General features: G+C 58.3%; 50 protein-coding genes and 2 tRNA genes (2 of these 52 only partly in view). 29 read left to right on the top strand and 23 right to left on the bottom strand.

Translation table 11 applies throughout. From position 1 onward, the window contains the following. Nucleotides 1–7: the beginning of a hypothetical protein gene (locus MWU38_RS14055; protein WP_247272418.1), read on the bottom strand. It extends 236 nt beyond the left edge of the window; 7 of the gene's 243 nt are visible here — the first part of the coding sequence; the start codon lies at nt 5–7; the stop codon falls past the left edge of the window. A 231-nt stretch (nt 8–238) separates the two neighbouring features. Here MWU38_RS14055 and tkt point away from each other — a divergent pair, with 231 nt between their 5' ends. The 6 genes from tkt (at nt 239) to thiE (ending at nt 6,673) form a co-directional block, all read left to right on the top strand. Continuing rightward, complete coding sequence (gene tkt, locus MWU38_RS14060; RefSeq protein ID WP_281494680.1) at nt 239–2,263, top strand: transketolase; 2,025 nt, start codon at nt 239–241, stop codon at nt 2,261–2,263. Between the two features lie 15 nt (nt 2,264–2,278). After that, on the top strand, nt 2,279–3,286 hold the full coding sequence (gene gap, locus MWU38_RS14065) for a type I glyceraldehyde-3-phosphate dehydrogenase (protein ID WP_247272420.1): 1,008 nt from the start codon (nt 2,279–2,281) through the stop codon (nt 3,284–3,286). Between the two features lie 33 nt (nt 3,287–3,319). Further along, nucleotides 3,320–4,519: a phosphoglycerate kinase gene (locus tag MWU38_RS14070; RefSeq protein WP_247272421.1), complete on the top strand. Its 1,200-nt coding sequence runs from the start codon at nt 3,320–3,322 to the stop codon at nt 4,517–4,519. Continuing rightward, nucleotides 4,516–4,974 (top strand): PaaI family thioesterase, encoded by a 459-nt coding sequence (locus MWU38_RS14075; RefSeq protein WP_247272422.1) that lies wholly within the window; start codon nt 4,516–4,518, stop codon nt 4,972–4,974. The genes MWU38_RS14070 and MWU38_RS14075 overlap by 4 nt, the downstream gene beginning before the upstream one ends. A gap of 88 nt (nt 4,975–5,062) precedes the next feature. Continuing rightward, nucleotides 5,063–5,953, top strand: coding sequence for a fructose bisphosphate aldolase (locus MWU38_RS14080; RefSeq protein ID WP_247272423.1), 891 nt, complete (start codon nt 5,063–5,065; stop codon nt 5,951–5,953). Nucleotides 5,954–6,025: 72 nt separating this feature from the next. Continuing rightward, on the top strand, nt 6,026–6,673 hold the full coding sequence (thiE, locus tag MWU38_RS14085) for a thiamine phosphate synthase (protein ID WP_247272424.1): 648 nt from the start codon (nt 6,026–6,028) through the stop codon (nt 6,671–6,673). Here the strand turns inward: thiE and MWU38_RS14090 are convergent, their stop codons facing one another. Continuing rightward, nucleotides 6,674–7,084 carry an elongation factor P gene (locus MWU38_RS14090; protein WP_247272425.1) on the bottom strand — a complete coding sequence of 137 codons (411 nt, stop codon included), beginning with the start codon at nt 7,082–7,084 and terminating at the stop codon, nt 6,674–6,676. Nucleotides 7,085–7,309: 225 nt separating this feature from the next. Between MWU38_RS14090 and efp the strand changes: the two genes are divergently transcribed. The 4 genes from efp to MWU38_RS14110 all read left to right on the top strand — a co-directional run bounded on the left by efp (nt 7,310) and on the right by MWU38_RS14110 (nt 10,794). Beyond that, nucleotides 7,310–7,870, top strand: coding sequence for an elongation factor P (gene efp, locus MWU38_RS14095; RefSeq protein ID WP_247272426.1), 561 nt, complete (start codon nt 7,310–7,312; stop codon nt 7,868–7,870). A 6-nt stretch (nt 7,871–7,876) separates the two neighbouring features. Further along, entirely contained in the window at nt 7,877–8,695 is an 819-nt protein-coding gene (locus MWU38_RS14100) for an inositol monophosphatase family protein (protein ID WP_247272427.1), read from the top strand. 45 nt (nt 8,696–8,740) lie between these two features. After that, a tRNA-Leu gene (locus MWU38_RS14105) sits at nt 8,741–8,825 on the top strand. Between the two features lie 169 nt (nt 8,826–8,994). Beyond that, nucleotides 8,995–10,794 carry an SLC13 family permease gene (locus tag MWU38_RS14110; protein ID WP_247272428.1) on the top strand — a complete coding sequence of 600 codons (1,800 nt, stop codon included), beginning with the start codon at nt 8,995–8,997 and terminating at the stop codon, nt 10,792–10,794. A 333-nt stretch (nt 10,795–11,127) separates the two neighbouring features. Here the strand turns inward: MWU38_RS14110 and MWU38_RS14115 are convergent, their stop codons facing one another. Both MWU38_RS14115 and MWU38_RS14120 read right to left on the bottom strand, forming a co-directional pair. After that, nucleotides 11,128–11,307 (bottom strand): hypothetical protein, encoded by a 180-nt coding sequence (locus MWU38_RS14115; RefSeq protein WP_247272429.1) that lies wholly within the window; start codon nt 11,305–11,307, stop codon nt 11,128–11,130. Nucleotides 11,308–11,460: 153 nt separating this feature from the next. Continuing rightward, on the bottom strand, nt 11,461–13,059 hold the full coding sequence (locus tag MWU38_RS14120; protein WP_247272430.1) for an isocitrate lyase: 1,599 nt from the start codon (nt 13,057–13,059) through the stop codon (nt 11,461–11,463). Nucleotides 13,060–13,208: 149 nt separating this feature from the next. Here MWU38_RS14120 and MWU38_RS14125 point away from each other — a divergent pair, with 149 nt between their 5' ends. The 6 genes from MWU38_RS14125 (at nt 13,209) to MWU38_RS14150 (ending at nt 20,956) form a co-directional block, all read left to right on the top strand. After that, complete coding sequence (locus tag MWU38_RS14125; protein ID WP_247272431.1) at nt 13,209–14,537, top strand: short-chain fatty acyl-CoA regulator family protein; 1,329 nt, start codon at nt 13,209–13,211, stop codon at nt 14,535–14,537. Between the two features lie 77 nt (nt 14,538–14,614). Beyond that, nucleotides 14,615–14,914 (top strand): hypothetical protein, encoded by a 300-nt coding sequence (locus MWU38_RS14130; protein WP_247272432.1) that lies wholly within the window; start codon nt 14,615–14,617, stop codon nt 14,912–14,914. A gap of 133 nt (nt 14,915–15,047) precedes the next feature. Then, complete coding sequence (locus MWU38_RS14135; RefSeq protein WP_247272433.1) at nt 15,048–16,433, top strand: TIGR03013 family XrtA/PEP-CTERM system glycosyltransferase; 1,386 nt, start codon at nt 15,048–15,050, stop codon at nt 16,431–16,433. Nucleotides 16,434–16,435: 2 nt separating this feature from the next. After that, nucleotides 16,436–18,559, top strand: a complete 2,124-nt coding sequence (gene prsK / locus MWU38_RS14140; RefSeq protein WP_348646911.1) for an XrtA/PEP-CTERM system histidine kinase PrsK — start codon at nt 16,436–16,438, stop codon at nt 18,557–18,559. A 26-nt stretch (nt 18,560–18,585) separates the two neighbouring features. After that, nucleotides 18,586–19,950 (top strand): PEP-CTERM-box response regulator transcription factor, encoded by a 1,365-nt coding sequence (gene prsR / locus MWU38_RS14145; RefSeq protein ID WP_247272434.1) that lies wholly within the window; start codon nt 18,586–18,588, stop codon nt 19,948–19,950. Between the two features lie 40 nt (nt 19,951–19,990). After that, nucleotides 19,991–20,956 (top strand): bile acid:sodium symporter family protein, encoded by a 966-nt coding sequence (locus MWU38_RS14150; RefSeq protein WP_247272435.1) that lies wholly within the window; start codon nt 19,991–19,993, stop codon nt 20,954–20,956. Here the strand turns inward: MWU38_RS14150 and panB are convergent. Further along, nucleotides 20,946–21,818: a 3-methyl-2-oxobutanoate hydroxymethyltransferase gene (gene panB, locus MWU38_RS14155; protein WP_247272436.1), complete on the bottom strand. Its 873-nt coding sequence runs from the start codon at nt 21,816–21,818 to the stop codon at nt 20,946–20,948. The two genes, MWU38_RS14150 and panB, sit on opposite strands and share 11 nt — an antisense overlap. A 419-nt stretch (nt 21,819–22,237) precedes the next feature. Here panB and MWU38_RS14160 point away from each other — a divergent pair, with 419 nt between their 5' ends. From MWU38_RS14160 to MWU38_RS14175, 4 genes are all read left to right on the top strand, one after another. Continuing rightward, nucleotides 22,238–23,638, top strand: a complete 1,401-nt coding sequence (locus tag MWU38_RS14160; RefSeq protein WP_247272437.1) for a sodium-dependent transporter — start codon at nt 22,238–22,240, stop codon at nt 23,636–23,638. A 101-nt stretch (nt 23,639–23,739) separates the two neighbouring features. Beyond that, complete coding sequence (locus MWU38_RS14165; protein ID WP_247272438.1) at nt 23,740–24,669, top strand: recA-like protein; 930 nt, start codon at nt 23,740–23,742, stop codon at nt 24,667–24,669. Next, nucleotides 24,563–26,203: a DNA polymerase Y family protein gene (locus MWU38_RS14170; RefSeq protein ID WP_247272439.1), complete on the top strand. Its 1,641-nt coding sequence runs from the start codon at nt 24,563–24,565 to the stop codon at nt 26,201–26,203. The genes MWU38_RS14165 and MWU38_RS14170 overlap by 107 nt, the downstream gene beginning before the upstream one ends. 54 nt (nt 26,204–26,257) lie before the next feature. Next, entirely contained in the window at nt 26,258–26,647 is a 390-nt protein-coding gene (locus MWU38_RS14175) for a PilZ domain-containing protein (RefSeq protein ID WP_247272440.1), read from the top strand. A gap of 114 nt (nt 26,648–26,761) precedes the next feature. Here MWU38_RS14175 and MWU38_RS14180 read toward each other — a convergent pair whose 3' ends face one another. Next, nucleotides 26,762–27,388 (bottom strand): phosphoribosyl-AMP cyclohydrolase, encoded by a 627-nt coding sequence (locus MWU38_RS14180; RefSeq protein ID WP_247272441.1) that lies wholly within the window; start codon nt 27,386–27,388, stop codon nt 26,762–26,764. A gap of 194 nt (nt 27,389–27,582) precedes the next feature. On the opposite strand from MWU38_RS14180, the gene MWU38_RS14185 reads away from it, so the two are divergent. Genes MWU38_RS14185 through MWU38_RS14200 form a run of 4 tightly spaced genes read left to right on the top strand, consistent with a single transcriptional unit; the run spans nt 27,583 to nt 34,563 of the window. Then, nucleotides 27,583–28,833 carry a putative DNA modification/repair radical SAM protein gene (locus MWU38_RS14185; protein WP_247272442.1) on the top strand — a complete coding sequence of 417 codons (1,251 nt, stop codon included), beginning with the start codon at nt 27,583–27,585 and terminating at the stop codon, nt 28,831–28,833. After that, nucleotides 28,833–30,293 carry a UdgX family uracil-DNA binding protein gene (locus MWU38_RS14190; protein WP_247272443.1) on the top strand — a complete coding sequence of 487 codons (1,461 nt, stop codon included), beginning with the start codon at nt 28,833–28,835 and terminating at the stop codon, nt 30,291–30,293. Before MWU38_RS14185 ends, MWU38_RS14190 begins: the two co-directional genes overlap by 1 nt. 1 nt (nt 30,294) lies before the next feature. Further along, the gene (locus tag MWU38_RS14195) at nt 30,295–33,837 is read left to right on the top strand and encodes an error-prone DNA polymerase (protein WP_247272444.1); all 3,543 of its coding nucleotides are present in this window, start codon (nt 30,295–30,297) and stop codon (nt 33,835–33,837) included. 9 nt (nt 33,838–33,846) lie between these two features. After that, nucleotides 33,847–34,563: an extensin family protein gene (locus MWU38_RS14200; protein WP_247272445.1), complete on the top strand. Its 717-nt coding sequence runs from the start codon at nt 33,847–33,849 to the stop codon at nt 34,561–34,563. Between the two features lie 9 nt (nt 34,564–34,572). Here MWU38_RS14200 and phoB read toward each other — a convergent pair whose 3' ends face one another. From phoB to recJ, 10 genes are all read right to left on the bottom strand, one after another. Beyond that, nucleotides 34,573–35,262, bottom strand: coding sequence for a phosphate regulon transcriptional regulator PhoB (gene phoB / locus MWU38_RS14205; RefSeq protein ID WP_247272446.1), 690 nt, complete (start codon nt 35,260–35,262; stop codon nt 34,573–34,575). 132 nt (nt 35,263–35,394) lie between these two features. Then, nucleotides 35,395–36,063 (bottom strand): phosphate signaling complex protein PhoU, encoded by a 669-nt coding sequence (gene phoU / locus MWU38_RS14210; protein WP_247272447.1) that lies wholly within the window; start codon nt 36,061–36,063, stop codon nt 35,395–35,397. Beyond that, nucleotides 36,063–36,809, bottom strand: coding sequence for a phosphate ABC transporter ATP-binding protein PstB (gene pstB / locus MWU38_RS14215; RefSeq protein WP_247272612.1), 747 nt, complete (start codon nt 36,807–36,809; stop codon nt 36,063–36,065). Before pstB ends, phoU begins: the two co-directional genes overlap by 1 nt. A 38-nt stretch (nt 36,810–36,847) precedes the next feature. After that, nucleotides 36,848–38,125: a phosphate ABC transporter permease PstA gene (pstA, locus tag MWU38_RS14220; RefSeq protein WP_247272448.1), complete on the bottom strand. Its 1,278-nt coding sequence runs from the start codon at nt 38,123–38,125 to the stop codon at nt 36,848–36,850. Then, a complete protein-coding gene (gene pstC / locus MWU38_RS14225; RefSeq protein WP_247272613.1) occupies nt 38,118–39,494 on the bottom strand; it encodes a phosphate ABC transporter permease subunit PstC in 1,377 nt (458 codons plus the stop codon). The genes pstA and pstC overlap by 8 nt, the downstream gene beginning before the upstream one ends. 27 nt (nt 39,495–39,521) lie before the next feature. Next, entirely contained in the window at nt 39,522–40,568 is a 1,047-nt protein-coding gene (locus tag MWU38_RS14230; protein ID WP_247272449.1) for a substrate-binding domain-containing protein, read from the bottom strand. Nucleotides 40,569–40,683: 115 nt separating this feature from the next. Continuing rightward, entirely contained in the window at nt 40,684–42,078 is a 1,395-nt protein-coding gene (locus MWU38_RS14235; RefSeq protein WP_247272450.1) for a porin, read from the bottom strand. Nucleotides 42,079–42,242: 164 nt separating this feature from the next. Then, complete coding sequence (locus MWU38_RS14240) at nt 42,243–43,466, bottom strand: ATP-binding protein (protein WP_247272451.1); 1,224 nt, start codon at nt 43,464–43,466, stop codon at nt 42,243–42,245. 125 nt (nt 43,467–43,591) lie between these two features. Next, a tRNA-Glu gene (locus MWU38_RS14245) sits at nt 43,592–43,666 on the bottom strand. A 106-nt stretch (nt 43,667–43,772) separates the two neighbouring features. Further along, entirely contained in the window at nt 43,773–45,554 is a 1,782-nt protein-coding gene (gene recJ, locus MWU38_RS14250) for a single-stranded-DNA-specific exonuclease RecJ (RefSeq protein ID WP_247272452.1), read from the bottom strand. Nucleotides 45,555–45,637: 83 nt separating this feature from the next. On the opposite strand from recJ, the gene MWU38_RS14255 reads away from it, so the two are divergent. From MWU38_RS14255 to MWU38_RS14265, 3 genes are all read left to right on the top strand, one after another. Beyond that, entirely contained in the window at nt 45,638–46,120 is a 483-nt protein-coding gene (locus tag MWU38_RS14255; protein WP_247272453.1) for a flavodoxin family protein, read from the top strand. A gap of 147 nt (nt 46,121–46,267) precedes the next feature. Next, nucleotides 46,268–47,095 carry a hypothetical protein gene (locus tag MWU38_RS14260; protein WP_247272454.1) on the top strand — a complete coding sequence of 276 codons (828 nt, stop codon included), beginning with the start codon at nt 46,268–46,270 and terminating at the stop codon, nt 47,093–47,095. A gap of 84 nt (nt 47,096–47,179) precedes the next feature. Next, entirely contained in the window at nt 47,180–47,701 is a 522-nt protein-coding gene (locus MWU38_RS14265) for an AHH domain-containing protein (RefSeq protein WP_348646921.1), read from the top strand. 51 nt (nt 47,702–47,752) lie between these two features. Here the strand turns inward: MWU38_RS14265 and MWU38_RS14270 are convergent, their stop codons facing one another. After that, nucleotides 47,753–48,730, bottom strand: coding sequence for a nitronate monooxygenase family protein (locus MWU38_RS14270; protein WP_247272455.1), 978 nt, complete (start codon nt 48,728–48,730; stop codon nt 47,753–47,755). A 78-nt stretch (nt 48,731–48,808) separates the two neighbouring features. Next, entirely contained in the window at nt 48,809–49,855 is a 1,047-nt protein-coding gene (locus tag MWU38_RS14275; protein ID WP_247272456.1) for an amidohydrolase family protein, read from the bottom strand. A gap of 267 nt (nt 49,856–50,122) precedes the next feature. Between MWU38_RS14275 and MWU38_RS14280 the strand changes: the two genes are divergently transcribed. After that, nucleotides 50,123–51,904 carry a VWA domain-containing protein gene (locus tag MWU38_RS14280; protein ID WP_247272457.1) on the top strand — a complete coding sequence of 594 codons (1,782 nt, stop codon included), beginning with the start codon at nt 50,123–50,125 and terminating at the stop codon, nt 51,902–51,904. On the opposite strand, the gene leuA is transcribed toward MWU38_RS14280, so the two are convergent. Beyond that, entirely contained in the window at nt 51,901–53,580 is a 1,680-nt protein-coding gene (gene leuA, locus MWU38_RS14285) for a 2-isopropylmalate synthase (protein ID WP_247272458.1), read from the bottom strand. The genes MWU38_RS14280 and leuA overlap by 4 nt on opposite strands. 320 nt (nt 53,581–53,900) lie before the next feature. Between leuA and MWU38_RS14290 the strand changes: the two genes are divergently transcribed. After that, entirely contained in the window at nt 53,901–54,452 is a 552-nt protein-coding gene (locus MWU38_RS14290) for a YHS domain-containing (seleno)protein (RefSeq protein WP_247272459.1), read from the top strand. Between the two features lie 67 nt (nt 54,453–54,519). On the opposite strand, the gene MWU38_RS14295 is transcribed toward MWU38_RS14290, so the two are convergent. The 4 genes from MWU38_RS14295 to ilvC all read right to left on the bottom strand — a co-directional run. Continuing rightward, on the bottom strand, nt 54,520–55,017 hold the full coding sequence (locus MWU38_RS14295) for an I78 family peptidase inhibitor (protein ID WP_247272460.1): 498 nt from the start codon (nt 55,015–55,017) through the stop codon (nt 54,520–54,522). A gap of 83 nt (nt 55,018–55,100) precedes the next feature. Then, a complete protein-coding gene (locus MWU38_RS14300; protein ID WP_247272461.1) occupies nt 55,101–56,258 on the bottom strand; it encodes an alpha-hydroxy acid oxidase in 1,158 nt (385 codons plus the stop codon). Nucleotides 56,259–56,479: 221 nt separating this feature from the next. Continuing rightward, nucleotides 56,480–57,076 carry a DUF4329 domain-containing protein gene (locus MWU38_RS14305; protein WP_247272462.1) on the bottom strand — a complete coding sequence of 199 codons (597 nt, stop codon included), beginning with the start codon at nt 57,074–57,076 and terminating at the stop codon, nt 56,480–56,482. 18 nt (nt 57,077–57,094) lie between these two features. Further along, on the bottom strand, nt 57,095–57,671 hold the 3' portion of the coding sequence (gene ilvC, locus MWU38_RS14310; protein ID WP_247272463.1) for a ketol-acid reductoisomerase. Its footprint extends 443 nt past the window's final position; 577 of the gene's 1,020 nt are visible here — the last part of the coding sequence; its start codon lies off the right edge, out of view — the gene reads right to left on this strand; its stop codon occupies nt 57,095–57,097.

Consider the following 57,671-nt stretch of genomic DNA (forward strand, 5'->3'; position numbering starts at 1 on the left):
CGCTCATGGCCCATGAAATAACAAGAATGGGCCGCTTCGCAAAGCTTTGCTTGCCGCTGTTGATAAGTGTTCTCGGCTTATCAAACGCTTCTTTGGGCTTGAGGAGGCGGTGCGCGCTCCCTGTTGACCTTATCGGGCGGCTCGGCAATGGCGTTGCGCGTCGGGAAGAGGGGGCGAATCGCTCGCTCATTGCCCGCTTCGATTTGCGTGAGAAAAACAGATAAGCGCGCCTCACGGGATGCGCCAGCAGGAGCACTCGAGGATAATGACGATCGACCCAGCAAGGCTTCAACCGATGGCCAACGCCATCAGGGCGCTTTCGATGGACGCAGTTCAAGCGGCGAATTCGGGCCACCCGGGGATGCCGATGGGAATGGCGGATGCGGCAACCGTTCTGTTTGACCGGCATCTGAAATTCGATGCAAGCCGTCCCGACTGGGCAGATCGCGATCGCTTCGTGCTTTCCGCCGGTCACGGCTCGATGCTGATTTATTCGCTTCTGAATCTCACCGGATACGCGCACCCGACGATGGAGGAAATCAGGAATTTCCGCCAGTTGGGCAGTCCATGCGCCGGCCACCCGGAAAACTTCCTGCTGGATGGCGTGGAATGCACCACCGGCCCTCTGGGTCAGGGGCTTGCGATGGCGGTCGGCATGGCGATGGCCGAACGGCATCTGAACGCCAAATTTGGTGATGACCTCGTCAATCACCGCACCTGGGTTGTCGCAGGTGACGGATGCCTGATGGAAGGCATCAATCACGAGGCGATTGGTCTTGCCGGGCACCTGAAGCTGGGCCACCTCAACGTGCTGTGGGATGATAACGCGATCACAATTGATGGCGGCACCGACAAATCAACCAGCGAAGACGTCTGCGCGCGCTACGAGGCGACAGGATGGCATGTCGTGCGGTGCAACGGCCACGATTTTGAAAGCATCGACGCAGCGCTTTCAGAGGCGAAAGCCGATCCGCGCCCGTCGCTGATCGCGTGCAAGACGATCATCGGCAAAGGGGCTCCTAACAAAGAAGGCACAAGCGCCACCCACGGCGCGCCGCTTGGTCCCGACGAGATCGCAGCTGCGCGTGAGGAATTGGGATGGGATGCAGAACCATTCGTGGTTCCTTCCCAGATTGAAGCGGATTGGCGCGGCGTCGGCGCGAAGGGTGCTGATGCCAGCGCTGAATGGGACGCGCGGCTTGCCGCATCGAGCCATAAAGACGCATTCGAGGCGCAATTGGCAGGGCCTGCCGCTGGCGCGGATGCGGCGATCGAGGATTACATTCGCGAGCTTGCCGCAGAACCCAAGAAGGTCGCCACGCGCAAGGCATCGGAAATGGCGCTCGGCCCGCTTACCGAAAAGCTCCCTCAGCTGATCGGTGGTTCTGCCGACCTTACCGGTTCGAACAACACAAAGACGGCTGCGACCGAGCCTTTCACCCATGAAGATTACTCCGGCCGCTATGTCTATTACGGCATCCGCGAGTTCGGTATGGCTGCGGCGATGAACGGCATGGCGCTTCATGGCGGCGTGACCCCGTATGGCGGGACGTTCCTGATCTTCTCCGACTATTGCCGCAATGCGATCCGCCTGTCCGCGCTTCAGCAGACGCAGGCGATCTATGTGATGACGCATGACAGCATCGGTCTTGGCGAAGATGGTCCGACTCACCAGCCGATTGAACAGGTGATGAGCCTGCGCCTTGTGCCAAACTTGTACACCTTCCGTCCGTGCGACACGATCGAGACGGCGGAGTGCTGGGCGCTTGCAATCAAGGCGACCGAAACGCCGTCTGTGCTCGCTCTTACCCGCCAGGGTCTGCCGCAACTGCGCGGCGAGGGCGACGAGGCGTGGACCGGTGCGGACAATCGCTGTGCCAAAGGGGGCTACCGACTCCAGTCCGCCAGTGCGGCACGCAAAGTCGTGCTGGTCGCATCGGGCAGCGAGGTTTCACTCGCAGTCGATTGCGCCGCGAAGCTTGAAGGGCAGGGCATCGGCACGGACGTTGTCTCCATGCCGTGCACCGAACTTTTCGATGCTCAGGACGCCTCCTACAAAGCCGATCTTCTTCCATCCGATGCTCTCATCGTTTCAATCGAAGCGGGCGTTACGCAAGGGTGGGAGCGTTATACGGGCCTTGGGGGCCTCAACATCGGCATCGACCGTTTTGGCGCATCGGCGCCAGCGGGCGAACTCTTCGAAAAATTCGGCCTCACACCAGAGGCAATCGTTCCGCAAATTCTTAATAAACTCAGCAGCTAAGCAGGAAACCTTCACATGACTACCAAGGTTGCAATCAACGGTTTTGGCCGCATCGGCCGTCTTGTCGCTCGCGCTATTCTTGAGCGTTCCGACGATGATATGGAGCTTGTCTCCATCAACGACCTCGCAGACACGAAGTCCAATGCGCTGTTGTTCCAGTATGATTCCACCCACGGCCGTTTCCCCGGCACGGTTGAGGTCGAAGACGGCGCGATGATCGTCAACGGTCAGCGCATTGCCGTCACCTCGGAGCGCGATCCTGCGAACCTGCCGCACGGCGAGCAGGGCATCGACATCGTGCTTGAATGCACCGGCTTCTTCCAAAGCGACGAAGCGTGCCGCCCGCACCTTGCCGCTGGCGCGAAGCGCGTTCTGATCTCGGCTCCTGCAAAGGGCGTGTCGGCGACCGTCGTTTACGGCGTGAACCACGAGGTTCTGACCGCAGAAGATGTGATCGTCTCCAACGCAAGTTGCACGACCAACTGCCTCTCGCCGATCGCAAAGGTGCTCAACGACACCGTTGGGATCGAGCGCGGCTTCATGACCACGGTCCACTCCTACACCAACGATCAGCGTATGCTCGACCAGATGCACTCGGACATGCGCCGTGCACGTGGCGGGGCTCAGAACATGATCCCGACAACCACGGGCGCTGCGCGTGCTGTTGGCTTGGTGCTGCCAGAGCTTGCGGGTAAGCTTGACGGCTCCTCGATCCGCGTGCCGACGCCGAACGTCAGCCTTGTGGACCTCGTTTTCACGCCAGGCCGCGACACCACAGCTGAGGAACTCAACGCAGCGCTCAAAGCCGCAGCCGAAGGTCCGATGAAGGGCGTGCTCGATTACACCACCGATCCGCTGGTGAGCTCAGACTTCAACCATCACCCGGCAAGCTCGACCGTCGACAGCCTCGAGACGAGCGTGATGGAAGGCAAGCTTGCCCGCGTTGTCAGCTGGTATGACAATGAATGGGGCTTCTCCAATCGCATGATCGACACTGCCAAAGTGATGGCGTCGTTCCTCTAATTTCTTTCCTCTAACTCAGCAGGTTGGATCGCAATGGCCGCTTTCAAAACGCTCGATGATCTCGGTGATGTGACTGGAAAGGTCGCGCTGGTCCGGGTCGATTTGAATCTCCCGATGAAGGATGGCTCGGCCACCGATCTAACCCGTGCTGAAGCGGTCAAGCCGACCATTCTGGAACTTGCCGAACGCGGCGCCAAAGTGCTGCTTCTTGCACACTTTGGTCGTCCGGGCGGCAAGCGTTCCTCCGTCCTCTCGACCAGCATGGTCGTTGGCGATGTCGAGAATGTCCTTGGCAAGGAGATCATGTTCATTCCCGAGGTTTCAGGCCCGGTGGTGGAACAGACGATCGGCATTTTGCGCAATGGCGATGTGGGTCTTCTGGAGAACACCCGCTTTTGGCCGGGTGAAGAGGCTAATGACCCAGACTTCGCCAAGGCCATCGCGACACACGGCGATTTTTATGTAAACGACGCCTTTTCCGCCGCCCACCGCGCGCACGCGACAACCGAGGGTATTACCCATCACCTGCCAGCCTATGCCGGGCGGGCGATGGAGAAAGAATTGAAAGCGCTCGATACGGCGCTTGGCAATCCACAACCTCCCGTTGCTGCGGTTGTGGGCGGGGCGAAGGTTTCGACCAAGCTCGCTGTGCTGGAAAACCTCGTCGGCCGCGTTCAGCATCTTATTATTGGCGGCGGCATGGCCAACACCTTTCTCGCTGCGCGCGGGGTCGATGTTGGCAAGTCGCTGTGTGAGCACGATCTCACCGACACCGCATCCAAGATCATGGACGAAGCGGATCATTCCGGCTGCACCGTTCACCTGCCCTATGACGTTGTTGTAGCGAAAGAATTCGCAGCGAACCCGGCAAGCTTGCGCACCTGCAATGTCCACGAAGTTTCCGAGGATGAAATGATCCTCGACATTGGCCCGCAGGCGGCCGAAGCACTGGCCGACGTTCTCAAGACCTGCCGCACTCTTGTGTGGAACGGTCCACTTGGCGCCTTCGAAACCGAGCCATTTGACGCTGCCACCATGGCGCTTGCGAACCATGTGGCCGCGCTCACCCTCGAAGACGAATTGATCAGCGTTGCCGGGGGCGGAGACACCGTTGCCGCGCTTGCTCAGGCTGGCGTGACTGACGATGTGACCTACATCTCGACCGCAGGCGGCGCATTTCTTGAATGGATGGAAGGCAAGGTCCTTCCCGGGGTGGCCGCGCTAGAAAAATGAGCGAGACAAAAACCGAATATGGTTACGGCGGCGCGATAGAGTGCCAGGAGGGCGAATTTGCGGGGTGGTATCATTCGAACCACGATCCGTTTGAAACCCGCGCTGGCCCTTTTTACATGCGCCGCGAAGAGGACGGAAGCTACTTGAGCGCGTTTCGTGCCGAAGAGCGGCATATGAACGGCGCAGGGTCCATGCACGGCGGTTGTTTGATGACCTTTGCCGATTTTGCGCTTTTCGCCATCGCAACCGATGAAATGGCGGGCCAAATGGGCGTTACCATGAACCTTTCGTCCGACTTTCTGGGCGGTGCACAGCCCGGCGCGCTGATGGAAGCGCGCGGAGAAGTGACGCGGGGAGGGGGTAAAACCATCTTCATCCGTGGACTGATTACAGGGGACGGCGCGCCGGTCCTCAGCTTCACCGGAATAATTCGTAAACTCTCAAACCGGGGCTGACACATGCTGTTGCCCACCAGCGGCAGCGTGGCTAAAGCGCTCGCAAAATTCGACGCATACGAATGCATATAGGCAGGGATCACACATCATGAACAAGCAGGAAATGACCGACAAGATTGCAACGGGCCAAGGCTTTATCGCGGCCCTCGACCAATCGGGTGGATCAACTCCAAAGGCTCTTCGAGGTTACGGTGTCGAAGACAATGAGTGGTCGGGCGATGAAGAAATGTTCGCGCAGATCCACGCCATGCGTTCACGCGTGATCACTTCGCCTTGCTTTTCGAAGGGCAAGGTTATTGGCGCGATCCTGTTCGAGCGCACGATGGATGGCGAAGTGGATGGCAAGTCCACTGCAGATGCGTTGAAAGAACGCGGTATCGTTCCCTTCATCAAGGTCGACCAAGGTCTTGCGGACGAGGAAAACGGCGCGCAGATGATGAAGCCGCTCGACAAACTTCCCGCACTCCTCGAAAAATCGGTGGCCCACGGCATGTTCGGCACCAAGATGCGCTCTGTTATCAAGTCGGCAAACCCCAAGGGGATCGCCGATGTGGTCGCTCAACAATTCGAAGTCGGTAACCAGATTGCTGACGCTGGCCTGATGCCAATGCTCGAGCCAGAATACGACATCACCGCCGATGACCGCGCCGAAGGTGAGGACATACTTCTGGCGGAATTGCAAAAGGGGCTCGACGCGCTTCCCGAAGGGCGCAAGGTCATGCTCAAATTGTCGATTCCGGCGCGTCCGGGCCACTACACCACCTTGATCGAGCACCCCAATGTGCTTCGCGTCGTGGCGCTTTCGGGCGGATACTCAACCGATGACGCCTGCGCGCATCTCGCCAAGAACCCCGGCATGATCGCAAGCTTCTCGCGCGGGCTTCTCCAGGACCTGCGCAAGGGGCAATCTGATGGTGACTTCGATGGCGCTCTTGGCAAGGCTATCGACCAGATCCAGGCGGCAAGCGTCGCCGAATAAGCCACGGCGGCACGATCTTCCACAGCATAGGGGGCTTTGCGTCTCGCAGCCCCCTCGCTATTGGCATTGCCCATGAGCGATATTTCAACCCAGCTTTACCTGATTTCGCCCCTTGATGTGGATGATGAATTTCCCGCACGCCTGACCCGCGCGCTTAAAGCGGGTAAAGGGCTTGTGACGGCGTTCCAGTTCCGTGTGAAGGATCTGGACCAGCACGAGGCTGCGCGTCTGGCGCAGCCGTTGCAGGAAATCTGCGCCGAGCATGAGGTTGCCTTCATCGTTAATGACAGCGTCCCTCTTGCCAAGCGACTGAAGGCGGATGGTGTCCACTTGGGGCAGGACGACGGCGAGCCCAAGGAGGCACGAGAAGAACTCGGCCGTGAGGCACAGATCGGGGTGACTTGTCATGCCTCCTTGCACCTGGCGATGGAAGCTGGTGAAGCGGGCGCGGATTATGTCGCTTTTGGGGCCTTTTTCGACAGCACCACCAAGGACAAAGGCGATGCAGAGCGTCCCACGACCGAAATGATCGAGCGGTGGGTGAAGCTTTTTGAAATTCCACTGGTGACGATCGGCGGCATCACACCGGACAATTGCGCGCCTTTGGTTGAGGCTGGCGCTGACTTTCTCGCGGTATCAGGCGCCGTTTGGAATGGCGACGAAGCCGAGGTCGTTGGCGAATTTGCCAAGGCGATAGAGGCAGCGCGCCCAGCCTCGTAGTTATTTTCGCCGGTCAGCAAGACGCGTGCAAAGCAGCTCGCCTTTCGATCCGTCGCGGTTGAGCTTGCGCAATTGGTTATCGCCAACCCTTTCAAAGCGTTCGCCATTTTTGGGCCCTGCTGTGAAGGTCAGGTTTCTGCCGCGCAGGATGTAGGTCCCGTCGCCTGCCACGCTGCTGTAGCGCGAAGCGGTGCTGATACGGAAACCTTGATCAGATTGGCTTTTGAACGCGCGCCCACCCGCATCGCCAGGTAGGGAGCAGTCGTAATATCCGTGCGGCATCGTGCGCAGCATCCCACCACCCGGTGGCGGCGACACGGCCTGAACGCCGCCCGATTTGGGCAGCACCGGTCCAGCGGTTGCAACAACGGCGCCGGTGGTGGCCAGAATGATGATGAAAAATGTGCGCATATGAGAGCTGTATATTGATCCGCAGCTTTACTACGCATTTACCATCGCAACGGCCAGTGCGTTAACCGTAAAATCCTGTGCCTTGCTGTGTCGCATTGGCGTGAAACTTCGCTGCGCTTGCTCATGGAGGTGAGAGCCGCTATTGGCGCGGGCTCAGTTTCTGACAGCGCGAACCCGCATCAGGCGGGTGCAGGCGCTCCTACCACGTATTGAAAGCAAACCCTCATGAAGATCAGCGGCGTCGACATTCGTCCAGGTAATATTATCGAATATGAGAAGGGCATCTGGAAAGTTGCCAAGATCCAGCATACGCAGCCGGGCAAGGGTGGCGCCTACATGCAGGTCGAAATGAAAAACCTGCAGGATGGCCGCAAGACCAACGTCCGCTTCCGCAGCGCCGACACGGTCGAGAAGGTGCGTCTCGATACTCAGGATTATCAGTTCCTCTATGAAGATGGCGACATGCTCGTGTTCATGGACACCAACACCTATGAGCAGATCAATCTGCCGAACGATCTTTTGGGTGACGCTCGACCGTTCCTGCAGGACGGCATGCAGGTGATGCTTGAGCTTTGGGAAGAAAAGCCGATCAGTGTGCAATTGCCAGCGCAGATCGAAGCAGAAATTACCGAGGCTGATGCCGTGGTGAAGGGCCAGACCGCTTCATCCAGTTACAAACCAGCCGTGCTCGACAATGGCGTTCGCATCATGGTGCCCCCGCACATCGAAAGCGGCACGCGCATTATTGTCGACGTTTACGAGCAGACTTATGTTGGGAAGGCCTAACCCGCGATGAGTATGTTTTCAGGCCTGATCCGCGTGATGGAGCGCGCCGCGCGTAAAGCGGGCGGGCGTTTGCGCCGTGATTTTGGCGAAGTCGAGCACCTTCAGGTGAGCCGCAAGGGTCCTGCGGATTTTGTTTCCAAAGCCGATATGCGTGCAGAGCGTGCGATCTACGACGAGTTGCTCCACGCAAGGCCCGACTGGGGCTTTGTCATGGAAGAGGCAGGCACAATCGAAGGCGCACCGGACAAGCCGCGCTGGATTGTCGATCCACTCGATGGCACTTCCAACTTCCTCCACGGCATCCCGCATTTCGCGATCAGCATCGCGGTTCAGGAACCCCGCCTCGATGGCAGGGGCTGGGGGGAAGTGACCGCTGGCGTTGTCTATAATCCGAGCAGCGATCAGACTTATTGGGCCGAGAAAACCCGCGGCGCCTGGTTGCAGGATGCGCGGCTTCGCGTATCTGCGCGGCGTCACCTCTCGGACGCTCTGGTCGCAACCGGCATTCCGTTTCAGGGTCACGGCGACTTTGCCGAATGGAGTCGCATTTTCGGCGCCATCGGTCCGGAAGTTGCAGGCATTCGCCGGTTCGGCGCTGCCTCGCTCGACCTTGCTTACGTTGCTCAAGGGCGCTTTGACGGCTTCTGGGAAAGCGGGCTCAACGACTGGGATACGGCAGCTGGGTGTCTTCTCGTGCGCGAAGCGGGCGGGTTCGTATCCGACTACCGCGGACGCACAGAACCGATCCATTCCAAGCAGATCATCGCTGCCAATGACGCGCTGCATTCCAAATTGCACAAAATCCTAGCGGGAAGCTTGCGATAAAGGCCAAGCCTCGCTAACAGCGCGCTTCTGCTCTTTCGCAGGCGTGCCCCTGTGGTGGAATTGGTAGACGCGTTCGACTCAAAATCGAATTCCTAACGGAGTGCCCGTTCGAGTCGGGCCAGGGGCACCATTTCTTCAAATCGTCGGCATCATTCGTTACGCTCCGCTTGAGGGCGGCTACGCGCGCATGGGTGTAGCTTCGAGGCCGCAATGGCCCGATTGGGCGAAGTAAGCGCCAGCTCGGCATCAAATCGCTTGCCAAGTCTCTCACAAATTGAGACATCGCCCATACGCAGACCATGATCGAGCTTCCCTCCTATCACGCAATGGCCGCAATGGCCGTCACGGTCTTGATGTTTATCGAGTTCGTGCGGGGCAAGCTGTCGATTGAGATCGTCTCTTTGCTCACAATCGCGGTGATCGCGGTGGGGCTTTACTTCTTCCCGCTACCAGATAGCCGTCCCATTGACGGGCTGGCCCTCGCATTCGGAGGGTTCGGGCACTACGCGCTCATCACCATTTGCGCTCTGATGATCATGGGCAGGGGGCTTGTAGTCACTGGCGCATTGGAGCCAGCGGCCCGCATTCTTGAGCGATTATTCAAATTCAACCTTCAAATCGGATTGCTGGTTTCATTGGTCATCACTCTGGTGTTGTCGATGTTCGTCAACAATACGCCGGTGCTGGTTTTGATGATCCCGATCTTCGCAGCGCTTGCCGCCAAGGGCGCTTTACCGACGTCCAAGACCCTTATGCCGTTGAACGCGGCAAGCCTTATCGGCGGACTTGCAACGACAATTGGCACCTCGACCAATATCCTCGTGGTTTCGATCGCGGTGGACCTTGGAATGCGCGAGATCGGGGTGTTCGATTTTACGCCCATTGTGCTTGGCGCTGCGCTTGTTGCGATTCCCTATATGTGGCTCGTAATGCCGCGCCTTCTGAACGACAACAGCGTCGAAGCGGACGGATCAACGCGCATGTTCCACACCAGATTGCGCGTGGGCAGTCAGTCGATGCTCAGCGGTAAGGAGCTATCCGAAGTAGCCGACAAGCTGCCGGGCGGAATAACCTTTCACGGGGTGAACAAAGGGCCGTTCCAGCCGCAACAGCGTGTCCATATCTCCGGCACGCACGAAGCGTTGGAGGACGCAACACGCGAACTTCGTGGCGAGCTCGCTCCCTCCTGGGTTCTCGACCGGATCAAGCGCACGGCTTCTGCCACGGGCATGGACCAGATGGTGGTCGAAATGACAGTCACCGCTGATTCACGCCTGATCACCCGCACTTTGCCATCCTCTGGGATCGCCGACCTGTATGGTGTTGCCGTTCTGGGTATTCACCGGCCTGATCGATTGATGGGTGAACGCGACCAGTATTCAGATGGCGGCGATTTGCGCATCAAGGAAGGCGACGTGCTTCTGGTGATGGGCATTGAGCCTGACCTTCAGGAATTCGCCCGCGCCGACAGCCTGCTTATGCTCGAAGGCGCACGTGAACTTCCCCGCCGGTCAAAGGCCGTGCTTTCGACTGCAATCATGGGCTTTTCGGTCATTATGGCTGCAGTGGGCCTGCTGCCTATCGCAATCAGCGCGCTTGTCGGCGCGATCCTGATGTTCGTGACGGGCTGCGTGAAGTTCGACCGGGTGGGAAGGGCGCTTTCAGGCCAGGTCATCGTGTTAGTCGCAGCGAGTATCACCATCGGGCGTTTTATCGATGAAAGTGGCGCTGCTGCGTGGCTGGGCGAAACTTTGTCTTTGGGCCTCGTTTATCTACCGCCGGCGCTCGTTCTGGCGGCGATCATGGCGTTTGTGACCGTGCTCACCAACTTTGCTTCCAATGCGACCGCAGCGACGGTGGGGACGCCGATTGCGTTCAGCATTGCCGCGACCCTTGGCTTGCCTCCAGAGCCGCTGGTTCTGGCCGTCCTGTTCGGTTGTAACCTGTGTTATGCCACGCCGATTGCGTACCAAACCAACATGCTCATCATGGCCGAGGGTAAGTACGAGTTTGCCGACTACATTCGCACCGGGGTGCCGCTTGTGGCGATCATGGTGGCGACGCTCTCTGTGCTGCTGGTGCTGAGCTACGGGCTTTAAAGCCTGCGCCAGCCGGGCGTGTCCGGTTTCGTACTTCTTGGCAATTTGCGATGGTGAGTGAATGTCTTCGCATCTTGCGCTCACCTCATTGAATTTACCGGAGAAACTGACACTCATTGAAGGAGTGTGTTTTGCACTCCTGAACAGATTCTCAAGTGTCTCAACCCAAGTGTTTCAACCGCAAGGGTCACGCGGCGCGTTGCGGCAGCTTGGGAGGGAGCGGCGCACAAACAGTTACGGCCACCAAACAAGGCAAAAACCCCGTCTGGCGGCCGTGTTCTCCTCCCCAGGAGAATTCTGTGATGAAGAAGCCGGTTGGCTAAAACCACCCGTTTAGCTTGGAACGTAAGTCCCGAGACGATGGTGAAGGGCGTTGATCTTGGCGAGCTCCTCGCGATCTTCGGTGCCCCGAGCATGACTTTCCAGCGCACGGCGCAAGAGCTTCATGTCAGCGGTCGAAAGAAGCGCGCGGGCGCGGGCAGGTTCGGTCTTCGGAGTGTCGTTATCGCTCATCGTATCTCTCTTCTCTGGCTCGAAATGAACCGAATGATGAGTAAAGCTAATGAAGGGTTGCTTCGGTTCCCGCAAGGCCAGTGTTTCGCGACCTCACAGGAACCGAGCTATCGAACCTTTCGCTGCGGCGAACTGGTTCCCCTCCGCTGCGATTTACGCAGCGGCGAATTGGTTCATGGTGTTGTCTTTACCGCCCGCTTTGAGGGCAGCTTCACCGGCGAAGTATTCCTTGTGGTCATCGCCAATGTCAGAGCCAGCCATGTTCTGGTGCTTGACGCAGGCGATACCCTGACGGATTTCCTCGCGTTGAACGTTCTTGACGTAGCCAAGCATCGCAGCATCACCGAAGTACTCTTTTGCGAGGTTATCGGTGCTGAGCGCGGCGGTGTGATACGTCGGCAGCGTGATGAGGTGGTGGAAGATGCCAGCGCGCTTCGCAGCATCGGCTTGGAAGGTGCGGATTTTCTCGTCTGCCTCTGCTGCAAGCTCGGTGCTGTCGTAGTCCACGCTCATCAGCCTGTCGCGATCAAATGCCGACACGTCCTTGCCTGCTTCTTCCCAAGCGTCAAACACTTGCTGACGGAAGTTGAGCGTCCAGTTGAACGAAGGCGAGTTGTTGTAAACAAGCTTTGCGTTCGGGACGACTTCCCGAACACGGTCAACCATGCCGGCGATTTGCTCAACGTGGGGCTTCTCGGTTTCGATCCAGAGAAGATCAGCGCCGTTCTGGAGCGAAGTGATGCAGTCCAGAACGCAGCGATCTTCGCCAGTGCCGGAGCGGAACTGGTAAAGGTTCGAAGGAAGACGCTTGGGGGCAAGCAGCTTGCCATCGCGGCTGATGAAGACCTGACCGTTGGTGATGTTGGCCGCATCAACTTCGTCGCAGTCGAGGAATGCGTTGTACTGGTCGCCAAGATCGCCTGGCTCTTTCGAGAACGCGATTTGCTTGGTGAGGCCGGCGCCGAGCGAGTCGGTGCGGGCAACGATCACACCGTCTTCAACACCCATCTCGAGGAAGGCGTGGCGACAAGCGCGGATCTTCTGGAGGAAGTCTTCGTGCGGCACGGTAACCTTGCCGTCCTGGTGTCCACACTGCTTTTCATCAGAAACCTGGTTCTCGATTTGCAGAGCGCAGGCGCCTGCTTCGATCATTTTCTTGGCAAGAAGGTAGGTCGCTTCCGCGTTACCGAAACCGGCATCGATGTCAGCGATGATTGGAACGACGTGGGTTTCGTGGTTGTCGATCTGGTTTTCGATTTCCTTGGCCTTGACCGCGTCGCCAGCTTCGCGTGCAGCATCAAGATCGCGGAACATCATGCCAAGCTCACGAGCGTCGGCTTGCTTGAGGAAGGTGTAAAGCTCTTCGATGAGCGCAGGCACACTTGTTTTCTCGTGCATAGATTGGTCGGGGAGCGGGCCGAACTCACTGCGGAGCGCCGCAACCATCCAGCCCGAGAGGTAGAGGTAGCGTTGTTTGGTGCTGCCGAAGTGCTTCTTGATCGAAATCATCTTCTGTTGCGCGATAAAACCGTGCCAGCAGCCAAGCGACTGCGTGTAGTTTGCAGGGTCGGCATCATAAGCTTCCATGTCGGCGCGCATGATCTTTGCGGTGTATTTCGCAATGTCGAGTCCGGTAGGGAAGCGGTTTTGAATCGCCATACGAGCGGTAGCTTCAGGGTCGATTGCGTTCCAGCTTGGGCCGCCGGCCTCGATTGCGGTGCGCATGTTTGCGATAGCAGATTGGTAAGTCATGAAACCGTCCTTGGTTATTGGGGAGGGATGAGGGGCAAGTGACATGGTGCGCCGCAGCGCGACAGGAAAAGTTACAAACTTTGTTGTCTATATGACGCACTAACCGGCTCGATCTTGTGTAACTGTGTAAAGAAGTTTACAGATCATCTATGACAGATTCATCGCTACTCGCCGGTCCTTCGCTTCGTCGTCTGCGCAAACGCGAAGGGCTCACCCAAGCCGCTATGGCCGCCTCGCTTGGTATTTCGCCGAGCTATCTTAATCTCATCGAACGTAACCAGCGCCCGCTTTCGGCGCGTGTGCTGGTGCAGGTGATCGAGCGGTTCGATTTTGATCCCCGCGACATTCGTGAGGATGAAACCATCGGCGGGGTCGACGGACTTGCCCGGCGCATGGCGGACAAACGCTTTGCCGACCTTGGTATCGACCGCGAGGAATTGCAGGAGTTCCTCTCTGCCGCTCCGCAAGCAGCCGCGGCCTTTGCGCGGCTATACGACAATTCTGATGCGAGCATACCAAGCGACGACCCGGCCGGCGATGCAAGGCGTGCAGTGGAGCGTTGGCAAAACCACTTTCCCGACCTCGACCACGCGGCTGAGGAGCTTTCTGACCAATTGCGCCTGTCGCGCGGCGACCTTGCCCCTGCTCTATCGGAGCGGCTGCGCGAGAAACATCGCCTCACCGTTCGGATCTTGCCCGCAGATGTGATGCCGGGGATGATGGCGCGTCTCGACCTTCATGCGCGGCAGTTGCAAATCTCCGAGATGCTTGGGGGCGCTGCGAGGCGGTATCAGATCGCGCGGCAAATCGCGCTGTTCGAGCAACGTGAGCTCATCGAAACTCTTGTTGAAGGCGCGAACATTTCCTCAGCCGACGGGCGCGACAAGTTTCGCGAACATGTGACCAATTACGCCGCTTCCGCTTTGCTTATGCCTTACAGCCGGTTCCTGCGTGCGTGTGAACAGACCGGCTATGATCTCGCTGTGCTCACGCGGCGGTTCACCGTTAGCCTTGAGCAATTGGCGGATCGCCTGACGACCCTGCAAAGAGTTGGTGAGCGCGGGCTTCCATTCTTTTGTGCGCGGTTCGGGCGCACGGGCCGCATGATCCACTTTATCGCAGGCGCAAGCGGGGCAGCCTATCCGCTCGAAGGCGCGCGCTGGCCGGCCTGGGTCCCTTATGCCGCATTCGAACGGCGCGGTTCCTTGCTCACGCAGTCTGTATTGTTCGGGGAGGGCGAAGCAATTCCGAGGCATTGGTTTACAATGGCCAGCACCTTCGAGATCAGCGGCGAAGCCTGTTTGTCACGGCGTGCGGTCGTGCTCGGTATAGAGGCGCGATACGCCGAAAATCTTGCCGAAGCGCGCGGTGTGTCGCTCGACCAGCTCGATGCCATTCCCTTGGGTACACCGTGCAAGGCGTGTGGCAAGGTCAACTGCCTGACACCGGCACCGGGGCGCATGGCACTGACGGGGTGAGAAAGCGGTTTGATACCGCAAACATTTTGGAACGAACAATCCCAGGCATGGTTCTCAAACTATTGGAGGAAAAGAATATGTCTGAAGAACGCATTACTGAAACAACCGATGCACAAGGTAACACCCACACGACCCGCGTTGTTTCTGACGGTGGCTCCGGAGGCGGGATGGCCAAATGGGCGTTCCTGCTCGTTCTGGTGATTGCTCTTGGTGTTGCAGGTTTCCTTTTGACGCAAACGAACACGGCCGAAATCGCAAAGGACAACGCGATCACTGAGGCAGCACAGGATGTAGGCGAAGCTGCTGGTCAGGTGGGTGAAGCTGCCCAAGAGGCCGGGGAAGCGGCGCGCGATGCTGCCGAGAACATGGGCGGATAAACACCGCGTTAACTACTGTGGGGCCTGAATAACGCGCGCTGCTTGCGGCACTGTAAAATTTACCGACACTTAAACACTCAGCATTAGGAAGAGGATCGAAAAGCAGACATCAGCCCAAGGCGCGCGCGTTTTTATGATCCGATTATTCAAGCACTACATCCCCCATGCGGTGATGCTTCTGGGTATCCTGGACTTTGCACTTCTCGTGGTCGCAAGCGAGGCAGCGTGGCAGTTGAGGGCCAATCAGATCAACATGGATCCAGGGCCGATCGAAGGGCGCTGGATCCCGCTTATTGGCTCTGCCTCCGTAGTATGGTTGGCGATGATCGCCGTCGGAGTGTACGGTCCTTACGCCTTGAGATCGTTGCGGTTTGCCGGTGCGCGCCTGCTGGTCGCAATCAGCCTTGGCATCATTGCGTTAGCGACGATTGATTGGATTTTGCCGGGCGAGACTTTCTGGCGTTCAACCCTTCTTTACGCCATGGGTTTTGCGATCTTTGTGCTGGTTGCCGACCGGCTTCTTCTCAACAGCTTCCTTGGCTCCTCCGCCTTTCGCAGGCGGGTCATGGTTCTGGGCGCAGGGGACCGCGCGCAGCGTTTGCGCAACCTTAGCGAACAGCCGGAATCGGGGTTCGTCATCGTTTCATACATTGCGATGGGCGAGCCTGAGCGAGTTGTCGAAGAGGCGATTGCGCGCGAAGCCATCCATGATCTTGGCCGTTTCGTTGAAAATCTCGGCGTGAGCGAGGTTGTCCTTGCCTTGCAGGAGCGCCGCAATTCCCTGCCCCTTTCCGACCTTTTGCGGATCAAGACAAAGGGTGTCCACGTCAACGACTTTTCCAGCTTCCTTGAACGCGAGACAGGCCGCGTGGATCTGGATACGGTGAATCCCAGCTGGCTCATCTTCTCGGACGGCTTTTCGAGTGGGCGGATGCTGTCGAGCGCAGTCAAACGTTTGTTCGACATCGTGGCCTCGGTCATCCTGCTGGCGCTAACCTTCCCGATTATATTGATATTCGCGCTTATCGTGAAACTCGACAGCAAAGGGCCTGCCTTCTTCAGACAGGAGCGCATTGGACTTTTCGGCCAACCATTTCACCTCATCAAACTGCGCTCCATGCGGGTTGATGCAGAGAAAGACGGGGCGAAATGGGCAGCCGAAAATGACGACCGGATCACCCGTGTCGGTCGCTTTATCCGCAAGGTGCGCATTGATGAGCTACCGCAAACCTGGAGCGTTCTGAAAGGTGAGATGAGCTTTGTCGGCCCTCGGCCCGAAGTGCCAAAGTTCGTCAATGACCTTCAAAAAGATATCCGCTTCTACCAGGAGCGACACATGGTGAAACCTGGCATTACCGGGTGGGCGCAGATTAATTACCCTTACGGCGCCTCGACCGAGGACAGCCGCAAGAAGCTCGAATACGACCTCTATTACGCTAAGAATTATACACCTTTCCTCGATTTCGTGATCCTGTTGCAGACGGTGCGCGTGATCCTTTGGCCGGAAGGGGCGCGCTGATTTTGGCGGGTTTCGAAAGCCTTGAACCGATGCTGGCGTGGGTGTGCTATCTTGCCGGGGCAATCGCTTCGGCGGGGGCGCTTGTATGGATTGCGCAATTTGGCGATCGAAATCGACCTGATCGCAAATCCGTTCTTGTGGCACTCGCGACGTGTGTCGTGTGGTGCAGCCTCTCGCTCGCCTCTGATCCTGGGTCGCTAGCAGTCGGTATCGCGGAGACCGCGCGCAATGTTGCGCTACTGGTGGTCATTTTTCACCTGTTTGCAGCCGATGGACGCGATGAAAGCCTTAAGCCAACTCGGCCTGTGATTGTCATCCTCGTCCTTGTTCAACTGCTTCAGTTGGTCCTGATCGGCGTCGATGCGCAGGCCACTTCTTTCCCGCAAGTGCTGCAGCTGACAGATGAAATCAGCGGATTCTTCTCGATGATGGTTGCGATCGGTGCGCTGGTGCTATTGCACAACCTTTACGCAGGGGCCGCCTCCACTTCGCGCCGGATCATCATGTGGAGTGGGATCGGGCTTGGCGGGTTCTTCGCCTATGATCTCAACCTTCACACGCTCGCCTATCTTGGCCAGGTGAACCCGCCCGTTCTGGTTTCGCTTTATGGCCTTGCGGCAGCGGTCATGGCTGTGATGATGGCTTTCGGGGCGAATTCAAGCAGCGCAGGCCTGGAGTTCAAACCGTCGCGCGCAGTCACCTTCCAAACGCTCTCGCTGCTTGTCATCGGCTCCTATCTGATTGTGATGGTCATTGTGACGCGCAGTTTGGCGCTCTTGGGTGGAGATGTCGCACGCGCCAGCCAGATCGCGTTTGTTGTGTTTGCCATTGCGGCCGCCGCTATCTGGCTGCCATCGCATCGGATCAGGCGCTCGGTGCGGGTGATGGCCGCCAAGCACTTGTTCCAGCATCGTTACGATTACCGCGAAGAGTGGCTTCGCTTCACGCGGACCATCGGCCATGTCTCGAACAATCGCAGCAGCTTTCAGGAGCGCGCGGTAAAGGCGCTTGCCGACATTACCGAAAGTCCGGCGGGTCTGCTGCTGATGCCTAACGAAGAAGCGCAGCTTGAGCTTAATGCGCGGTGGAACTGGCCGACCCTGGACGTTCCCGCCATCGCGAGCGACTATAAGCTGCCTGGTCTGCTGGAACAGCACAATCACATTCTCGCTCTCGATGAGGCGCGTTCCGGTATCGAGTATTTTGGCGAACTTGACCATGTTCCGGCGTGGCTGCTCGAAGCCGAGGATGCGTGGGCGCTTGTTCCGCTTATTCACTTCGACAGGCTGGTTGGCGTCATCGTTCTTGCCCGCCCTCCCATTGAGCGCAGGCTCGACTGGGAAGATTTCGATCTGCTGCGGGTCGGTGGTCAGCAACTGGCAAGCTATCTGGCCGAGCAGGCCGGACAGCAAGCCTTGATGGACGCAAGCCGTTTCGACGAGTTCAATCGGCGCATGGCGTTTGTCATGCACGACATCAAGAACATCGCGAGCCAGCTGTCGCTCCTTTCGCGCAACGCTGAGAAACACGCCGATAATCCCGATTTTCGCGCCGATATGCTCGTCACTTTGCGCAATTCTTCGGACAAGCTGAACATCCTGCTCGATCGCCTGGGACGGTATGGTTCGGGCCAAGCGCAAGAAGTGCGCGAGCTTGATCTCAATGACCTCGCAGTCAGGGTCCGTGATCGTTTTAAAGGCGTGCATCCCGTTTCGTTCGCGCGCACTGAACCGGTAAGAGTGCTTGCCGATGAAGAGGCGCTCGAACAGGCGCTGCTTCATCTCGTCCAGAACGCCGTTGACGCAAGCGATGATGATGATGCCGAGGTGATCTTGAACACTTCGCGTGATGGCTTCAGCGGATCAATCGAAGTTGTTGATGTCGGCGCTGGCATGACACCTGAATTCGTGCGCACCGGGCTGTTCAAACCGTTCGTGTCATCCAAACAGGGCGGGTTCGGCATTGGAGCATTTGAAGCACGCGAAATGGTCAAGGCGATGGGCGGCAGGCTCACCGTCGAAAGCCGCGAAGGGTTGGGAACGCGCTTTAGCGTAAGCCTGCCAGTCCCCGAAGCGGCGCGACTGCGCGATGCGAGCACTTCCGCCGCCCAAATTATCGACCACTAAACACCAAGTGAAGAAGAGGCCGCCTGATGGCTGATAAAAAACCCGTTTTGCTCGTCATTGAAGATGATGAAGGCCTGCAAGCCCAATTGAAATGGGCCTATGAGGATTTTGAAGTCGTGATCGCTGGCGACCGCGACAGCGCAATTGCGGCGCTTCGCAGCGAGGCGCCTGCGGTTGTCACCCTCGATCTCGGGCTGCCGCCTGATCCGGATGGTACGACAGAGGGTTTCGCTGTGCTTGATGCGATCATGGCACTGAAGCCTGATACGAAAGTGATCGTGGCGAGCGGACACGGCGCGCGCGAAAGTGCGCTTCAGGCGATTGAGCGTGGAGCCTATGATTTTTACCAGAAGCCGGTCGATATCGAACAGCTTGGCCTGATCGTCCGGCGGGCGTTCAACCTTCACACAATCGAGGATGAGAACCGCCGATTGGTCGCTCATGCAAGCGAGGACAAGACAGTTCTCGGTCGCTTAATCACTGGCGCGCCAGAAATGGTCAAGGTTGCTCGAACGATTGAACGGGTGGCTTCGACCAATGTCTCGGTCATGCTTTTGGGTGCGAGCGGCACAGGCAAGGAACTGCTTGCGCAAGGCCTGCATGAGGCCAGCAACCGCCGCGATAAACCTTTCGTTGCAATCAATTGCGCCGCGATCCCGGAAAACCTTTTGGAAAGCGAGCTTTTCGGTCACGAGAAAGGCGCATTTACCGGCGCTGTCAAAACCACCGAAGGAAAGATCGAGAGCGCCAATGGCGGCACGCTCTTCCTCGATGAGGTGGGGGATATCCCACTGCCTTTGCAGGTGAAGCTCCTGCGTTTCCTTCAAGAGCGCACCATTGAACGCATCGGCGGGCGCAAGACTATCGCGGTCGACACTCGCATCGTTTGCGCAACCCACCAGAACCTTGAGAGCATGATTGGCGAGGGTACTTTCCGCGAAGACCTGTTCTATCGCCTGGCCGAGATTGTCGTGCGTATTCCCGGTCTAGCAGAGCGGCATGGTGACGCCGTTCTGCTCGCCAAGGCGTTCCTCAAGCGTTTTGCTGCGGAAATGAACCCGGCGGTCACTGGTTTTGCGCCTGATGCCCTTCGCGCGATTGATGGTCACGAATGGCCCGGCAATGTGCGCGAGCTTGAAAATCGGGTGAAGCGCGCTGTTATTATGGCCGATGGCAAACTTGTAGCGGCGGCGGATCTCGATTTTGAAGGCGAAGAGGATGAGGACGCGGAGGTCCTCAATCTCAAGTCTGCCCGTGAACAGTCGGACCGCAAGGTGATCCGCCATGCTCTGGCGCGCAGCGAGGGCAATATTTCGAGCACTGCCAAGCTTCTCGGGATCAGTCGTCCGACCTTGTACGATCTGCTCAAACAATATGATTTGCAGGTGTAGTCTCGACAAGCGGGTTTGATCAGGGCAGTGCGCGGCCACAATGATGTCGCGCCTGTCTGTTCTTGCCGATCCGATGATCGTGGTGCTGATCACCACGACGCTTTTGGCGACCGTGGTTCCAGCGGCAGGTGAGGCGCGGGGCATTGCCCAGAATGTTTCCAATGTCGCGATTTTTCTGTTGTTTCTGGTCAATGGCATGCGCATTGCGCGCGGGGAAATTGCCGAAGGCCTTGCGAACTGGCGGTTTTTCGTGCCGCTTTTCGCGTGGGTTTTCGGAGCGATGGCGCTTATTGGATTAGGCCTTTCGACGCTTGCCTCTGGCCTACTTCCGCCGCTTGTCGCGCTTGGCTTCCTGTTTCTGGGTGCGCTGCCTTCCACGATCCAATCTGCGACGTCTTACACCAGCCTTGCAGGCGGCAACGTCGCGCTTTCCGTAGTGGGGGCTGCTCTCATCAACATCGCCGGAGTTTTCATCACGGCCCCGCTTTTCGCGCTTCTGGCAGGTGGGGAAACGGTCGATGTTGGCTCCGAGACGATTGTGCGTATCGGCATGATCCTCATCCTGCCTTTCCTAATTGGCCAGGCACTGCAGGGTTGGACGATTGACTGGCTAAGGACACGCAAATCAGATGTCGCCTGGCTTGACCGGATCGTCATCGGCATTGCCGTGTATGTCGCTTTCTCAGGCGCGATCGAGCAAGGGCTTGGCCAGATGTTTACCCTTCTTGGTTGGGCCGCGCTGATCGGCCTCATCATGGTCTATCTTGTCGCTGCATCTGGCGGCGCGTGGGTCACTGGCGGGCTTCTCAACATCTCTCGCGAAGACCGGATCGCTTTCCTTTTCGCCGGTGCGCAAAAGAGCGTAGCCATCGGCGCGCCGCTCGCGGCCATTCTGTTCGCGCCCGACGTAGCAGGCTTCGTCATCGCGCCGCTGCTGCTGTATCATCTGCTCCAGCTGCTTATCGCAGCGCCGCTCGCCAATTTTCTGGCCAAGTCTAGGATTTAGGCTGGTAGGTCTGATCTTCGGTCGGAAATGTGCGTTCGCGCACTTCCTCGGCGTAGTGCGCGACCGTTTTCTCAATGACGGAAGCAATATCCTCATACTTCTTCACAAAGCGCGGGACGCGTTCAAACATGCCGAGCATATCTTCGGTCACCAGCACTTGCCCGTCACACTGGTTTGATGCGCCAATGCCAATTGTCGGACACGACACCGCTTTCGTCGCCTCGATCGCGATGGGTTCGAGCACGCCTTCGAGCACGATCGCAAACGCTCCCGCTTTGTCCAGGGCAACAGCATCGCTGACGATCTTTTCTGCTTCTGCATCGGATCGCCCGCGAGCCATGTAACCGCCGAGCACGTTGACCGCCTGCGGGGTGAGACCAACGTGCCCCATCACCGGGATGCCGCGCGTGTTGAGGAATTCAACCGTCTCGGCCATCGCCTCGCCGCCTTCAAGCTTCACCGCAGCCGCGCCCGTTTGCTTGAGCAGGAATGACGCGCTTTCAAACGCTTGCTCTTTGCTCGCCTCGTAGGAGCCGAAGGGCATGTCCACGACCACCACCGAGTGATAGCTTCCGCGCACCACCGCCGCGCCGTGATTGGCCATCATTTCGAGCGTCACCGGGACGGTCGAAGGCAGGCCGTAAATCACTTGAGCCAGCGAATCTCCAACTAGCAGCAAATCGCAATGCGCATCCAACAGTTGTGCCTGACGCGCGGTGTAGGCGGTCAGCATCACCAGTGGGTCCTCGGTCACCCCGTCCTTTTTGCGCGCCCTGATGCGCGGCACGGTCAGCCGTTTCATCGGCTGCGGGGTGGGGTTGGCTCGGCTTGTGCTCGTATCGAGCTGGAATGTTGTCGACATGGGGGCTGTCTCTAATGGTCAGGGCGCGAAAGGCAAAAAATTTTGAGGTTGAGGCCAGAGTTATCGGATGAGCTGGATTGTCTTCGAGGTGACACGATCGCCGGGTGGGTAAGTCAGTATTGGGTCGGGAAGTTAAGCAATTTCAGTTGCTTGGGTGTGAGGCCGCACTGCTTTCTTCTCCGGAAGCTTTTCGCCTTGAGATACGAACACAAAAGCGGGCTTTGCCACAGCGATTGTCGAGCCGGACGAAGAGAAGCGGGTCACGCAGCCTTCTGTGCACAAAATTGCACCTCAATCATCGCTTGATAACCGCCACGTTCCCCTTGGCGTTTGGTTAAAATCGTTGCACAACCCCGCTCCAAGAGTTGAGGGTTAAGTGCCGCTTAAAAGGCGCTCGCAAAAAAGGGACTTATCAAACAATGGCAGCATCCAGCGTCGGGCACGAAAACTGGTCATCGCGCAGCGCGTTTATCCTTGCGGCCGTTGGGTCGGCTGTAGGCCTTGGCAATATGTGGCGATTTCCTGCTGAAGCTGGCGAAAACGGCGGTGGTGCCTTTGTTCTATTCTATATCTTCTGCGTGCTGCTGATCGGTTTGCCGGTGCTTTTGTCCGAGGTTCTGATCGGCCGCCACGGCCAGGCTAATGCGCCTGAATCGGTGCGCCGGCTTGCTCGCGATTCAAATGCGTCGGGTGGCTGGGGATTTATCGGTTCCATAGGTGTCTTTGCCGCTTTCCTCATCCTCAGCTTCTACTGCGTCGTTGGCGGTTGGGTGGTTTATTACATCGGCATTTTTGCAGGCGATCTGTTCCAGACCGGGCTCACTGGTGGAGCGTTTGAAGGGCGCGCAGCCGAAGATGTCGAGGGGCTGCTGCCGGGCCTGTTTGGCAATGGCGCGATGATGGTTGGGCTGAACCTCGGTTTCCTTGCGGCTACGATGTTTTTTGTCGCGCGCGGGGTGTCGAGCGGGATCGAATGGGTTGCGGTCTATCTTATGCCGCTGTTCTTTCTGCTCTTCCTTGGCATTACCATTTATGGCGCGTTCACCGGTAACTTTGGTGATGCGGTTGCCTATCTGTTTACGTTCGATTTTTCCAAGCTCACCCCGGCAGTGATGTTGGCTGCGGTCGGGCAGGCGTTCTTCTCGCTGTCGCTCGGTGTTGCCGGCATGATGACCTACGGCGCCTATGCCAACCGCGAAACCAATTTGGGCCACACTTCGGGGATTATCGCAGGCGCGGATACCGCCGTGGCGCTGCTCGCGGGGCTGGCAATTTTCCCGATCGTCTTCGCCGCCGGATTGTCGGCAAGCATCGGGCCGGGTCTCATGTTCCAATCATTGCCTATCGCGTTCCAGGCGATGCCGTTTGGCTCGCTTATCGGCCTTGCGTTTTTCATCATGATCTTTTTCGCAGCGCTCACCAGCTCGGTTTCGCTGCTCGAAGCGCCGACTGCGTGGACTTATGAAAGGTTCAAGATCACGCGACCTCTCGCGACGGTGATTGTGGGGCTGGGTGCGGCTGTTCTGGGTGTATTATCGGCGTTGTCTTTCAACACTCTCGGTGAGTTCTATCCGCTGGGCTTCATCCCGCTCTTTGCGGAAACCAATTTCTTCGACACACTCGATGGCGTGACGGCGAAGCTGTTCATGCCGATTGGCGCGATCCTGACGTGCATTTTTGTGGGCTGGATTGCCGATGCGCGGCTGATCGACAACGAGAACGGTCTTGATGGCGGACTGCACCTTTTGTGGCGGGTGTTGGTGCGCTTTGTGTGCCCGATTGTTCTCACCGTGATTTTGGTGATGGGGCTGCTCGCTTAAGTTTTGCCGAAAATGGGAGGAGTGCGCACTTGCACTCCTCCTTCTTATGTGGAACATAATGGGAACAAAGGGGCTCTGGGCGAGTCTCTTCACCTGTTCCTATGACCCAATCGGCTTCTCCTTCCCGGCCTGACGCGCCGCCCGTTCTGCACCTCTCCGGTGTGGACACCGCTGCTTTGTCGAAGCCTCTTCTTTCTGGACAGCGCGAGGCGCGGTGGCGTCCGGGCCTTGCTGACCAACCTTTGCATAGCGAGATTTTTGCAAGCGCGCGTGATGCCAGCGGGGCAGGGCTGGCGATGGCCCTGGCGCGCGATGCGCTGAGTTCTTCCGGATCGGTTGCGGGTGAGAAGGAACATGCTCTGGCCGAGGCGGAAGATCTGCGCCAAGTGCTCTGGGTGCAGGACAGCCGCGCGATTGCAATGAACGGACGACCCTATCTCTACGGGCTTCCCGAAGAATGGCGCGAGCGGCTGATCTGTGTCGAGGCGAATACTCCCGAAGATGCGCTGTTTGCCCTCGAAGAGGGGCTCAAATGCCGCGACCTGATGTGCGTGATCGGAGAGATTGCGGGTAATCCGCGCGCGCTCGATTTCACCGCGTCGAGAAGGTTGAGCCTGACGGCGGAAAAGCACGGTGTTGCGCTGTGGCTGGTGCGGCTTGAGGCCGAAGCGGATTTGTCCTCGGCGCGTATGCGTTGGAGGGCACGCCCTGCGGTGTCTGAAAGCCCGCGCTGGAATGCAACCGCTCCGGGCGAGCCTATGTGGCAGGCCGAGCTTTTCCGCGCCCGCTCCCATGCGCCGGGGGAATGGACGCTGAGTTCCCAGGACGGTCGATTGTGCGTGCCCAAACCGCCCAGGCAATCCGTCAAAGAAGCCGCCAAAGAACCCACCAAAGAAACCGGGCATCCTCTCGAGCATACACGCAATGTCCCTTTCAAACCTCCCAAGCATCCCCAGAAAAGACCGGCGCATTCTGGCAATCTGGTGCGCGCAACTTTCGGTCGATCGCTGGCAGCTGTCGCGAGGGGCTGAGGCTGAAGAGGGGCGCGCGAATGAAGGTGAGGGCGAACCGCCAACCGCCCTCATCACCGAGACCGCCCATGGCCCGCGTATTGATGCGGTAAATGACAGCGGTGCCCGCGTGGGCGCAAGGGTGGGCATGATGCTCGCCGATGCGCGCGCACTTTATCCGAACCTCAAGACCGCGCCTTCCGATCCTGCGGGTGATCTCGCGTGCCTTGAGAAGCTTGCTGTGTGGGCGCAGCGCTGGGGCCCGTGGAGCGCGCTTGATCCGCCCGATGGCCTGCTCGTCGATGTGACAGCGGTTGCGCATCTATTTGGCAGTGAGGGCAGGCTTATCGCCGACGTCGAGCGTGCTTTTGCCAAGCGCCATCTGCGAGTGCGCGCGGCCATTGCCCCCACGGCGGGTGCGGCCTGGGCGATGGCGCATTACGGCCCGCGCGGTAGCATCATCAATCCTTCCCACTCAGGCGAAGATTTCATTCGTCACCTCGCAGACCTTCCCGCAGCAGCGCTGCGCCTTGACCAGGATGTTCTTACCGTCCTTCGCCGCCTCGGCCTCCAGCGCCTCGGCGATCTGGCTGATATTGCGCGCGGCGCCACAAGCCGCAGCGAAGCCGCTGCAAGAGACGCGCTTCGCCGCCGGTTTCGCGGTCGCAAATCGCCCGCTGCCAACCCGCTCATCCGCTTGGACCAGTTGCTCGGCCGCGTGCCTGAACCGCTGCTTCCGGTGGTGCCTGAACAGATGCCGCTCGTGCAGCGCCGCTTGATGGAGCCCTTGCGCCACCGCTCGCTGCTCGACCAGGTGCTGGAGGACCTGGCGCAGGACATGGCGCGCGAACTCGAAGCTCAGGGGAAGGGGGCAAGGAGACTTGAACTCGGCATGTGGCGGGTCGATGGCGAGGTGATCGTGCGGCGCCTCGAACTCGCTGCCGCGACACGCGATCCTCAACACATTACCCGCCTGTTCGGAGAAAAGCTTGAAGGGATAGAGGCAGGCTTCGGGATCGAAACCGTGCGGCTGCGCGCTTCTTGGGCGGAACCCTTGGCCGCCAGCCAAGCTGATGTCGAAGAGGCCGCTGCGCGCCACGGCACCTCGCTTTCGGCCTGCGTTGACCGGCTCACCGTGCGGCTTGGCCCGAATGCGGTGCGCCGCCCTGTGCCCCGTGCCAGCCATTTGCCCGAACGCGCACAAAGCTGGCAACCTGCGCTCGCCCCTGTGCCTGCGCTGCGCACGCCCAGCTTCTCGCGCAAGAGGCCGCTCAAGCTGCTCGACCGGCCAGAGGCAATCTCCGTCCTTTACGCTTCTCCCGATGGCTATCCCCAGCGCTTTCGCTGGCGTGGCCAAGTGCATGAGGTGGCGCGCGTCGAGGGGCCTGAGCGGATTGCACCTGAATGGTGGCGCGAGCGTTCGACCACGCGGCTGCGTGATTATTATGCCATCGAGGATGCGCATGGCGCGCGCTACTGGATATATCGCTCCGGCATTCTGGGCGATGGCCGCGGGGGGACACCGCACTGGTATCTCCACGCAATTGCCACATGAATGCGTAAAGAAATTAAGGATAGAATTTAGGAAATTCTTACTGTCTTTTGCGTAATGATCGGGTTCACCGACTTTAGCGACACCACGGAGACGGCGCGCATGGCGAGTTTGCCGCAGAACAATAACCCAAGAGCGTCTCAACGGCGTCCCTTGCACCTGTTGATCAAGGGCCGCGTTCAATCACGCTCGATCTATGCCAAACTCATTGATATTTCAGAGGGCGGCTGCAAGATTTGTGCAACCGAAGGCTTCGCCAATCTGGGCGAAAGGGTGACCATCCGTGTTAACGGGATCAACACCCCGCTGGGCAAGGTCGCATGGGTCGAGGGCAAAATGGCAGGGGTGACATTTGAAAGCCCGATGCACGTCGCCGTGCTCGATCACCTGTGCGCAAATGTTTATGATGCAACAGACTATCAAAAACAGCGTATGCACCAAATGTGATCGCTAGCAGGCGATGCGCTTGACCGGCGTTGCCATTGTTCAGACACAAAAAGGGGCCGGGAGGAACATCCGGCCCCTTTCGTTTTCACAGCACATGGCTGTGGGTAAGAAAGCTTAGTTGCCCGGATTGTAAGGGATGGTCGACTTGTGCACGGCCATCTTCAGATCGCCTTCCGCATCCCGGATATAACCGATTGTATATTCCACCTTTACCTCATCACCGCCATTGGCCGGAGTGAAGTAGTAGTTGCCCATCGCAACGGCCATGTTGCAGATATTGTTGGTGATGCCGGCATTCTGCCAACGCACCGATGACCACGGGGTGATCGCAAAACCCTTGTCTTCAGGATAAGAGTCGTTTCCGCCCACGAAGTAGGACAATGCACCATCGAAGGATGGTCGGAATTGCTCGACCGAGGCAAGCGTTGGTTTGAACAACACAAGGCTTTCGTCATAGGCGTAGAATGTGTCGATGTGGTCAATCGCGGCCTGGCGATAATCGCTGCCCGATGAATAGGCTTCGCCGATCTTGATGATGCCATCGCCCCACGCAGCCTGCGCGGCGATCACTTCCTTTTCCGTGATGCATTGCATCTGCGCCTCGGTTGGACCGGTCGGCTCGCCTGCACCGATCGGAGTGTTGTCATTGGTCTGTGCGGTGGCGGCGGTGGCAAGGATGGCAGTCGCTGCGGCTGAAGCTGTCAGAGTGAGCTTCGCGCGGTTGAATACGGTGTTCTTCATTATAGTCTCCTTGGAGGGGATCGTCCCCGGAACGTCTGGGTATGAAATAGGGAGATCAGGAAGGTCGCGAAATTCCCCGGCGGGCCTAAGTCAAAGCGTGTAGGCCGCTTGGCCTATGCTTTTTCCGCATTTTGGGGGGGAGGGTTGCACAGTTTGTAATTGCAGGGATGGGGTAAAGAACATATGTAGAACACATGATTCAGAGATCACCTCAAAAGTCCTTGCGCGAAAGGCTGGAAATCCTCGCCGATGCGGCAAAATATGATGCGTCCTGCGCCTCGTCGGGCACGGCGAAAAAGAACTCGCTTGGCGGAAAAGGCGTGGGCTCAACCGAGGGGATGGGCATTTGTCATGCCTATGCGCCCGATGGGCGGTGTATCTCGCTTTTGAAGGTATTGCTGACCAATCACTGCATCTTTGATTGCCATTATTGTATCAACCGGAAGAGCTCGAACACGCCGCGCGCGAAGTTCACACCGCAGGAAGTCGCCGACCTCACGATCAATTTTTACAAGCGCAATTATATCGAGGGGCTGTTTCTCTCCTCTGGTATCATCAAAAGCTCCAACCACACGATGGAACAGTTGATGGAGACCGCGCGCATCTTGCGCGAGGAATATGATTTTCGCGGCTACATCCATTTGAAAACTATTCCGGAGGCAGACCCTGAGCTGATCGAGCAGGCGGGAATGTATGCCGACCGGGTCTCGATCAATGTGGAACTGCCGACCAAAGCTGGTCTGACGAAGCTTGCCCCTGACAAGAACGAGGCGGAGATTGAGGGGGCTTTGGCAAAGACCAAGAACCGCATCATTCAGGCGAAGGATGAACGAAAGCGCTTTCGCCATGCGCCGCGCTTTGCACCTGCGGGGCAATCGACGCAGATGATTGTGGGGGCGGACGATGCCAATGACGCTGCGATCGTGAGCCGGGCTAGCAATCTCTACGGTAATTTCGGCCTTCGCCGGGTTTACTACAGCGCCTTTTCACCGATCCCCGATGCAAGCGCGGTGCTGCCGTTGAAGCGCCCGCCTTTGATGCGCGAACACCGGCTGTATCAGTCCGATTGGTTGATCCGGTTTTACGGCTTTGGTGCGAATGATGTGGCCGATGCGACTGAGAAGGATGGTAACCTCCCGCTTGATATTGATCCCAAGCTTGCCTGGGCACTGAAGTTCCGGGGGCAGTTTCCGGTTGATGTGAACCGTGCGTCCAAGGAGCAATTGCTGCGCGTGCCCGGGCTGGGGACAACGGCGGTGGGACGTATCCTGAAGGCGCGGAGATATCGTCGACTGCGCCTGGAGGATGTGGGAAAGCTGACCCAATCCATCGCCAAGGTGCGTCCCTTTCTGGTGGCCGCTGATTGGAGCCCAACGCGGCTGACCGATCGGGCAGATTTGCGCTCGATGCTCGCGCCCAAACAAGAGCAGCTGGAGCTGTTTTGATGAGCGCCCTCCAGCACGTCTCCCTCGGCGCGCATTATGTCGTCCATTTGCCCAGACCCGATGACTTTGCCTTCTGGCGCGAGCGCGCGCGACAACTCATCCAATGCGATGTGCCCCCTGACCGGGTGAGCTGGGTTGAGCCGGGCGGGACGGGCGATCTGTTTGCTTTCGAGGGGCCATCACGCGGTGAGAAACGCCTGCCTGTGCCCGGCGCTGACGCGGGCGAGGTGCGCGCCTCGAAACGCTTCATGCGCCTTGCCCGCAATGCTTCGGTCCATTCTGATCCTGAACGTTTCAGCCTGCTCTATCGCGTGCTCTGGCGGCTCCAGTCGAAGCCGGGAATGATGCAGGACAGCGTAGACACCGACGTGCGCCGGATCGAGGAACTCGACAAGGAAGTGCGCCGCGACGCGCACAAGATGCACGCCTTCGTCCGCTTTCGCCTGATTGAAGGTAATGAGGTCGAGAATGAGGGCCAGGAGCACTACGTCGCGTGGTTTGAGCCCGACCACCATATCGTGCGCCGTGAGGCCGGCTTTTTCATGCGCCGCTTTGCCAATATGAACTGGTCGATCCTGACGCCGCGCGGAAGCATCCACTGGGACGGCGAGACTATGCGCGAAGGCCCTTCGGCCCGGCGCGAGGACGCTCCAGCAGGCGATCCGGTCGAGGCTTTGTGGAAGTCTTATTACGCCTCAACCTTTAACCCGGCGCGGTTGAAAGTCGGTGCAATGCTTTCGGAAATGCCCAAGAAATACTGGAAAAACATGCCCGAGGCCGAGCTTATTCCTCAGCTTATCGCAGGCGCACAGGCGCGCGAGGCAGGTATGGTGGCTGCGGGGACGCGCGAGGTTCGCGAAATGCCTTCAAGCCTTGAGGCCATCGCCGGGGGCATCAGTGCGTGCCGCGATTGTCCGATAGCCGAATGTGGCACCCGCGCGGTGATGGGCGAGGGGGCTCCGGGCAGCTCCCTGATGATCGTGGGCGAACAGCCGGGGGATCAGGAGGATTTGGCAGGGCGGCCTTTCGTGGGGCCTGCGGGCCAATTGCTTGATGTCTATCTCGATAAGGCGGGTATTGACCGAGGGGCATCCTACGTCACCAATGCTGTCAAACACTTCAAATTTGTGAGCCGCGGCAAACGCCGGATCCACCAGACCCCGCAAGCCAAGGAAATCGATACTTGTCGCTGGTGGCTCGAAGCCGAGCGCAAGATCGTACAGCCCCGCGTGGTTCTGGCCCTTGGCGCAAGCGCTGCAAGAGCAATGCTTGGCCGCACGGTGAGCCTTGCGAAAGAGCGCGGGCGACCCGCTCCGTTGGAGGATGGCAGCGAGCTTTGGATAACCGCGCACCCCTCCTATCTCCTTCGGCTCGATGGCGAGGCGAGAGCAGCGCAAGAAGAGCTTTTCGCGCGTGACCTCGCGGCGGTGCGAGGACGCCTCTTCGAGTTGGCAGCATGAAATGCCCGAGGCCCCGCTCACCCCTGACAAACGCACGCTGGAGGTCGATCCTGACGCAATCGAGCCGCCACAACCCGCGCCTTTTGTAGAACTGGGGCTGGTAAGCTGTTTCAGCTTTCTTCGCGGCGCGTCCGATGCGGTCGACCTTGCCATGACTGCGCGGAGCCAAGGCTATGACGCGCTGGGCATTGCGGATGTGAACAGCTTTGCAGGCGTGGTGCGGCTTCACACCGAAGCAAAGACCCTCAAGCTGCGCCCCGTGATCGGCACCCGCATCGAAACGGTCGAGGGGCTGGCCTTCCTTGCCTATCCGAGGGACCGCAAGGCCTATGGCCGCCTCTCGCGCCTCATCAGCCAGGGGCGGATGCAGACGCTGGACGGTGAGTGGCAGGAGAAAGGCGTGTGCGAGATCAGCCTTGCAATGCTGGCAGAGCATTCGGAGGGCGTGCAACTGATCCTGCTCCCGCCGGATGATCTGAGCGCGCAGTTCACCATTGAGGTTGAGAGCAATGTCGTGCCGTTCAGGCCCGATGGCGATGTGGCGGAGAGCGTGTCATTCTCAGCCCCTTTTCCCAAACTGCTTACGCATCTTGCCCGGCAACTCGCGGGGCTCGGCCACCTCGCGGCAAGCTATCTCTACCGCGGCGATGACGTCGCTCGGATCGACGAACTCGACAGGTTGGCGCGCGACAACGGCCTGACCCTGCTCGCCACCAACGACGTGCATTACCATGCGCCCGCGCGCAGGCCCTTGCAGGACGTCATGACGGCGATTGCGCACAAGACCACGGTGGCAGAGGCCGGCCACCTGCTCCACGCCAATGCGGAGCGGCATCTGAAATCTCCCGAAACCATGCTCCGCCTGTTCGAGCGCTGGCCCCATGCGATTGAGGCGGCGCGCGAGGTGGCAGACAATTGCGACTTTTCCCTCGACGAACTCGCCTATGAATACCCGGAAGAAATCTACCCCGACGGCGTGTCGCCGCAAGGATTTCTTGAGGTCGAGACATGGGCAGGCGCTGAGCGGCGCTATCCAGACGGCGTTCCACAAACCGTTCACGATACGCTTGAGCGCGAGCTTGCCATGATCGCGAAACTGGACCTTGCGCGCTATTTCCTAACCATCAAGGATATCGTCGATTTTGCGCGCAGCGTAGACCCGCCGATCCTGTGTCAGGGGAGAGGGTCTGCCGCAAACTCTGCTGTTTGCTACTGCCTTGAAATCACCAGCGTTGATCCGGCCAAGCACCAGCTTCTCTTCGACCGTTTCATCTCCGAAGAACGCAAAGAACCGCCCGATATCGACGTTGATTTCGAGCATGAGCGGCGTGAAGAGGTGATCCAGTATATCTATGCCAAATATGGCCGCGCACGCGCTGGGCTGACGGCAACGGTCATCCACTATCGCCCCCGCATGGCGATCCGCGAGGTGGGTAAGGCAATGGGGCTTTCCGAAGATGTGACTTCGCGTTTGGCGAAAAGCGTCTGGGGATCATGGGGCCGCGAAATCAGCGAAAAGCACGCAAACGAAAGCGGTTTGGATGTGACCGATCCTCACCTCAAACGCGTGCTTGCCTTGACCGAACAAATGATCGGTATGCCGCGTCACCTCAGCCAGCATGTGGGCGGGTTTATCCTCACCGACGGGCCGCTCACCGAAAGCGTGCCTATCGGCAATGGCGCGATGCCGGACCGTTCTTTCATCGAGTGGGACAAGGACGATATCGAGGCACTGGGTATTCTCAAGGTCGATGTGCTGGCGCTCGGCATGCTTACTTGCATCAAGAAGTGTCTCGATCTGCTCGAAGCGCACCATGATCGCACTCTGACCCTTGCCAGCGTCCCGCGGGAGGATCCGGAAACCTACGCGATGCTGCGAAAGGGAGATTCGCTGGGCGTGTTTCAGGTCGAGAGCCGCGCGCAGATGAATATGCTCCCGCGTCTTCGCCCGCGAGAGTTTTACGACCTCGTGATTCAGGTGGCGATTGTGCGCCCGGGGCCGATCCAAGGCGATATGGTCCACCCCTATCTGAAGCGCCGGCGCGGCGCAGAGGAGGTGGTGATCCCCAAGCCTTCGCCAGCGCATGGCCCGCCGGACGAGCTTTCCAGCATCTTGGAGCGCACCTTGGGTGTGCCGATTTTCCAGGAGCAGGCGATGAAGATTGCGCTCGACGCGGCGAAGTTCTCCAGCCTCGAAGCCAACCGATTGCGCAAGGCGATGGCGACCTTCCGCTCGCGCGGGATGGTCGATGAGCTTCAGGACATGATGGTCGGGCGCATGGTAGAGCGCGGCTATGATCCAGAGTTTGCCGAGCGGTGTTTCAACCAGATCAGGGGCTTTGGCGAATACGGCTTTCCCGAAAGTCACGCGGCGAGCTTCGCGCATCTGGTGTATGTTTCAAGCTGGCTCAAATGCCACTTCCCGGCAGCCTTTGCAGCGGCGCTTTTGAACTCTCAGCCGATGGGGTTCTATGCACCTGCACAGATAGTGAGGGACGCGCGCGAACACGGCGTCGAGGTGCTTGCGGCGGATGTGAACCGATCAGAGTGGGATTGTACGCTGGAGGAAACCCGTCACCCCGGTAAAGACCGGAATGACGATCGGGGAAGGCAGGACCGCCACATTGCTCTGCGCTTGGGACTTCGCCAAATCGAGGGGCTGCACGAACATATCGCTGCGCAGCTTGTCGCCGAGCGCGTGGAAAACGGGCCATACCGCGATGTCGCAGAGCTACGCGAGCGCGCCGGGCTCTCCCCGCCGCATATTGAGCGGCTTGCGAGCGCCGATGCCTTTACCTCGTTGAACCTCCCTCGTCGTCAGGCCTTATGGGATGCGCGCAGCCTTATTGCAGGGCCTGACCTCCCGTTGTTCCGCGCGGCCGACGAGCGTGATGAGGGCGCGGAAAAATCGCCCACGAAGCTTCCGACGATGCCGCTCTCAGAAGAGGTGGTGAACGATTATCAGACGACGCGCCTCAGCCTTAAAGCACACCCGATGGCTTTCCTGCGGCCGCGCCTTGCCGAGCGTGGATTTGTGCGCGCCTGTGACCTCAGAAACCGCAAGTTTCGCTCCATGGTGCAGGTTGCAGGCGTCGTCCTCATCCGTCAGCGGCCGGGCAGCGCCAAGGGTGTGTGCTTTATCACGCTGGAGGATGAAACGGGGGTTGTGAACCTTGTCGTGTGGCCTGATCTCAAGGAGAAGCAGCGCCAAGTGGTCATGGGGGCGCGGTTGATGGAGGTGCGGGGGCGCGTCGAATATGACGATGAGGTCATTCACGTGATCGCGCACCATATGACCGATGCAAGCGATGCCCTCTATTCGCTGTCAGACGACATGCTCAACGCGCCGCTCGCGCGTGCAGACCATGTGAATACGCCGCTGCAATCCCATTCCCAGATACGCAAGGTCCACGAAACAGGCGAAGTCGTGCGACCCCGTGACATGATTGACCAATTGCCGCCGCCAAATGGAACGCCACATGGAACGCCAGGCGGCCACCCGCGTAACCATAGGATAATACCCAAGTCGCGCGATTTTCATTAAGGATCTAAAATGCCAGCGAAAAAGACTAGCAAAGGCTTGCGCGTGGTGCGCCGAATTCTTGTCCTTGGTCTTTTAGCTGCGGTGGGTATGGCTGGATGGAACTGGCTTGAGGACCATCCACAGCATAACCCGTGGGCCCCGCTTGACCTGCGCGATCCGATTGGACTTGCGACCGCGACAAAACTGGTCACACTTCGCGATGACATTGACCAGTGCCGCGCGGTGCTAGAGCGGAGCGATATAGCCTACACCGCTTTACCGCAAACAGGGGAGGGGGCGTGCGTGCGCCCTGACCGCACTCGCCTCACGGAATTTCCGTTCAGCCCCGGCAATCCTGCAACCACTTGCCCGGTGGCCGCAGCGATGGAGCTATGGCGCACCCGCAGCGTGGAGCCTGCCGCGCGCGACATTCTTGGCAGCGGTGTCGCGCGTTTCGAGCATCTGGGCGTCTATAACTGCCGCCGGATACGCGGGTCTTCCGACAATTGGAGCCAGCATGCGACCGGTAACGCGATTGATATCAGCGCAATCGTGCTTGAGGATGGGCGCCGGATCAGCCTGCTTGCCGGTTGGGAGGGCGAGAGCGACGAGGCACAGTTCCTGCGCCAGATCCGTGATGGTGCCTGCGGCGTGTTTGCGGTGGTCCTATCGCCCGATTACAATGCCGCGCACGCCGACCATTTTCACTTCGATCAGGGAGGCAATATGATGGGTGTCTGCCGCTAGGCCTTCTGCCTAGATCGCTTCGAGCGCATAACCGGCAGAACGCACGGTGCGTATCGGGTCTTTCACGCCTTCGATTTCGATTGCCTTGCGAAGCCGGCGGATGTGCACATCGACGGTGCGAAGTTCGATATCAGAAGCGGTGCCCCATACCCCATCGAGCAATTGCCCGCGGCTGAAAACGCGGCCCGGGCTCTCCATGAAGAATTTGAGAAGGCGATATTCGGTCGGACCCAATTGGAGGGTTTGACCGCGCCGCTGGACCTTATGGGCAACCGGATCGAGCTTGATATCGCCAACCTCGATTGTCTCGCCTGCAAGGGCCGGGCGAATGCGGCGCATGACCGCGGCCACACGGGCTAACAATTCACGCGGAGAAAATGGCTTGGTGAGGTAATCGTCTGCACCCATCTCCAAACCCCGGACCCGGTCATCCTCGGCCTCGCGCGCGGTCAGCATGATGATCGGCACATGGGCGGTCTGCTTGTCCCGGCGCAATTGACGGCACACCTCAATTCCGCTGGTCCCTTCGATCATCCAGTCAAGGATAATGAGATCGGGCACATCTTCGCGTGCAAGCATGAGAGCATCATCACCATCCTTGGTGCAACGCACAGTGTAGCCTTCATTTTGAAAACGGTATTCAAGAAGCTCGGAAAGGGCGGGATCATCTTCGACAAGAAGCAGTTTGGCCGCATGCATAGCGAGCGTCTCCTAAATTATGGCCCCGCGCCGTTCAGGCATCACCGAGCCGCCTTCCAGAGCCAATGTGTCAGTAACGCTACGGTTTTATGAAACCGAGCCCGCAAACTTATCCACCGCGCAACGCAATCTCTAGCGGTCATCCTCGGGCGGATAGACGCCGGTTGCAGCAAAGTGGACCATTTCGGCCACATTGGTGGCATGGTCTCCGATCCGCTCAAGGTTGCGAGCGACGAAGAGGAGTTGCGCAGCGCTCGAAATGGTCGCAGGATTTTCGACCATATAACTCACAAGATTGCGGAAAATGCTGTTGTAAAAAGCATCAACCTTGCTGTCGGTCGCGATCACTTCGCGTGCCAGTTCCGGGTCGCGCGCTGCGTAAGCGGTGAGCACGTCGTGGACCATTTCGGCAGCCACTTCGCCCATCGCAGGCAGAAGGGTCAGCGGCTCGAAACGGTCTTTCGCTTCAAGTTCACCGACACGCTTTGCGATGTTTTTGGAATAGTCGCCGATGCGTTCAACCACGCCGGCGATCTTGAGCGCTGCGATGACTTCACGAAGGTCATCGGCCATCGGCGCACGAAGAGCAATGACGCGGATCGCAAGCTTGTCCACCTGCATCTCGAGCTCATCGAGCTTCTTGTCGCCCTTAACGACCTTTTTGGCGCGCTCTACGTCGCCTGTCACCAGTGCTGCGAGCGACTCCTCGATCGCGACTTCTGCAAGGCCGCCCATCTCACCAATAAGCCCGCGCAGCCGCGTGATGTCCTCGTCGAACGCTTTTACTGTATGCTCATTCATTAGCCATACCGTCCTGTGATGTAATCCTTGGTACGCTGTTCGATAGGATTGGTGAAGATGTCGTTCGTGCGGCCATACTCCACAATCTCGCCCAAGTGGAAGAACGCGGTCCGGTCAGACACGCGCGCTGCCTGTTGCATAGAGTGTGTCACGATCACAATCGCATAGCGACCAGAGAGTTCCGCAATCAGTTCCTCGATCCGTGCAGTTGCGATCGGGTCAAGCGCAGAACAAGGTTCGTCCATCAGGATAACCTCGGGATCGACCGCAATCGCGCGGGCGATGCACAAGCGCTGCTGTTGGCCGCCGGAGAGCGCCGTGCCCGGATCGTTCAGTCGATCCTTGACTTCGTCCCAAAGGCCAGCGCGGCGCAGCGAGTTCTCGACGATTTCATCAAGATCGCTCTTTTGTTCAAAGATACCGTGGATGCGTGGGCCATAGGCGATGTTGTCATAAATCGACTTGGGGAAGGGGTTCGGCTTTTGAAACACCATCCCCACGCGCGCGCGCAACTGCACCACGTCCATGCTCGATGCGTAAATGTCGTCGCCATCAAGTTCGATTTTGCCAGTGACACGGGCCGAAGCGATGGTGTCGTTCATCCGGTTGAGTGCGCGCAAAAAGGTAGACTTGCCGCAGCCTGATGGGCCGATAAACGCCGTCACATATTTGGCAGGAATACCAATCGTGACGTCTTTGATCGCCTGTTTCTCGCCATAATAGACCGAGACGCCGTCGGCGTGCATCTTCGATGTGACTTCTTCGATGTTGGGATGGACTACGGTCACCAGCTTTTCTCGAATTTGTTGCGCAGGTAAATGGCAAGACCATTCATCAGCAAAAGGACAATCAATAGGACGATGATAGCCGCACTTGTCCGCTCGACAAAGCCGCGGTCGATTTCATCAGACCAGAGGAAGATCTGTACCGGCAAGACGGTCGCTGCAGATGTGAACCCTTCGGGCGGGGTTGCGACGAATGCGCGAAGGCCGATGAGGATAAGTGGCGCTGTTTCGCCCAGCGCGCGAGCCATACCAATGATGGTGCCGGTCAGCATCCCTGGCATAGCTAGCGGAAGCACGTGGTGAAAAACCACCTGAACCGGCGAAGCGCCCACCGCCAAGGCACCGTCGCGAATGGATGGCGGAACCGCTTTGATCGCGTTTCGACCCGAAATCACGATCACCGGCATGGTCATTAAAGCGAGGGTGACACCTGCGATAATCGGCGTTGACCGAAGGTTCGGAAAGAGCGTCATCAGGAAAAACAGACCGAGCAGACCAAAGATAATCGAAGGAACAGCAGCCAAATTGTTGATCGAGACTTCAAGGAAGTCGGTCCAACGGTTCTTCGGCGCGTATTCTTCTAGGTAGAGCGCGGCCATAATGCCGATCGGGAAGGCAAGCACAAAGGTCACCAGCATGGTGAGAACAGAGCCCTTGAGCGCGCCCCATATCCCGGCAAGTTGCGGATCGGTTGCGTCCGAGCGTTCAAGAAAACCAGTGTCGAGGTTCTTTGACAAAACCCCCTGATCAGACAGATTGCTCGCGAGCAACTGCATCTCGGCAGCGCCTTCGCGGGAATAGCCCGCCGAAAGGTCGGCAGAGGCGGCAAGCCATAGCGTTTCGTTGCGCGTCAGGATCGAAGGATCTGCATGGATCATGCTTGCCACTTCGCGCCATGCTTCGCTGTTCAACTGGTCTGCGCCCTCAGCTCCAAGGCTGTCTTGCGCAGCGCCATAAATTATCGAACGAAGCCCCTGGCTGTCGAGCGAACGCATGGTTTCCGGCGCTGTTGCGCTCGCCTCGGGTGGTTGCAGGCCGCTTTGCACAAAGTCGATTTCGACCGCCAGTTCGACGCGTTGAAACCCGCCAACGCCGTTCATCAACATGTTGCCAAGCAGCAAAATCAACACAATGACCGAGAACGAGATCGCAGCCAGCCCAAGCGCTTTGAAGCGCCGTTCTTGGGCATAACGCTGCTTCATGCGCTTCTCGAAACGCTCTGTCCGAGCAGCGGCGAGAGGGACCTCGCCAGTGGAAGGGGAGATAGCCTCACTCATAAGCTTCGCGGTACCTTTTGACGACGCTCAAAGCGATAAAGTTCAGGGCCAGAGTGACCAGAAACAGGATGAAACCAAGCGCAAACGCGCTCAATGTTGCAGGGTGGTCGAAGCTGCCTTCGCCGGTAAGCATTGCAACGATTTGAACCGTAACAGTGGTCATGGAGTCCAGAGGGTTGGCGGATAGATTGGCGGCGGTCGATGCTGCCATCACCACGATCATTGTTTCACCAATCGCGCGGCTGACCGCGAGCATTACGCCACCGACGATACCGGGAAGGGCCGCTGGCACGAGCACTTTCTTGATGGTTTCTGATGTCGTTGCACCCATCGCAAGGCTGCCGTCGCGCATTGCTTGAGGGACCGCTGCGATGCTGTCATCGGCCATGGATGAAACGAACGGAATGATCATCACACCCATGACAAGTCCAGCGGCGAGCGCGCTTTCGGACGAGGCATTGGCAATGCCGACCGCAATCGCCGCATCGCGAATGAGCGGGGCAACGGTAAGCGCGGCGAAATATCCGTAAACAACCGTCGGCACACCAGCGAGCACTTCAAGTGCAGGCTTCGCGAATGCGCGAAAACGCGGGTGAGCGTATTGCGTGAGGTAGATCGCACTCATCATGCCGAGCGGGATGGCCACGATCATGGCGATAATCGCGCCGATCAGGATCGTGCCCCAGAAAAGGGGAATTGCGCCGTAACGGGTGGGGTCCGGATTGTCCGGGTTCGCCATCGGATCGGGCGACCAGAATGTTCCGAAGAGAAAATCGATGGGCGACACCATCTCGAAGAAACGGAACGTTTCAAAGATAAGGCTCGCCAGAATGCCAAAGGTGCAGAACACCGCGACAAGCGACGCGAGGATGAGCAGCGCCATTATGACCCGCTCAACCCGGGTGCGGGCTCCGAAATCAGGCTTGATGCGCAGGAAACTGTAAGCGCCTGCCGCACCTGCGATAATCAAAGTGAGAGCGATCCCAATCCAGCGGTATTGCGCGATTGCATCGCTGAACGGCGCAACCATGGGCAGCGCATCGGGGTTCGTGGTCGAAGCGGCCACGCCGGTCGCCACCGCGCGGGCTTCCCGCAAGGCATCCAGCCTCGCGCTATCAAGCGCGGGAAGGCCATCGGCAGCGGGGCTGCCCAGAACTGACTGGAGAACGAGGCCCGGCGAAATCGCGTTCCAGATCAATACAAAGAGGATGGTTGGTACGAAGACCCAAAGGCCCACGTACCAACCATGATAATTGGGAAGGCTAGAAAGCCGGCCGCCCGCCTCAGCGCGAAGCGTCCACGCGCGGCTCCTCGCCGCTAACCATCCGGCGAGGGCAAGGCCCAGGACCAAGAGAAACGAAGCAGCCAGCGTTCTATCCTAACTTCGAAAAGTGCCTTACTTCAGTTCCGACCCGTCGAGGGTCGTGTACTCGGTCGCGGCTGCGAGATTCGCAGCCATGACATCGTCTGGCGACGCCACTAGTCCAATCGAAGCCAGAGGGCCACCGCGTTCCCACATTTTTGTCCACTCGGTGAGATATTCGGCAAGGCCGTTCACTTCGCCGACGTGGGCCTTTTTGACATAGACAAACAGCGGACGAGCGCCCGGATAAGCAAAGCTTGAGATGTTTTCATACGTCGGATCAACGCCGTTCATGGGAAGGCCTTGAACCTTGTCAGCGTTCTCTTCGAGGTAAGAATATCCAAATACGCCGACCGCGTTCTCATTGCTCTCGATCTTTTGAACGATGAGATTGTCCTGCTCGCCCTGATCGACATAAAGACCATCGGCGCGCACTTCGGTGCAAACCTGGTCGTATTTGTCCTCGTCCTCTTCCTTGAGCGCTTCCATTTCAGGGTTCGATTCGCAGCCAACTTCAAGGATCAGCTCTTTAAGAGCGTCGCGAGTGCCCGAAGTGGTAGGCGGACCGTAAACGAGGATTGGAAGGTCCGGCAGCGACGGGTCAACATCGGCCCAGGTCTGCGTAGTTTGCTCGCCGCCATAAGGAGCGGCAGCCAGCGCTTCGTACACAATCTTGGGGGTGAGGTTCAGCTGAATGCCGCCTTGCGAAGAAGCAAATGCGATCCCGTCGAGGCCGACCTGCATTTCGATCACGTCAACAACGCCGTTCTCTTGGCAATCGGCAAATTCGGATGCTTTCATGCGGCGCGATGCGTTGGTGGCTGAAGGTGTGTCGAGGCCGACGCCGGAACAAAACAGCTTCATACCACCGCCAGTGCCAGTCGATTCAATAACCACCGCAGGCAGTTCCGGATTGGAACGCGCAAGCGATTCCGAGACCGCCTTGGCGAATGGGAAAACAGTCGATGAGCCGACCGAACGGATGGTTTCGCGGCTTTCGACTTCGCCAAGTTCGTCACCACACGCGGTAAGCGCGAGTGTCGATGCGGCGAGAAGAATGGCTGATTTGCCGAGTTTCATTGTATTTGCTCCTTAAGAAGTTGGAGAAGTCCAATAGGGATTGATGTTTCAGCTTCGCGACAGGCTGATCACAATTTTTCAACAAACATGACAAAATGTGACCGGCCTGTTTCGTTTAGAAGTCAACTTGAGCGCGCGTGCCGAAGACGTGCACATCGTATGACGTATCGCCGCTCACTGTCGGAAAGGCTGCGTCGTCGTATTTCAGCAACCCATAGTTGAACAAAATCCGGGTGTAGTCAGTGAAGGTCCAGATGAGCGAGGCTTGCAGGCTGTCCTGTGTCCCGCCGATGATGCCTTTTGAATTCATATCGAGGTGGTCATAGCGCAGGTTCACCTGAAGCGCACCCGTGCCGCCTTCGCCCACTGGCTTGTTCGGCTTCACCCGGTCAAATTCGCCAATCTTGTAGCCGCGGCTATCGCCTTGCGTCAGGAAAAATCCTGCCTCGATCGAGCCACCGAAAAAGCTTGGGCTTGCAAGGGGGCCCGGGCGGTTAACGCTCTGACGGAAACCTTCGACCGCGACGTGAAACGGGCCGGCAATCGCTGCTGCTTCAAGCCCGAGCCCAAGCTCGCTGGTGGCGGAGAACCGATCGGTGTTGATAAAGCGGTTGTCGGTCCAGTGCACCAATGGCCGCTGGCGATAACGCACTTCGCTGCCTTCACCAAGCTTGTTGTAATGGACAGAGCCACCGAAGTGCAGCTGTGTCGAGCCTGATTTCGGGGCAAAGACAATTCGGCTGTCGAAGCTTGTGTTGTCATTGGGCAGGTCTTCGCTGTTATCGCTGAAAACGCCGCCCTGGATCATGAATTCGTCCGTTTTGTAAATTGCGGCCACACCGACGCGGCGTTCAAACGGGAGGACGTCGGTCCATGCCGAACGCTCAAGGAATGAGGTGTGGAGGCTGCTTGAAATTTCTTCGAGGCCCCAGAACGGGTTGAACTGGCCTGCCTGAAGGGTCAGTTCGCCATCTGTGTAGGATACGATCGCATCGGTGAGAGCCACTTGGTTCTCGGCAAAATCGGCCTCAATCTTATAGCCAAAGCCGCCGGGGATCTTGCCCGATGCACCAAGTCGAATACGGCGCGCTTCTGCGTCAAAGCCGCTGTCAGCGCCAGTCGAGCCGGGCGCGCTGACATAGCCGAAATCAATGTTTGCGCGGCCACGCGGCTTGAATGTGAAGCCTCGGTCATCTTTGACTTCTGGTGATGCTTTTAGTGTTACTTGCGGGCCGCTGGCTGAGGCCAATGTGGCTTCCTGAGCTGTGGCGGCTGCGGTTTTCGCAACATCTTGCGCGGCGCTCGCCGTGTTCTGTGCGGTTTGAGCGGCTGTCGCATTGTCTGCAACGCTGCTTTCCAGCTGCTCGATACGCGCTGAAAGACGTGCCAGTTCGGCACGCAGAGCTTCAATCTCAGCTTGGCTTGTGTCTGCATCCTGTGCGAGCGCCTGACCAGAGGTCGACGCGCACAATGCTGCGACCAGAATCGCAACGCGGGTTGGCTTTGTCATTGTAATTGTTCCTCCGCACCGCCGGAGTGTCCAGCAGGTCCGGTGGCGCCAATATGGCCGCAATGTGACGCAAGAGTGACCGTAGTATTACACTTTAGTGACAACTGTGGATTACCGCTAAAGTGACATCATTTAGCAAAATGCCGTGCGGCAATTGCCTTTTGTCAACTTGTGGGTCTGAATGCCGGCGCGGCATCTTTTGCCTCGGCCTCGGGGTCGACCTGAGGGAGCCGGACAATAACCCGCGTTCCAACGCCTTCGGTGCTTTGAATATCGAGACGTCCGCGATGGCGCTCGACAATGTGTTTGACAATCGCAAGACCAAGCCCGGTCCCGCCCGATGCCCGGCTCCGGCTTGGGTCGGTTCGATAGAAGCGGCGGGTGAGGTGGGGGACGTGTTCCGAAGGGATTCCATCGCCTGTATCGCTGACCGTAATACGTGCTTCGCCTGGCCGCGAATTATCGAGACGCACCCGTACGTACGTGTCGTCATGCCCATATTTGAAGGCATTATCGACGAGATTTCGGATGACCTGTTCAAGCTGCTGCTGATCGCCCTGAACGATGGGTTTCTCGGCGAGTTCAAATTCGAGCCAATCTGTTCGCTCGGCCCCCGCAGCATCGCGTGCCGCGCGTTCGACCAGAGGGGCAAGCTCGAGATTCTTATCAGGCAAATCGTGTTTCTCAGCCTCGACCCGTGACAGGCTCATAAGGTCGCTGATGAGGTGCTGCATTCGCTTCGCCTCGCGCTCGATTGTGCCGAGAAACTTCTGCGACATCGGTGTGTCGAAATTCTCGCCGCTCTCGCTCAACGTTTCGACATAACCGATGATGGAGGCAAGCGGTGTGCGAAGCTCGTGACTGGCATTGGCGACAAAGTCGGTGTGAGCGCGGCTGACATCGGCCTCGGCGTTCTGGTTGATAAGCTCGATTACGGCGAGTTCTTCATCAATCACCTGCCGATTGATGCGCCACACATCCTGACGACGAACCAATCCGCGAACGAGGGCCTGGCCGCCTTTCTTCTTGCCGAGCAGCTTGATCGCTGCGGGCTGGCGAAAGACGACGCGGGCGTCCTGTCCGCCGATATGCGTGCCAAGAAGCTTTCGCGCAGAGCGGTTGGCGATCGCGATATTGCCCTTTTCGGTCACGAGCACAGGCGTCGATGAATTCTCGACGAGTTCGCGCATTGAACTCATGCTGAGGCGCTTGTTGCGTTTGGCGGTCTGATTTTCTGGTGGGGTGCTGGTGACAAGGAACAGCGAGCCTATCCAAACGCCCAGAACTCCGCAAACCAGTACGAGATCAAGCCCGAGCAGCGCCATCACACCGCTCGTCAAACCTGCGAGCCATATGCCCGTAACGGGAATCGTGCGGCGGCTGACCATGGGTTCGCTCTAACGAGCAAGGGGCCAAGGTCAATTGCGTAATGACTTTGTCAGAAAGTCCAGAGGCCAAACGAAAAACGGCTCCCGAAGGAGCCGTTTGGGCCTGCTTGAAGCAGGAGCAAGTTTGGTGACCCGTACGGGAATCGAACCCGTGTTTCAGCCGTGAAAGGGCCGCGTCCTAACCGCTAGACGAACGGGCCACGCTCGCTTGCGGAAGCGCGCATCTAGGGGGGCACGCAGATTGGGTCAAGCCCTCATTTCGCACATTATGCGAAAAACTTTGCGTCACCCTCGCAGCGCGCCTGTTCAATCGGCAAATGCTGCGTCTTCCAGGTGAAGTTCAGCAGCAGGGCGAGGACCCCAATCGTCAATCTTGACCCGGCCTGCGAGATGGAATCGGCGCTGGGCGCTGCGGTGCATAAGGGTTTGCGCCATTTCAGTCTCGGCCGCCCTGAATGCGATCGCCTTGAAGCTCTTTCCATCCTGACCGCTGGCGATCACGCGCAAATGGTCCTTGCCCACAATGTCGGCCTTGATGATGCGCACAGGGCCAACGGCCACGCGAGGGGCAGGCCAGCCCACGCCATAGGGTCCTGCTGCTTCGAGTGTGTTTACCAGCTCAGGTGTAAGTCCGCCGGGCGATAGGGACAGGTCCAATTGCATCGACTGGCCCGCCCGCGCTTTCTCCACATCTCGTGCAAGCCGCGTGTCGAGGAACTCGCTAAAGGCGGAAAGTTTCGCCTCTTCTATGGTAAGCCCTGCGGCCATGGCGTGTCCGCCGCCAGCAACCAGCAATCCTTCCTCGCGCGCGGCAATGATCGCAGCGCCAAGATCGACCCCGCTGATCGAACGGCCTGAGCCTTTCCCTTCTTGCCCATCCAGAGCAATGACAATCGAGGGCTTGCCGGTCTTTTCCTTGATGCGTCCGGCTACAATGCCGATCACCCCAGGATGCCAGCCGCTCGCGGAGAGCACTTGCACAGCCATATTGTGCTGTCCGTCAAGCTGCGCTTCGGCGGCTTCCTGAACGGCAGCCTCAATGGCACGGCGCTCTTCATTGAGCACCGAAAGTTGCTCCGCGATTTCGCGCGCTTCTTCGGGATCGGTGGTGGTGAGGAGGCGCACGCCCAGCGTCGATTCTCCGATGCGCCCGCCTGCATTGATGCGCGGGCCCAAGGCAAAGCCCAGATCAGAGGCAATCGGCGCGCGCTTTAGTCTGCTTGCGTCCAGCAAAGCAGCCATGCCGATCCGGTCGCGGCGGCTGAGGACTTTCAAACCTTGCGCGACAAAAGCCCGGTTAAGCCCGTGGAGCGCGGCCACATCGGCGACCGTGCCAAGCGCCACCAGGTCAAGGAGCGCCATCAAATCGGGCTCTTTGCGGTTTTCAAAATACCCTTGCGCGCGCAATGTGCGCACAAGCGCAATCGCAAGGAGAAACGCCACACCCACGGCCGCCAGATGGCCGTGTGAGGCGGCAAGATCGCTTTCGTCGAGGCGGTTGGGGTTAACCAGCGCCGCGGTCGGAGGCAGGTCTGGCGAGCATTTGTGGTGATCGACCACGATCACGTCGACGCCTGCCTCGCGAGCCATGGTCAGCGCTTCGTGAGCCATCGCGCCGCAATCGACTGTTACGATCAGGCTGGAACCGTCCTGTGCCAGTTTGACCAGAGCCTCTCCACTGGGGCCATATCCTTCGAGCAGGCGGTCGGGGATATAATACCCGGCATCCACTCCGAGCGAGCGAAGCAGGTCGATCAGCAAGGCCGCGCTGGTTGCACCATCGACGTCGTAGTCACCGTAAATCGTTATCTGTTCACCGCTCTGCACCGCCTTTGCAATGCGCTCAGCGGCCGCATCCATGTCGCGAAATTCAGACGGGTTCGGCAGAAATTCGCGCATGGTGGGGCTGGCGTGTTTGGCAATCTCCTCGCGCGAGACCCCGCGCGAAACCAACAGTTGTTCGGTAATATCGGCAGCAAGTCCGTAGGTTTCTTCGCCGCAATCCATATTTCCGCCACGCCACAACCAGGCGCGGCCACCAAGCGACTGCGTTACGCCGAGAACATTCGAGAGAGAGCGAGTTGCCATAGAGTGCAAACTAGCCGATCACTTCGAATTGCAACAGAGCCGAAACATTGACAATCGACAGCCTGCTGGGCTTTTGCATGCTTATGGATGCACCGCGCACGCTTCTTATTGTCTGGCACAGCCGAACAGGCGCGAGCGAGCAGATGGCCAAAGCTGCCGCATCACACGAACACGCACGGCTGATGAGAGCGCGAGAGGTCGGCTCCGATGACATCCTGTCCGCCTCAGCCTACCTTTTCGTTTGCCCCGAAAATCTCGCGTCGATGAGCGGCGAGATGAAGGAAATGTTCGACGCCAACTATTACCCCATTCTCGGGCAGATTGAGGGGCGCGCCTATGCGACGATCATCGCAGCTGGATCAGACGGCAGCGGCGCACAAAAACAGATTGACCGAATTGCGACCGGATGGAGGCTTAAACGTGTGGCCGATCCGATGATCGTCAATTTCGATGCCCAGTCGCCCGAAGAGATAATGGCTGACAAGAATGTTGGCATGCAAACCCTCGAAGAATCCGAGCAATTGGGCCTCTCGATTTGTGAAGGTCTTGCGCTTGGCGTGTTCTAAATAGCGGAAATCGGGGGGAACAATTTTGCATTCGATAGTAATAGCGTGATCGCTGAAGGCTTAAGCGTTTGCGTTTTCGCCACTGATCGACAATGGTGTGCTGGTGCAATGGGCTGCCCGCTATGAATGAACCCAGAGGGGGGTCTCGTGATAGCTGATCCAAGTCTTCGAGGAGCCCAAGGGCTTTTTCTCCTGTTCAAGCAGGGACACAGACCTGACCGCAATGCGATCAGGGATTTTGCCGCCTGTAAGGCGAACGCATCGATAAGCCATGATCCGCTCGAGCAAACTGCCTTGCACCTTGCCAGTTCAGATGGAGAGAGCGTCGAGAAAAGCAATGGTGTGCTCAACGCGGACACGTTGACCAAGCATGTCTGGATGGAGCTGTTGCGTGATGGCATGTCCTTTGAGCTTTCAGGGCTTGCACCGGGCGAGGGTCTTTTGCTTCCGCGTGCCGATTTTGTCTTCGATTTTTCCGCGCCTCCTGAACCGTCTGACTTCGAAGTTCTTCGTTTGGCGCCCGGCCACCACCTTGCAGGAGGCGAGCGCGCGCTGCCTGTTGCGAAAGGGCTGCTTGGGCTGGCGTGCGATCTGGTTGATCATTTCGCCGAACTCGAAGGGGTGCTTTGGCCTCCATCTTCGAGCGCGATTGGTCATCAATTTTTCGAATCCGTGGTTACGGCCTGGTTTGAAGGCGGGCCATTCCCAGCTCTTGGCCTTACAGCCTTTAGAGAGACCACCGATGGCGCGCTGCAAACCGAAGGCCTCAGCTTCTGGATCGATCAGGAACTCCGGATTGAACCGCCGCTCTCGCTTGATAAAGTTTCAGCAACCAGAATCGGCGTTCGGTTAGTTAACCAGTTAGTATTGGTGGGCGGTATAGATACCAGCGAGCGAGTGGTCGCTCCGGACGGCACCAGGCTTGTTTTGCGCACCTCTCGCAACGGACAATTTGTAAGGGTATGGCGAGAGTGACCGCCGACAGCGAGGGGTTAGTTGTCTGGGATCAGGGCGCCGGCAACGGTGCACGGAACATCAGGTGCATATTCGCAGGCGACAGTGCAGGGTACGCGGCCCTTTTATGCTACCCGGACGAAAATTACATTCCAGTCAGTTAACCGGAGCGGCACCCCGCGCTATGATCCGGGTCTTCAGCGGCACCATCTGCTTCCCAAACAACTCCTTGGCAAACGGTACTTTGGCCGCATGTTTAACAGCATCGGGCGGGTGAGGGTCGGCTTTGACGATTTTCGTTTCAACGGCCTCCTTCTGCCATCGACAGAGCAGGCGTCGATTCACTCAGGTCTGCCGCTGCACCGCGGGCCTCACCCCGTTTACAACGAACTCGTAATCGAGCGTGTCGGCACGATAGAGAGCCGATGGGAGCAGGTGCAGCGCAAGGACCCCGATACCGCCCGGCAAGAAGCGCTTGAACGGATGCGGCTTTTGCAAAGGGCGCTTCGATTGCGGCTGATCGCCGAAAAGAAGGGCTTTGTGCTCAACCGCAAAGATCCGCTGGGAACCGGTTTCGATTTCTCAACGCTCGACGCGATGGCCGAACAAATCTGGAAATCGACCTGACGCTGCCGCTGGGCCGTGCTGCAATTATTCGGCGGCTTGCGCCAATTGCGTCTAGGTATTGTAGTTCGATACATCGAGCATACGCGCGCGCGCTTCGTGATATTCGCGCTCGAACCGGGCAACCATGTCCTCAACGGTGCCAACCGATTTGACCGCGCCGATGCCCTGGCCCGAACCCCAGATGTCCTTCCAGGCCTTGGCCTTCGTGTTGCCGCCGGAACCAAAGTTCATTTTTGAAGGGTCGCTTTCCGGAAGGTTGTCAGGGTCGAGACCTGCATTCTCGACCGAGGAGCGCAGATAATTGCCGTGAACGCCGGTGAAGAGATTGGAATAGACGATGCCCTCGGCAGACCCATCGACGATGCCTTGCTTGTAGCCTTGATCTGCATTGGCCTCTTCGGTGGCGATAAAGGCGCTTCCGCAATAGCCGAAGTCCGCGCCCAGCGACTGCGCCGCCAGAATTGAGGCGCCGTGTCCGATCGAGCCCGAAAGCGCGATGAGCCCGTTGAACCACTCGCGAATCTCGCGAACAAGCGCGAAGGGTGATTGCGTGCCAGCGTGGCCACCAGCACCAGCTGCCACCGGAATGAGGCCATCTGCGCCTTTCTCGATTGCCTTGTTGGCAAAGCGGTTGTTGATGACATCGTGCATGGTGATGCCGCCCCAGTTGCGCACCGCATCAAAAATCTCGGTGCGCGCACCCAGCGAGGTGATGACCATCGGCACTTGCCATTTCTCGCAGGTTTTCATGTCTTCCATCACCCGGTCGTTCGACTTGTGAACGATCTGGTTGACGGCGAAGGGTGCAGCGGGCCGGTCAGGGTTTTCGCGATTGTGCTTGGCCAGTTCTTCCGTGATCTGGTGTAGCCATTCATCGAGCAGGGTTTGCGGGCGCGCGTTCAGGGCCGGAAAGCTGCCGATAATCCCTGCCTTGCATTGCGCGATCACAAGCTCCGGGCCCGACACGATGAACAGAGGCGAACCGATCAGTGGCAAGCGAAGGCGATCAAAAGGGGCGGGCAGGGACATGCAATTCTCTCCAATAATTCCGGCAGGCCGCGTTAAGTTGCTTTTTGCAATCAGACAAGCATTCTCAAGCAGCAATCTTCAGTCAAGCAGGTCTTTCAATCCATAAAAACGCGCTGCGTTCCCGGCGAAGAGCGCAGCCTTTTCCTCGTCGCTCGCACCTTGTGTCAGGCGTTTGAAGGTGTTCCACAGCACGCCATAACCTGCGCCCCAACGGTCGACAGGGTAATTGCTTTCGAACATCGCGCGCTTTGGTCCAAAGGCCTCAATGCAGGTTTGGATATAAGGCTGCCACATTGGCGCGAGCTGTTCTGAGCTCATGCCAGCGGCAGGGCCTTTGTCGGGGAGGGCACAAAACGCCATCGCAAGACCGCCCAATTTGACCACCACATTCTCGCATTTGGCAAGCTCCTGAATGTCGGCCCGCCATGTTTCAAAGCGTTCTTCAAGGCGCCCCTTGTAACTCGCAATCCCAAGCGGCGTGCCGCAGTGATCGAGGCAGATCGGTTGATCGGGGAATGCTCGAGCGAGTTCGATCACATCCTTGATTTGCGGTTCGAGCACCCAGGCATCAAAAGTCATGCCCCGTTTGCCAAGCTCGGCGAACCCTTCGCGAAACTTTGCCTCTTGATAAAGCCCAGCTGGAGCATGAAACGGCGGACCAAGCACCTCAAGGTCGGCATCCCATGCGCCCTGGTGGCGTATGCCGCGAAAGCGCGCGGGTGCGGCCGATTGCAGCGCGTCGAGGACATCACCAGCTGCGCTTCCCAGCATGAGATCTGCGTGTCCCACGATACCTGCACACAACCGCGAATTGCCATAAAGGCCACTTGCGCTTTGCGCGGCAACGCCGTTCACAAACTCAACCTCGCCAACGGTTTTCAATGCCTCACCATAGGCCGCGTTGTAGAATGCGCCGCACTCCATAAAGACCGTGCCGACAATGTTGTGACCGCTTCCTGAAACTTCTGCATTGAACTGGTCAAAGGTGTAGAGGCCGACGGGCAGAAGCGTCTCGATAAAGGGGTGATAGGGCTCGGGAAACATCGGCACCATCGCGCTCAGATCCCACAAATGGTGGTGGGGATCGATGATCGGCAGATCGGGCTCTAGGATGGTTTCGGTCATGTGTCTTTCCCCTCATCATTGTCTCACGATCCGTCGGGCGCTTTGGCGCGCTGCGCGGTGTGGCTCTCAACCGTCAGGTTTACGAAGAAACGGGGCGCGTGCAAATAGCAATGGCATGGGCGACTGAAGCAGGGTGCAACGGGTCTCATTCAGAAACCGGGTTCAATGCTCAAATATGGCGTAAGTAGCCGTTTTCCGTAACGTAAATTTGACTTTCCGCTTTTTTGCTGCATTCTGAAAACACCAAACCAATCGGAGAGTGTCGCCATGCGTTTCCTGCCCAATCCTGCAACCTTTTTATCAACCGGAAGCGCATTGGCCTGCTTGATGATGGGAGGCGGCGCGCTTGCGCAGGATAGCGGAGCCGCTGTCGTCGAGGATGATGAAGATGCCCATAGTACCATCATCGTCACAGCCACCATGCGTCAGGGCGGCGCGCAGGATATAAAGCACTTCCGCTCAATATCGGTTGAAGACGCAGAAACCCTGCCGAGCCCTGCAAGCCTGACCCTTGAAGGGCTTTTGGGGGAGCATGACCTTTCCTTGCCAGGGAAAGGCGGCTGCGAGCAGCTGTTTTGCATCAATGCGCAGGCGATCGCCGCCGATCTCACTTCGGAGCCCGATGCGAGCGTCTTTGTCGGGCTTGGCTTTGAAACCGGCGTCGATCCAGAGGCCTATCGCCAGCGCCCAGTGAGCTTGATCGCCGTGGTTGATCGCTCAGGTTCGATGAGTGGACAGCCGATTGAGCGGGTGAAAGAAGGTCTGCGCGCAGCGCTTAAGCTCATGGGCGGAAAGGATCGCTTTGGTATCGTGATCTACGGCTCCGACACGCGCGTGCATCTGCCGGTCATGGATGTTGAGGGCAATAAGGATGCCATCGCGCAAGCGATTGATGCGATCACGATCGACGGCTCCACTTACATGGAAGCGGGTATGAAACTCGGCTATGCGACCGCTCGCGAGGAGCTTGAGCATAGCAATGGCACGACGCGCCTGATCCTCTTCTCAGATGAAAACGCCAATGTTGGCGATACCTCTGCCGATGGCTTTATGGGTCAGGCAAATACCGGGGCAGAGGCGGGCATCGGACTTACCTCTATCGGTGTCGGGCGGATTTTCGACGGGAGGCTCGCGAGCAAAATATCCTCGGTCAAAGGCGGCAACCTTTTCTTTGTCGCCAAGGAGGGTGGGGCAGGCGAGCTGTTCGAGAAAGAGTTCCGCAATATGGTGAATGGCGAGGTCGCAAGGGATGTCGCCATCACGATCACACCAGCAAAAGGGTTTCGCATTGCGAATGTGTACGGCGTGCCTGAAAACATTGACTCGCGCGGGGCCAACGGAAGCGTAACAGCCAGTATTGGCAGCGCGTTTCTCTCCTCAAATGGAGGGGGCATTTATGCGAGTATGACGGGCGAGGGCGATTTTGATGCTCCCGGGCTAGTCGCGATCACTTACACCGACACGCTAACCGGCGGGCGTGGCGAAGACACGGCGCAGGTTGCAGCGCTTGACGCCAATCCGCCCGCACCCCTTCGCATGGCGCAAATGCTGGTCGAGCAATATGAAGTGATGAACGCAGGGCTCACCGCCTATCAGCAAACCGGCGATGCAAAGGCTGCGCAGGCGAGCTTTGCCGCATTGTCCGAGCGGATGAACGCATCCGGGCTTTCAGGGCTTGAGAGCGAAATTGCCCTGGTCGACGGTTTGAACGAGACCTCGATGCGAATTCTCGATTGCAAAACCTGCGCCCTCCAGGCGCGGCTAGGCCAGGTCGTCGGTGATTGGGAAGTGCGCCGATACGCGGGCGTTTCCGATATTTCGCGCGGGGACTTTGTCGAGATCAGTGCCGACATGGAGTTCATCACTGAACGCAATTCGGGCCGCGATAGAGGCGAGAATATCTGGCAAAGCTATCAGATCAATGAAAAGCAGCTTTATATCGAGGGAACCAAGCTGGTGTTTCACTATCGCCTCAATGGCGACACCTTGCGGCTGCGCAATGCGCTCGACGGCACAATGATCCTGCTGAAGCGCAGGACTGACACCTAAGGCATCTCGCCGCCGACCGCTGAATTGGCAGCGCTCAGCACCGCGCGCACGCTCGCCGTTGCAACGTCCTCGTCGATGCCGCAGCCCCAGATCACCCGGTCGCCGGATTGGCACATCAGATAGGCCGCCGCTTTTGCATCGCGCCCCGTGCCAAGCGCATGCTCGGTGTAGTCCAGAACCTTGAGATCAAGGTCGAAGGCCTCTTCGAGGGTTGAAACCACGCTTGAGATCAGACCATTGCCACGTCCAGAGACGCTTTGCTCACCACCATCGACCGCGATCTTGCCAACGAATATGCGCGTGCCATCGCTTCCGCGGCTTTCCTCATAATCGACCAGCTGGAATTTCTTGTCGGTTGTCTGGACATGATAGGCGGCCTTGAAGGCGTCCCAGATGTCCGCCGCGTTGAGTTCGCGGCCAAGTTGATCCGCCACGGCCTGGACACGGCGAGAGAAGTCGGCTTGCATCTTCTTGGGCAGTTTAAGGCCCTGATCCTGCTCCAACACCCATGCAAAACCGCCTTTGCCGCTTTGCGAATTGACGCGGATAACCGCCTCGTAATCGCGACCCAGGTCCGCAGGGTCGATGGGGAGGTAAGGCACGCGCCACAATTCGTCGTTCTGCGCGCTGTGTGCCTCAAAGCCTTTCTTGATCGCGTCCTGATGGCTACCGGAAAAAGCGGTGTAAACAAGCTCGCCTCCGTAGGGGTGGCGCTGATGGACCGGCAGATCGTTGCAATATTCAACCGTCTCGATCACACGGTCGATGTCCGAGAAATCGAGTTCGGGATCAACGCCTTGCGTGTACATGTTGAGGGCCATTGTAACAAGGCAGCAATTGCCGGTGCGCTCACCATTGCCGAACAGGCATCCCTCGACACGGTCGGCGCCCGCCATAAGGCCAAGTTCGGCTGCTGCAACGCCCGTGCCCCGGTCGTTATGGGTGTGGAGCGAGATTACCGCGCTTTCGCGGTTCGGCAGGTGTTTGCAGAAATATTCGATCTGATCGGCGTAGATATTGGGTGTCGCCGCCTCCACCGTTGCCGGCAGATTTAGGATGATCGGCTTTTCAGGCGTCGGTTGAAGAACGTCCATCACCGCTGCACATACCTCGATAGAGAAGTCGATCTCAGCTGTTGAGAAGGTCTCTGGCGAGTATTGGAAATGCCAGTCCGTATCAGGCTGTTCAGCGGCGCAATCGCGCATGACCTTGGCGCCGGTCATGGCAATCTCGCGCACTTCATCTTTGCTCATGCGGAACACGATATCGCGCCATGCCGGGCTTACTGCGTTGTAGAGGTGGACAATCGCCGCGCGCGCGCCGCGCAAGGATTCGAACGAAGTCCGGATAAGGTCTTCGCGGCTTTGTGTGAGGACCTGAACGATCACATCTTCAGGCACAGCATCGGATTGAACAAGGCCGGAGATGAAGTCGAATTCAGTAGCGCCAGCGCTGGGGAAGCCCACCTCGATTTCTTTGACACCCACCTCGATCAGAAGATCGAAGAAGCGGCGTTTTTTAACAGCGTCCATGGGGTCGATGATCGACTGGTTGCCGTCGCGAAGATCGGTTGAGAGCCAACGCGGGGCCTTATCAATGACTTGGCCGGGCCATTGGCGGTTGGGCAGATCAATCTGCGGGAAAGGACGGTATTTGGTGGAAGGATTTTTCAGCATGGCGGATCGCTGTTCGCTTTTGTCTTGAACTTTTAGAGGAGGAGCTTGGCTGGACCCTTGAGCGGTGGGCCGCGCCGTCTTCCAAGCGCAAAAGCCCTACGCCGCCCAAGGGCGGATAAGTCGTAGGAGAAGGCCTGTGCTGATAACCATTGCGAAAAGTCTTTGCCGATTTAACTGCGAAGTGCAAGCAGGTGAGTGCGGAAAGACGCAAAATTTGTTCATTTTTGGGCTCTTTTGGGTTCTTGTGTAACCTGCCAGGGCGCTGGCGCGAAATGGTGAGTGACCCGGCGAAGGAAGTTCCGAGGAGGAGGGTTATTCCTGTGAAACCGTCATTCATCGCCCTTGCCCTGATGGCCGGCATCGCCGCGTGCAACGCCCCAGCCGAAAGCACCGTTGAGAGCGATAGTGCGCAAACGCAGGCGCCCAAGGGCGCTGACCTTTTTGCAGACCTCGGCGGCGAAAATTCGGGCCCCATCCACACCCAGCGCCGCGGTGATACGCTTGCTGTTTCGGGCTATGATGTGGTGAGTTACTTCACCGGCGACGCAGCGCCTGTGGAAGGGACGAGAGAATTTACCGTACGCTATCTAGGGTTTGACTATCGTTTCGCCAGCGAAGGGAACGCGCAAGCCTTTATCGAAGACCCTGCGAAGTATGCACCTGCATATGGTGGCTATTGCGCGTGGGCAATTGGGGCCAACAATGCGCTCGCACCGGGCGACCCGCAGGTGTACGAGATCGTCGATGGCACGCTCTATCTGAATTACGATGAGGATGTTCAGGCGCGCTGGGAAAAGGACATTCCCGGCTTCATCGAAAGCGGCGATGAGAACTATCGCACCCATGCGCCCGATGAACACTTCAAAGGTTGATCATCCGCGCCGGCAAGGCCCCTGCCTCCAAGAGGTGCGCAGGGGCTCTGGCCATTGAAACACAGGATTAGCCGCAGCGCGCGTCGCGAATGATGCCGAGATTGTCGATCATAATGCTAAGGCGAGGGCTTGTGGGGTCAGGAGTGATCGTTTGCCCCGGTTGGACAAAGCGCACCTCGCTCGCCCCGCTTGCCGCCATCTTGATCGCCGATTTTGTCGCAAGATCAGCCTCTTTTCCGATGTAACCACCCATCAGGTTTGCGCCACAGGTTGCGCTGTTGGGGTCGGTGAGAGTGCCAGGGACATAAGCACCCGGCGCAGCACCCGGCAGAGGTTTTGAAACCGTTGGAGGGGCGAGTTGGACTGGTTGAACAACTTGCCCTCCGGCTTGTGCCGGCGTCGCTGCTTGCCCGGTCGCAGCGGGCGCCGCCGATGCATTGGTCCCGCCGCCGTTGATGCGTGCTGCAAAATCTTCAGCGGTTTCACTTCCGCCCGCAGGTTCGCTGCCGCAGGCGATTAAGGTTAGCGCCAATGGCGTTACCAGAAGACACGCGAATCTTTTCATGGCAGTCACTCGTTTGATCCCTTGTGATGCCTGTCAAAAGGCGCTCACCGTTGCAGTTTTATGACGCTGGGGAATTTGCACGGTCAACACACGGGGCGGCTGCGCAAGCGATCCTTGGTAAGCTGCTCCACATTGGTCACCCCCATAAGCTTCATCCCGCGCTCTATTTCATCCTTCAGGATGGACAAGGCCCGTGTCACTCCGTCCTGCCCCGCCGCTGCAAGCGCGTAAAGGTAAAGCCTGCCGCCCGATGCTGCATTGGCTCCCATGCACAGTGCTTTCAAAGCATGTGTTCCACGCCGCACGCCGCCATCACAGATGATCTCGATCTCGCCGCCGACTGCCTGGACAATCTCTTCCAATTGATCGAAAGGCGCGCGGCTCCCGTCCAATTGGCGACCGCCGTGATTGGAAATCATAATCCCATCGGCGCCCATATCCACCGCGCGGCGCGCATCGGCGACGCTCATCACACCTTTGAGAACGAAGGTTCCTCCCCATTGCTCGCGGATCTGCGCAGCAGTGTCCCATGTCATCGATGTGTCGAGCATGGTGTTGAAATAGTCTGCGATACTCAACGCCTTGCTCGACCCTTCGGCGACGTGCGTGTCGAGATTGGGGAGACGGAATTTTTCGCGCAAGACATAATCGAGTGTCCAGCGTGGGCGTGTGGCATAACTCCATATGCTTGCAGGCGTGAAGCGGGGCGGGGTGGTAAAGCCGCTCCTCAAACACCGTTCGCGCTTGCCAGAGACGATGGTATCCACCGTTAAGGCGATGCAGTCGAACTTTGCCGCCTGACACCGCTCGATCATGTGGGTGTTTAGGCCAGCGTCCTTGTGGACATAGAGCTGGAACATCTTCGGGCCGCTGGTGAGCTGCGCAATCTCTTCGATCGAGCGGGTCGCAAGGCTGGATATGCCAAACCACAGGCCGAATTGTTCCGCTGCCTTCGCGACAGCGGTTTCCCCCTGCCAATGGAAAGCACGCTGAACGGCGGTGGGTGAAAGCAGAAGGGGAAGGGCACTCTTGCGGCCAAGAATGGTGCACGAGGTGTCGATTTCCTCCACCCCGGCAAGCACATCAGGCACGAGATCAACGCTATCATAGCTGCGCGTATTGCGCGCCTTGGTCAGCTCGTCATCGGCCGCCCCGTCGATATAGTCGAACACGGGGAAGGGCAGGCGCGCTTTGGCGAGTTTCCTGAAATCGTCGATCTTGTGACAATCACTGAGCTTCATACCGTTAGCCCTTGGCTGATCAGCGCTTTATTGTCGAGTGCGGCGGTCTCGTGAAATTTTGCGTGACCGAAGCTGTCACTTTTTTGCGAGAACCGACGAACAACAGATGTGCAGCGACGGCTTGTGCGCCTGCTGCCCGACGGGCGCGCGTTTGAGTGTGGCTGGAGGCCATTTCCTCCGATGAACCTTCAGTCACACTCTTTTTGCAAACACCTTTAAGTTCAGCAGCGTGTGTCGAACTTGCCGAGCCGCGCGGCAAGACTTTCGATGCTGTAGCTGTTCTCGATCCGGTCCGATGAGCAGGATTGGTAACTCGGGTCTTGCATCAGGCACCCCTCACCGCAAACGAGGTGGGCGGTCCCGGTTTCGTGATCGATATGCCAGAACCGGCCACCGGGGGTTGCCACATAGCCGTCAATGCCGCTCGCCATGTCGCTTTGAATATCGGTGATGGACGGCACTTCGCTGTCATATTCGCTGCTGTAGCTGCCATGGGTGTGGAAGCTGGCAACCGGGACCATGCCGGGTTCATCATAGTAGATGAGATCGCAGGTCGCCTCTGAGCCGCCGGTCTTTCGCCCCATGCCAAGCGTGGCATCGGAGCTTTCGAAGATAATGCCGCAAAGCTCTATATTCTCGTCAAAACTTCGCGATTGCACCGCGTTCAATTGGGTCTTGGCAAAAGCTTCGACCTCCGTTTGCGACAAGGTCGCTTGAAGCGCCTCTGGGCCTTTCACATTGGCATAGGCGCGTATCAGGATCACCACGAAGGCGATCGCACAAAGGGTATAAAGGATGCGGGTGGTGGACACGGTCATGCCCACCACCCGTAGCCTTTAGTTCTTTGATTTGTCGACCAGCTTGTTGGCCGAAATCCAAGGCATCATCGCACGAAGCTCTGCGCCGGTTTTCTCGATCGGATGGGCTTCGGCACGCTTGCGAGCGGCTTTGAGCTCAGGCTGACCAGCGCGGTTGTCGAGAACGAAGTCTTTGACAAAGCGACCCGACTGGATGTCGTCGAGGACGCGCTTCATTTCCTTCTTGGTTTCCTCGGTAATGATGCGCGGGCCGGTGGTGATGTCGCCATATTCCGCGGTGTTCGAAATCGAATAGCGCATGTTGGCAATGCCGCCTTCATAGAGGAGGTCAACGATGAGCTTGGTCTCGTGGAGACACTCAAAGTAGGCCATTTCTGGCGCGTAGCCTGCTTCGGTCAGCGTTTCGAAGCCAGCCTGAATGAGGTGGGTGATCCCGCCGCACAGAACGGCTTGCTCACCGAAAAGGTCGGTTTCGCACTCTTCGCGGAAGTTTGTTTCGATGATGCCGGACCGGCCACCGCCAACACCTGAAGCGTAGGAGAGTGCGACGTCTTTCGCAGAACCGCTTGCATCCTGATGGACCGCGATCAGGCAA

The sequence above is a fragment of the Qipengyuania sp. S6317L1 genome (genome assembly GCF_023015615.1).
Classification (GTDB): domain Bacteria; phylum Pseudomonadota; class Alphaproteobacteria; order Sphingomonadales; family Sphingomonadaceae; genus Erythrobacter.

Bases quoted from the DNA above. Each gene is read 5' to 3' on its own strand.
- MWU38_RS14190 (WP_247272443.1), top strand. From the start codon at position 28,833: ATGAGCGCCCTCCAGCACGTCTCCCTCGGCGCGCATTATGTCGTCCAT.
- MWU38_RS14200 (WP_247272445.1), top strand. From the start codon at position 33,847: ATGCCAGCGAAAAAGACTAGCAAAGGCTTGCGCGTGGTGCGCCGAATT.
- gap (WP_247272420.1), top strand. From the start codon at position 2,279: ATGACTACCAAGGTTGCAATCAACGGTTTTGGCCGCATCGGCCGTCTT.
- recJ (WP_247272452.1), bottom strand. From the start codon at position 45,554: ATGGCAACTCGCTCTCTCTCGAATGTTCTCGGCGTAACGCAGTCGCTT.
- MWU38_RS14115 (WP_247272429.1), bottom strand. From the start codon at position 11,307: ATGAGCGATAACGACACTCCGAAGACCGAACCTGCCCGCGCCCGCGCG.
- efp (WP_247272426.1), top strand. From the start codon at position 7,310: ATGAAGATCAGCGGCGTCGACATTCGTCCAGGTAATATTATCGAATAT.
- MWU38_RS14130 (WP_247272432.1), top strand. From the start codon at position 14,615: ATGTCTGAAGAACGCATTACTGAAACAACCGATGCACAAGGTAACACC.
- MWU38_RS14235 (WP_247272450.1), bottom strand. From the start codon at position 42,078: ATGACAAAGCCAACCCGCGTTGCGATTCTGGTCGCAGCATTGTGCGCG.
- MWU38_RS14160 (WP_247272437.1), top strand. From the start codon at position 22,238: ATGGCAGCATCCAGCGTCGGGCACGAAAACTGGTCATCGCGCAGCGCG.
- MWU38_RS14270 (WP_247272455.1), bottom strand. From the start codon at position 48,730: ATGTCCCTGCCCGCCCCTTTTGATCGCCTTCGCTTGCCACTGATCGGT.
- thiE (WP_247272424.1), top strand. From the start codon at position 6,026: ATGAGCGATATTTCAACCCAGCTTTACCTGATTTCGCCCCTTGATGTG.
- prsR (WP_247272434.1), top strand. From the start codon at position 18,586: ATGGCTGATAAAAAACCCGTTTTGCTCGTCATTGAAGATGATGAAGGC.
- MWU38_RS14125 (WP_247272431.1), top strand. From the start codon at position 13,209: ATGACAGATTCATCGCTACTCGCCGGTCCTTCGCTTCGTCGTCTGCGC.
- MWU38_RS14300 (WP_247272461.1), bottom strand. From the start codon at position 56,258: ATGAAGCTCAGTGATTGTCACAAGATCGACGATTTCAGGAAACTCGCC.
- MWU38_RS14090 (WP_247272425.1), bottom strand. From the start codon at position 7,084: ATGCGCACATTTTTCATCATCATTCTGGCCACCACCGGCGCCGTTGTT.
- MWU38_RS14080 (WP_247272423.1), top strand. From the start codon at position 5,063: ATGAACAAGCAGGAAATGACCGACAAGATTGCAACGGGCCAAGGCTTT.
- MWU38_RS14100 (WP_247272427.1), top strand. From the start codon at position 7,877: ATGAGTATGTTTTCAGGCCTGATCCGCGTGATGGAGCGCGCCGCGCGT.
- MWU38_RS14135 (WP_247272433.1), top strand. From the start codon at position 15,048: ATGATCCGATTATTCAAGCACTACATCCCCCATGCGGTGATGCTTCTG.
- tkt (WP_281494680.1), top strand. From the start codon at position 239: ATGCGCCAGCAGGAGCACTCGAGGATAATGACGATCGACCCAGCAAGG.
- MWU38_RS14280 (WP_247272457.1), top strand. From the start codon at position 50,123: ATGCGTTTCCTGCCCAATCCTGCAACCTTTTTATCAACCGGAAGCGCA.
- MWU38_RS14255 (WP_247272453.1), top strand. From the start codon at position 45,638: ATGGATGCACCGCGCACGCTTCTTATTGTCTGGCACAGCCGAACAGGC.
- MWU38_RS14150 (WP_247272435.1), top strand. From the start codon at position 19,991: ATGATGTCGCGCCTGTCTGTTCTTGCCGATCCGATGATCGTGGTGCTG.
- MWU38_RS14170 (WP_247272439.1), top strand. From the start codon at position 24,563: ATGTCCCTTTCAAACCTCCCAAGCATCCCCAGAAAAGACCGGCGCATT.
- MWU38_RS14175 (WP_247272440.1), top strand. From the start codon at position 26,258: ATGATCGGGTTCACCGACTTTAGCGACACCACGGAGACGGCGCGCATG.
- MWU38_RS14070 (WP_247272421.1), top strand. From the start codon at position 3,320: ATGGCCGCTTTCAAAACGCTCGATGATCTCGGTGATGTGACTGGAAAG.
- MWU38_RS14195 (WP_247272444.1), top strand. From the start codon at position 30,295: ATGCCCGAGGCCCCGCTCACCCCTGACAAACGCACGCTGGAGGTCGAT.
- MWU38_RS14305 (WP_247272462.1), bottom strand. From the start codon at position 57,076: ATGACCGTGTCCACCACCCGCATCCTTTATACCCTTTGTGCGATCGCC.
- MWU38_RS14075 (WP_247272422.1), top strand. From the start codon at position 4,516: ATGAGCGAGACAAAAACCGAATATGGTTACGGCGGCGCGATAGAGTGC.
- phoB (WP_247272446.1), bottom strand. From the start codon at position 35,262: ATGCATGCGGCCAAACTGCTTCTTGTCGAAGATGATCCCGCCCTTTCC.
- MWU38_RS14185 (WP_247272442.1), top strand. From the start codon at position 27,583: ATGATTCAGAGATCACCTCAAAAGTCCTTGCGCGAAAGGCTGGAAATC.
- MWU38_RS14180 (WP_247272441.1), bottom strand. From the start codon at position 27,388: ATGAAGAACACCGTATTCAACCGCGCGAAGCTCACTCTGACAGCTTCA.
- MWU38_RS14230 (WP_247272449.1), bottom strand. From the start codon at position 40,568: ATGAAACTCGGCAAATCAGCCATTCTTCTCGCCGCATCGACACTCGCG.
- MWU38_RS14110 (WP_247272428.1), top strand. From the start codon at position 8,995: ATGATCGAGCTTCCCTCCTATCACGCAATGGCCGCAATGGCCGTCACG.
- MWU38_RS14295 (WP_247272460.1), bottom strand. From the start codon at position 55,017: ATGAAAAGATTCGCGTGTCTTCTGGTAACGCCATTGGCGCTAACCTTA.
- pstB (WP_247272612.1), bottom strand. From the start codon at position 36,809: ATGCACGCCGACGGCGTCTCGGTCTATTATGGCGAGAAACAGGCGATC.
- leuA (WP_247272458.1), bottom strand. From the start codon at position 53,580: ATGCTGAAAAATCCTTCCACCAAATACCGTCCTTTCCCGCAGATTGAT.
- phoU (WP_247272447.1), bottom strand. From the start codon at position 36,063: ATGAATGAGCATACAGTAAAAGCGTTCGACGAGGACATCACGCGGCTG.
- MWU38_RS14275 (WP_247272456.1), bottom strand. From the start codon at position 49,855: ATGACCGAAACCATCCTAGAGCCCGATCTGCCGATCATCGATCCCCAC.
- MWU38_RS14165 (WP_247272438.1), top strand. From the start codon at position 23,740: ATGACCCAATCGGCTTCTCCTTCCCGGCCTGACGCGCCGCCCGTTCTG.
- MWU38_RS14120 (WP_247272430.1), bottom strand. From the start codon at position 13,059: ATGACTTACCAATCTGCTATCGCAAACATGCGCACCGCAATCGAGGCC.
- panB (WP_247272436.1), bottom strand. From the start codon at position 21,818: ATGTCGACAACATTCCAGCTCGATACGAGCACAAGCCGAGCCAACCCC.
- MWU38_RS14240 (WP_247272451.1), bottom strand. From the start codon at position 43,466: ATGGTCAGCCGCCGCACGATTCCCGTTACGGGCATATGGCTCGCAGGT.
- pstA (WP_247272448.1), bottom strand. From the start codon at position 38,125: ATGAGTGAGGCTATCTCCCCTTCCACTGGCGAGGTCCCTCTCGCCGCT.